The organism is Nocardioides sp., assembly GCF_041913365.1.
In the GTDB taxonomy this organism is placed as follows: domain Bacteria; phylum Actinomycetota; class Actinomycetes; order Propionibacteriales; family Nocardioidaceae; genus Nocardioides.
In genome coordinates this window covers 1-51,863 of sequence record NZ_JAYSFM010000016.1, presented here as the reverse complement: position 1 = coordinate 51,863, position 51,863 = coordinate 1, and the positions used below count along the sequence as shown (strand labels likewise).

Sequence of the window (51,863 nt, the reverse complement as noted above, 5' to 3'; positions counted from 1 at the left end):
TTGGCCGACGCTGGTGGGGGGTGTGCACCTCGCGCTGCGCGCGGCGGTGGCGCGCCAGCGGGCGCCCCCCCGCCTGGCCAGCCTGACCGGCGACTACGACGCCGTGGTCGCCGCGTCGCTCGACACCAACGCCGACGACGAGCACGATCCCGAGGGCCACACCATCGCCTTCGAGCGCTCGCAGATCGGGGCGCTGGTCCGGCAGGTGCGCCACCACGTCGCCGAGGTCGACGCCGCCCTCGCACGCGTCGACGGCGGCACCTACGGGGTCTGCGAGCAGTGCGGTCGCCCGATCGGCCAGGCACGGCTGGACGCCCTTCCGGCGACCCGCACCTGCATCGACTGCGCGGTGCGCACCCGATGAGGGACGCCGTGCCGCCCGGGGCTGAGTAGCCTCCTGCCATGTCGTGGTCCTGGGTCGACTCCCGGACGGCGTTCACCGACGCCGCCGGCTGGTTCGTCGACACGACCGCGCTCGTGGGCGACCGGTGGGCGCAGCCCGGCCTGGGCGAGTGGGACGTGCGCAGCCTGGTCGGGCACACCAGCCGGGCCCTGCTAACGGTCGAGGCCTACCTCGACCGGCCGGCCGGCCACGTCGACGTGGAGTCGGCGCTCGACTACTTCCTGTGGGCTCGCGCCTCCGCCGACCACGCCGCGGTCGCCGAACGCGGTCGCGAGGCCGGCGAGGCGCTGGGCTCGGACCCGGCGGCGGTGGCCGCCATCGCGGAGCGCGTGCTGGCGCGCGTCGGGGCCAGCCACGGCGAGGAGGTCGTCACCACGATCGCGGGCGGGATGCGGCTCGTCGACTACCTGCCGACGCGGACCTTCGAGCTGGTGGTCCACACAGCCGACCTCGCCGTGGCGCTCGGCGTACGAGCCGAGCCGCCACCGGCGCCTGCGGCCCAGGCCATCGACCTCCTGGCCGGCCTGGCCGTCCACGAGGGTGCGGCGACGTCGCTGCTGCGGGCCGCCACCGGCCGGGAGGGGCTCCCGGCCGGCTTCTCGGTCCTCTGAGGACCTCACGACGAGCCGTCGGGCTCCTCGTCGACCACCTCGGAGTCCAGCAGCGCCGGGTCCTCGGCCAGCGGGTCCTCCTCGACGTGCACGGCCGCCTCCTCCGCGCCGGCTCCCGCTCCGTCGATGCCGACGTCGGTGGCGACGAGGTCCTTCTCGGTGTCGGTCCGGACGCCCTCGTCCTGCGCGACCAGCCGGCCGGCGCGCTCGCCGTCGGATCCCTCGAGGTCGGTCTCGACCGCCTCGCCGTCGGTAATGTCCTCGGCGACGAGCGGCGCGAGGTCGCCACGCTCGGCCTCCGCGTCGGCGACGTCGTACGGATCGGGCTCGGGGACCTCCTGGTCCGTGCGCTGCTCGAGCGACTCGCCCTGGCTCTCCTCGAGCGGGGTGTTGCCGTAGCCCTGCGCCGCCGACCACCTCTCCGGCGGCGAGTAGCCCTCGTCGAGCGGCTCCGCGAGCCCGCGGTCGTCGACGAGGCTGTCGCCCTCGCCCTGGGGCTGCGTCTCGTCGTCGACGCTGTAGCCGTGGTAGCTCTCGTTGTCGGTCGTGTCCCCGGCGGCGTCCACCGCCGGGTCGGTGCCGATCTCGGTGTCGATGTCCGGCTGGTCGGGCATGGGTCCTCCTCGTGTCGATGACGTGCGGACGCCCCGTACCCGATTCCGCCGACCTGAACGGGCCGTTCACCCGCCGGACGACCTCGCCCGGTGTCCCCCCGTCGACCTAGGCTCCCGGCATGACGGACTACCAGGTGACGCGGTGGCGCGAGCTGCCGTCGATGGTCGCGGCCCGCGCCGGCGACGAGACGGTGAAGGCGACGCTCGCGCCGCGCTTCCAGGAGGCGATCGACGAGGCCGCGATGCGCCTCGGCGACACCGGCGCCGACGACTACCTCGCCGGCTGGGAGCGCTCGCCGTGGACCGAGGCCGACGGTGCCCCCACCGACGTGCTCGACCGGGTCGTCGCGGAGCTCGAGGCCGACTGGCCGAGCGACCGGATCGCCGGCTACCTCGACGGGCTGGGCCGATGAGCCGGCTCGCGGCGCTGCTCGGCGCCGCCCGCCCGGTCCTGCTCGACGGCGGCATGGGCACGCTGCTCCAGGACAGCGGTCTCGAGGACGGGGCGCCCGGTGAGCTCTGGAACCTGGAGAACCCGGATGCGATCCGCGCGGCGCACACGGGGTACGCCGATGCCGGCTCGCGGATCCTGACCACCAACACCTTCGGCGGCACGCGTCCGCGCCTGGACATGCACGGGCTGGGCGACCGCCTGGCGGAGGTCAACCGCAACGCCGCGCAGATCGCCCGCTCGGTGGCCGACCCGCGCGGCCTGCTGGTGGCCGGCGACCTCGGCCCCACCGGCGAGCTGCTGGCGCCGCTCGGCACGATGACGCCGCAGGAGGCGCAGGCGCTCTTCGCCGAGCAGCTCCGGGGACTCGTCGAGGGCGGCATCGACCTCGTCCTGGTCGAGACGCTCAGCGACCTCGGCGAGGCCGACGCGGCGGTGGCCGCTGCTCGCGAGGTCGCGCCCGACCTCCCGGTCGTGGTGACGATGAGCTTCGACACCAACGTCCGCACCATGATGGGCGTGCGACCCGGCGAGGCGGTGGCGCACCTGGCGGCCGCCGGTGTCGACGCCGTGGGCGCCAACTGCGGCCGCGGGCCCGAGGAGATGGAGCTCATCGCCGCCGAGATGGTGGCCGCGCGCACCGGCGACGTGCTGCTGGTCGCGCAGTCCAACGCGGGCTTGCCGCAGGTGGTCGGCGACCACTTCGAGTACGACGCCACGCCGGGCGACCTCGCCGCGCATGCCCAGCGGCTCGCGGGTCTCGGGATCGACCTGGTCGGCGGCTGCTGCGGGTCGACGCCGGCCCACATCGCGGCGATGCGAGCGACGCTCACTCCCGCCTGACCCACGCTCAGGACGCGTCGACCCAGTCCTGGCCGGCGAGCAGGGTCACTCTCGCCTGGCACTGGTCACTCACGGCGGTGAGACGCAGTCGGCCGCCGTCGAGGCGCCATTCGTACGTCCCGACGTTGGCCGTTCCCGAGGACTGGCAGCCGGGGTGGTCGATGAGGGCGTCGGTACGCATCAGGTCGCCCTCGACCTCGTACGCCGTCCCGGCGGTGGTGCCGTCGTACTCCGGCGGTGCGGCGAGGACGAGCACACCGTCCTCCTCGAAGCTGATCACCCACCGTCCGGTGAGCTGAGCCCTGCGCGATCCGGGTGTGTCGGCCACGTCGGCCACGTAGGTGCCCACGATGCCGTCGGCCGAGACAACGGGCGACACCGGCGCGGTCAACCGGTCCAGGACGGGAGGCAGGGCTGCGACGGCGCAGGTCGTCGCCGCCACCGCGACCGTTCCACCCACCCAACGGGCCGTACGGACCGCACGACGAGCGCGCGCCTGCACCCTGGCGAGCGGGGCACGGTGGTCCGGGTCGAGGTGCCCGACCGAGCTGTGCAGGCCGTTGCGGAGCCGCTGGTCAACCGACATCGGTTCCGACCTCCTCGTTCAGCAGGCTCGCCAGGCGCCTGCGGGCCTTGTGCAGGTGGACGAATCCGGTGGCCGGGGAGCAGCCGACGATCTCGGCGATCTCGGACATCGGGCGGTCCTCGTAGTAGAAGAGGACGACGACCGCCCGCTGCTGCGGGGAGAGGTGACGGATCGCCTCGAGGAGCTCGTCGTCCCCACGTTCCGGCTCGTGCGCGCTGGCATCGGTGGTCGCCGCCCGGCTCAGGACGGACCGCCGCTGCTCGCGGCGGGCGTGCCGGATGGCGAGCCGGATCGCGACCCGTCGGACCCACGCACCGGGTGACTCGTAGTCACGCACCTTCGACCAGTGCCGGAGGACCTGGACGAAGGCGTCCTGGGTGATCTCCTCGGAGACCGCGTGGTCGTGCAGGACGAGGTAGGTGGCCCTCACCACCGCGGCGTACTCCGTGGCGAACAGCCACTGGAACTCCTCGTCCCTGTCCATCGAGCGACCTCATCCGCCGGCGGCTGCCGCGGCCCGGAGCAGGTCGCGCTCGGACTTCCACGGCATCCGGTCGTCGATGCAGGACAGGTCTCGCCCGGTGAGCTCGAAGTCCTGGTGCCAGCGCAGCCGGATCTCCCCCATGCAGGCGCCGACGAGCACGTTGTGCCCCTGCCGTGGGTTCACCACGACCGTCGCCTCGCTGAGCCCGTCGATCCCCGCGCGGATCGTCGACAACCGGTTGTACGTCGCGAACCCGCCGACGAGCACCAGGGCAGGCACGTCCGACTCCACGAGCGGTCGCGCCGCACCGGTGCGCTCGACCTCTCCCCACCTCGAGCAGACGTCGCCGAAGGGGTTGTCGCCGAACATCTCCGCGTACGCCGGCTCGGCGGCCACTGCGTCGCTCTGGACGCCCTTCGCGTCGTCGGGGATGCCGGCGTCCCGGCACATCACGGAGTAGTAGACACCCTCGCTCAGCGCCATCTGGTCTGCGCACTTGGGCACGTACCCGGTGCAGTACGCCGTGTCCTCCCCGGCGAGGGGCTTCAGCAGGGAGCCGAGCTCGGCCAGACGCCCCCGCGCGGCCAGCGACACCAGAGCCGGCACGGACTCCGGGAGGAAGAGCGAGCCGCTGCTCCCGCCGTCAGAGATCACCGCTCGCAGCAACCGGAGGAGCATCACGTCGTCCACGAGCACGCTGACCTCTTCGCCGGTGGCCGGGTCGAGGACCTCGATGCGCTCCGGTGCGCCGGCGAGCTTGCGCAACGCTCGCTCGAGTGTCACTGACGGGTCGCCGTACTGGCGCCGACACCGGATGTCGTCGCGACACAGTGCGGCAACGTGCTCGAGCGAGGTTCGCAGGGCCAGGGCGCCCTCACGACGGGGGTCGACCTGCTCGGGCTCCGGGGAGTCCATGAAGGCCGCCCGCACGCCCGAGTCGGACGACCTCAGCATCTCCAGCGTGATCCGCGCGGCGGTCCCGTAGGAGTGGACGTTCCACCTCTCGATGCCCAGGGCGCGACGCAGGTCCTCGGCGTCGGCGGCCATCGCCTCGACGGTGTAGGCGTCGAGGTCGATGCGCTCGCCCTCCAGGCGTTGCCGGCACGCGGCGACGGCGGACAGGAAGGACGCACGCACATCCTCGTCCGAGGTGGCGGCTGCCAGGACCGCCCGTCGTCGAACCTCGACCTCGGGACAGGCCAGGCTCGGCTCGGAGTGCCCGACCCCGCGCGGATCGAGGAGGATCGCCTCCCGCCCGAGGCGTTGGGCCACCGGAGCGATCCCGCCATAGTTGGGGGCGTTCCCGAGGTTCGTCCCGGCTATGAAGACGGGTTCCTCGTGCAGGCGCTCGGGAGGCTCGACCCGGAGCACGAAGAGCCGGATGGTCCGACCCGGATCGGTGCGGTCCTCGGGCACCGTCACGTAGCCGCAGGTGATGGGCGCGAGCACGCTCGCGTCCACGTCGGACGGGCAGCCGACCTCCTCGAAGGGGGCGCGCCGAGGGGCAGAGTCGCCGTTCGTCTCGCCGCCGGTGCACCCGGCGGCCGCGAGCAGGCCGAGGAGCACCAGGACGACCGCGGCCTTCACGACGCGATCCTCGTGAAGGTCGCCGTCGTGTAGTAGACGCGCAGGATGGCCTCGACCGGGATCTCCTCTGCTGCCGGCTCCGTGGACGAGACGAACTCCAGCGCGAGAGTCTCACCCTCGATCGACGGCCGGAGGATGGTCTGCCCGACGTCGCTGGTGAGCTCGAACCCCTGGTCGACGACCTCGTAGGTCTGACGGTCGAAGACCGTCGGAGCGTCGCCGTCCAACGCGCCGTACAACATCCACGAGCCGTCCCGCAGCTCCAGGGAGAGCACCCCCTCACGGTCCGGCAACCAGCCCGGTATCGAGCCGAAGCGACGCACGTAGTCCGTGAACCCGTTGACCCTCAGCGTCTGCAGGAACTGGTCACGGGTGACCGGCGCCGACTCCCACGTGCCGACCTCCGGGCCGGCTGGCGCCGACGCGGACTCCGTCGGGCCGGGCGAGGCGGACGCCGCCTCGGGTGTCGCTGCCCCGCCCGTGCCGGGATCCTCACCACACCCTCCCGCGAGGGCGAGGCACGCGACTGCGACGCAGAGCCGAGTCCGGGCTGGGCGGCGAGCGGAGCGGACGAGCGGAGTCATGGCGACCTCCTCGTGTCGAGTGTGGACCCGTCACCTCGACACAGTCACGGCCCTGCTGCGACCTTTACGTCGCGCGGGTCGAGATGCGGATGATCGCGCGCAGGCGGCCCCCCGGTCTCAGAGCCAGCTGGGGAGGTGCACGTCGGAGAAGGGCGCCCCGTCGTCGGGCGTCCAGTCGGTGCCCTGCGCCGAGACGCCGGCGCCGAGCCCGGAGGCGAGGGCGGCGACCAGCAGCGTCACCAGCAGCCACGGCACGCCACGGCGGGCGAGCGGGTCGACGACCCGGCGGACCGGCGACTGGAGGCGCTCCGACCCGGGACCCCACCAGGTGCCGAGGGCGAAGGCGACACCGATGACGGTGAGCGACGTCGTCATCGACAACGACGCCGCGAAGCAGACCAGCGCCACCGCGACGGCGATGCCGAGACTCCAGAAGAGCAGCAGCACCGTCCCGCCGAGGCCGGCCACGACGTGCCACGGCGCAGCCAGCAGCACCTGGATGCCGTCGTACCACCGAGCGCCGCGGCGGTCGCGCCGGGCGGCCGACGAGCTGGCCGCAATCGAGCCGCTGCGCAGGATCCACACGGCGACCGCGATGACGGCGAGGGCGATCCACGGGGCGAAGGCGATTGCAGCGGTCACCACGCCGGCGCCGGCGAGCAGCAGCAGCGTCCGTCGCAGCCGCTCCCCGGCCGGGACCCGCTCACGGGCAGCCGGGCCGTACTCGCCGGAGACGTACTCCGTGGTGCCGTCGGGGAGGGCGCGGGTCTGCCGCTGCGGGACGGTGTAGGCGTCGGGAGCGGGTCGGTCGTCGTAGAACCCCTCCATCGGGGAGCCCCAGTCCGACGACCAGTGCACCGGCTCCGCGGGAGGCGTGTCGACCTCGGTCGGCGCGGCGTAGCCCTGGTGGGCCGCGGCGGCGTAGGGCAGCGTCACCGGATGCGGCTGCACCCGGGGCTCGCGCGGCTCACCGCCGGCGAGGTCCTCGACCCAGTCGCGGACCTCGTCGAGCGACGGGCGGTCCTCGGCGGACGGGGCGAGCGCCTCCTCGACCAGCTCGAGCACCGCGGGGTCGAGGCCGCTGAGGTCGTGCTCGCCGCGCCGGACGCGGTCCATGATCGCCACCGACGGCCCGCGGCCGAACGGCGCGCGCCCGGTGCCGGCGTACGCCACGGTGGCGGCCCACGCGTGGACGTCGGAGGCGACGGTCGCGTCGTCGCCGTAGAGGATCTCGGGCGCGAGGTAGCCGGGGGTGCCGAGCAGCCAGCCGTTCATGGTGATGCGCGAGTCGTCGGCGACGCGAGCCAGGCCGAAGTCGATCAGGATCGGCGTGCGGCCCTCCATGATCACGTTGGACGGCTTGATGTCGCGGTGCAGCACGCCGACCGAGTGGACCGCATCGAGCGCCTCGGCGAGGCAGTCGGCGAACCACAGCAGGTCGCTGCCGGACAGCGGTCCCTCCTCCTGCACGTGGTCGTGCAGCGAGAGGCCCGGGACGTAGCGGGTCGCGACGTAGGGGATGTCGCCCCACGGGTCGGAGTCGACGATCTCGGCGATGCGGCGGCTGCGGACCCGGCTGAGCGAGCTGACCTCCCGCGCCAGTCGTCGCCGCGCCTCGTCGTCGCCGACGATGTGCGGGCGCAGCACCTTGATCGCCACCGGCCGCTCACCCGGCTTCTGGCCGAGGTGGACCACGCCCATGCCGCCCTCGCCGAGGCGGGCGCGCAGCGTGTAGCCGCCCACGGTCAGCCCGGCGGGCGGCGCCTGCGGGCCCTGGTACGTCGTCACCCCATGAGGATACGGACTGCACCCCTCGTCGGTTCGATCCCGACGACGCGCGGCGGGGCGCGGATCGGGCACCATGAGCGCATGGCCGAGCGCGTCACCTTCCCCAGCATCTCCGGCGAGACGCTGGCCGGGATCCTCGACCTCCCGTCCGGCGAGGTCCGCGGGTGGGGCGTGTTCTCGCACGGCTTCACGCTCGGCAAGGACTGCCCGGCGGCCTCCCGGATCTGCAAGCAGCTCGCCGCCGAGGGCATCGGCATGCTCCGCTTCGACAACCTCGGCCTCGGCGACTCCGAGGGCGACTGGGGCGACGGCTCCTTCTCGCACAAGGTGGCCGACACGATCGAGGCGGCGCGCTTCCTCGAGTCCACCGGCGGGTCCGTCGACCTCCTCGTGGGCCACTCCTTCGGCGGCGCCGCCGTCATCGCCGCCGCCCGCGGCGTCCCGCAGGCGCGCGCCGTCGCGACCGTCGCCGCGCCCTACGACCCCTCCCACGTCGAGCACCAGTACGACGCCGTGGTCGAGCGCGTCATGGAGGAGGGCGAGGCGCCGGCGACCTTCGGCAACAAGACGCTGACCATGAAGCGCGACTTCGTCGAGGACGTACGCCGCGCGCACCTCCACGAGGCGATCACCACCCTCAAGCGGCCGCTGCTCGTCATGCACTCGCCCACCGACAACACGGTCGGGATCGCCAACGCCAGCGAGATCTTCCGGGCGGCGCGTCACCCCCGCAACTTCGTGTCGCTCGAGGGCTCCGACCACCTGCTGACCGCCCCCGGTCAGGCGAAGCGGGCCGCGCGGATCATCAGCGCCTGGGCCGACCAGTACCTCGACGGCTGACCGGTTGAACGGTCTAGGCCACCCCGTCCGCGCAGGTCATCGTCCCCGCGAATCCCTTTACTCTGGACGGATCACGGGTGCCGGGTCGGGCCGGCCTCGAACGGGGTGATGACCATGCGAACGATTCTCTGGGGACGGGTCGTCCCGCTCGCGCTCGCGGTCGTCGCGGCGCAGTGCCTGGCGCTCGTCGGGGCCTCCGCGGTGGCGGGCAGCGACTACGACACCTTCGACGGCGTCACGCTGAACGACGTCACCGGGAGCGGCGCCGAGATCCCCTACGCCGGTGCCGCGCGCGAGCTCGCGTCGGCAGCCTTCGACACCAGTGCCTTCACGTTGCAGCCCGACGAGGTGGCGTCCGGCGGGGGCCTGCACGGGTGCCTGACGGCCTCGGGCCCGGTGTACGCCGGTCGCACCGGGTGGGCGCGGTTCAACCCGGGCGCGAACGGTCGGATCCAGGTGACGGTCGAGACGCCCGGCTACGACGCGGTCCTGCTCGTCCGCTCCGCGCCGGAGTCCACGTGGGGCACCGCCGCCCTCACCGGAGCCGACACGTCGGTGGGGTGCGCGGACCAGGTCGCGGGGCCCGGCGACGAGACCGTCGCGGAGGTGGCCGTGACCGGCGACCGGGTCTACTTCGTGCAGGTCGGCGGGCGCTGCTCCGGTGAACCGGCGACCTGCCAGGACGCCGGGACGCCCGGTGGACCGACCCGGATCCGGGTCCGCTTCACCCCGCAGGACTCCGACGGCGACGGTGTCGCGGACACCCAGGACAACTGCGAGGGCCAGGGCGCGACGGGCCGCGTCACCGCCGACGGTTGTCCCGACGCGGACCTGGACGGCGTCGGGGACGCGGCCGACTCCTGCCCGGACGTCGCCGGCGTGCCCGCGGCAGCGCCGTACAACGGGTGCCCCGACGGAGTGCGGCCCCCGGACGCCAGCACCAACCCCTACCTCACCATCCGCAGCAGGAAGACGCGCGACACCTACAGCACGGCGTCGCGCAACGTGGACCTCGTCCTCAACTGGCCGAAGGGCGCGGCCTCGGTCCAGATCCGCAACGCCGGCGGGAAGAGCCGGGTGCGCGACCTCGCCAAGGTGATCCCGTGGCGGCTCCCGTCCTCCCGACGCCCCACTGTCCGCGAGGTCGAGGTGCGGTTCCGCGGTCCGCGGATCGCGGACCTGGACGTGACGGACACCATCGTCCTCGACCCCACCTCGCCCGACGTCGAGCGCTCGCTGGTGCTCGAGTCGGCGCAGGGGTGGTACGTCGGCGTGAACCTCGCCGACCGCGGCACGGGTGTCAGCTCGGTGCGGCTGCTGGACGTGGACAAGCAGCCGATCGACGACGCCGAGGACGTGTGCGGCCTCGACGAGTGCGAGGACGACGTGGACCTGGCCCTCACCTCGAGCACCCGCGAGCCGGCCTACATCGAGGTGGTCGACCCGTCGGGGAATCGGACGGTGGAAGCCTTGGCGAGGGCAAGCTCGGACTCACGGTGCCCGGGCGCCCAGCCGATCCCCTACAAGACGTCGTACACCAAGCTGGAGTGCGTCGTGCTGAAGCAGCCGTGCGGACGCCTGAAGCCCCTCCTCATCTGGAGCATCTCGGAGGTCGTGCGGTGCCGCCTGGTGGACGGACGGTCCTTCCAGGTCGTGGTGCGGTGAGCACCCGGCGCGCACCCGGGTCGTCCTGACCGTGTGGTGGCTGGTCGCCGCAGCGGTGGCGCTGGGGGTCCTCGGCGTCGTGCTCGACGCGCGCTGGACCCGGCCGCCGTGGGGAGTGTCCCCGCTGAGGATCGGGCTCGGCCTGTGCATCACCGCCCTCGGCGTCATCGCCGCCGCAGCCCTGATCCGCGTGGAGGTCCGGCCCCCTCCCGAGCAGCGCGGCATCGGAGTCGTCGTGGAGGGGGTCGCCGATCCGCTCGTCGAGCGCGCCTTCGACCGCGGGCTCACCCTGTCGATGGCGGTCACGGTGGGCGAGTGCGGTGAGCCGGTGGACGTCCGGCTCACCCTGGCCCCGACGGCGGAGTTCTGGATCGACAACCGCGAGGCCCTCGGCGAGTCCGCGACCGCCCGCTTCGCGATCCCCGACGGCCTGCCGGAGGACGCCGAGGTCGACGAGGTGCTCGAGGGGCTGGAGGCCTGGACCGGCAACGGCCTCGCGCCCTTCGTGACCGGGGTGCCCACCGATCCGGCCGACGAGGACCTGTCGCCCACGGCCACCAAGGTCCCCCACGCGGTGTTCGTCGAGGTCGACGTCCCCGGATGGCGTGACGTGCTCACCCCCCTCACCATCCACTTCCTCGCCGACTGGACCAGTGGACGGTCGGTGCTCGAGGGCTGCTACGTCTCCCTGCCGGCCGTCGCGGGGCTGCCCACTGTGCTGAGCACGGCGCAGCTCACCGGGCAGGCCCGCACGACGGACACCGAGGACGGTGACAGCACCGTCGCGATCTTCGTCGTCGCCTCGGAGGAGGCCGGCCTGGAGGCCGACTACGACGCGAACCTCGAGGTCGTCAGGGGCGTCACGTCGCTGGACCTGGGTGACCACATCCTCCAGGAGGGGGCGACCTTCCCCGGCCCCGACGCCAACTTCGGCAGCGCGCCCGCCTGGACGTGCCGCAGCGCCCTGCCCCGCTCGATCGAGCGTGGACGTCCCGATCCCGGCACCGAGGTCAAGGACCAGTACCTCCCGCCGGAGGCGCTCGCGGCGGGGACGATGAGCTTCTCGGCACGGCAGCAGGAGGCCATGCTGGCCCAGCGGACGTGCGCGTCCTTCGTCGCCATCGAGGGAGCCTCGGCCGGGATCCTGCGCGACCTCGGCCTGATCGGTGTCGGCACCGTGATCGCGTTCGGGGTGGACCTCTTCCTCACCGGCGTACGTCGGCGGAAGCCCGCCACGTAGGACGACCGGCGACTCGGCCATCCGGCCGATCCGGGTCGCGGGTCCCGCCCACTACGGTTCCGTCATGCTCACCCTCGTCCGGTCGCTGTGGCGCCTGCCCGCGCCACCGGACGCGTCGCCCGCCACCGGGTGGGACCGCGCCTTCGTCGCGCTGGTGGCCGTGCTGGCGGTGGTCGAGACCGTGCTCCGGCCGGACCTGGACGGGCGGTGGCTCACCCTGGCGACGTTCCTGGTGTGGCTGCCCACCCTGCTCGCCCGACGGACGCAGCCGCTGCTCATGGCCGCCGTGTTCGCGGTGGTCGTGGCGGTGGAGATGGTCGTCGGCTGGGCGTCCGACGGCCACGAGCCGGACGACCTCAACACCGCCGTGGTCGGCCTGCTGATCCCCTACTCCCTCACCCGCTGGGCCCGGGGCAGGGACCTCGTCCCCGGGCTCGGGCTCTTCCTCCTCGTGGCGGGCACGTCGCTCGTCGCGCAGCCGCTGCCCCCGGCGGACCGCATCGGCGGCTCGGCCGTGGTGGTCGCTGCCGCCGCGGTCGGCGCGGCCCTGCGCTCGCGGTCGATGCTGCGCACGCGCCAGCTCGACGTCGTACGCCAGCAGGAGCGGGAGCGGCTCGCCCGCGACCTGCACGACACGGTCGCCCACCACCTCACCGCCATCGCGATCAGCGCCCAGGCCGGCCTCGCGGTGGCCGACACGAGGCCGGAGGCGGCGCGCGACGCGCTCCGGCGCATCGACGAGGAGGCCACGCGGACGCTGGCCGAGACCCGCAAGGTGGTCCGGATGCTCCGCACCGAGGACGAGGCGGCCGACCGGCCGCTCGACGACCTCGCCGGGCTGGCGGTCACGGCCGGCGCCGGGCCCAGCGTGGAGGTGCACCTCGCCGACGACCTCGACGACCTCTCCCCCACGGTGGCCGCGGCCCTCCAGCGGATCGCCCAGGAGGCGGTCGCCAACGCCCGCCGCCACGCGCAGGAGGCCAGCTCGGTGCGCGTCGAGGTGTGCCGGCGGCACGACGACGTCGAGCTCGTCGTCACCGACGACGGCCGTCCGACGGCTCGGTCGGCCCGGGGCTTCGGCATCGTCGGGATGACCGAGCGCGCCACCCTCCTCGGCGGCACGCTCGCCGCCGGACCGGCAGCGGGCGGCGGCTGGCGCGTCACTGCCACCCTGCCCGCGGAGGGGGGCCGATGAGCCTGCGCGTCCTCGTCGCCGACGACCAGGAGATCGTCCGCACCGGGCTGGCGATGATCCTCGGCGCCCAGGAGGGCATCGAGGTCGTCGCGACCGCGGTCGACGGGCAGGACGCCGTCGAGCAGGCCCGCGCCCTCCGCCCCGACGTCTGCCTGCTCGACATCCGCATGCCCCGGCTCAACGGCATCGAGGCCACCCGCGCGCTGGCCGGGCCGGACGTGCCCGACCCGATGGCGGTCGTGGTCGTCACCACCTTCGACCTCGACGAGTACGTCTACGGCGCCCTCCTCGCGGGTGCGAGGGGCTTCCTGCTCAAGGACTGCGGGCCCGAGCTGCTCACCCACGCGGTGCGGGCGGCCGCCGACGGCGGTTCGCTGATCGCGCCGTCGGTCACCACCCGCCTGCTCCGGACGTACGCCGACCGCGACGCCCCGTCGCAGCCCACCTCACCGCTGACCGAGCGGGAGGAGCAGGTGCTCGTCGCGGTCGCCCGGGGCCTCACCAACCACGAGGTGGCCGCCGAGCTCTACATCTCGCTGAGCACCGTGAAGACCCACCTCGGCGCGCTGATGATGAAGCTCGGCGCCCGCAACCGTGTCGAGCTGGCGCTCTGGGCCTATCAGACCCGCCGCCTGGACTGAGACCTCCGCACCAGCCACTCCGCCACGGCCAGGTTGAGCACCCACGCGAAGGCCATCCCGCTCGCCTTCAGGGTGCCGCCCGGCTGGTCGACGAAGAGCACCATCGGGCCGAGCACCACGGCCTGGGTGCCGGCGCCCTGCGCGACGGCGTACGCCCGGGCCATCCAGCGCTGGTGGGTGCGGACGTCGCGACGGCGGATCGCCACCAGTCCCAGCACGAGGCCGGCCACCATGATCGAGCCGAAGAGCAGCCGGAACCACATGAGCGCGGTGTTGTCGTGGACCGGCAGCTCGGCGAAGGCCGCCATCCACATCCCGCTCAGCGCCGCCGCCAGCCCGGCCGGGACGAGGACCCGTCCGCTCCAGCGGTGCCACCTCGGCCGGCGACGGCGGAAGGACGGCATGAACTGGAAGGCCCCGAGCACGCAGAACGTCGTCGCGCCGACGATGTGGACGAGGATCGGCACGGGGAGGTCGAAGAAGCGCGCGTTCTCCTCCGTGCGGCCCGACGACAGGTCGACCAGCCGGGCGGCACCCGCGGCGGTCGGCACGAAGGTCAGCGCGAGCAGGCTCGCGGGGATCCACCAGTCCCGTCGGGTCCGGGTCGGGGCGGCGGGGCGGAGCGCGGTCGTCGTCATGACACGAGCCTCGCCGGGCCGGGCGCGCGGCGGATCGGCCCGCAGGCCGGACCGGGTCAGCCGATCGGCCGACCCTCCAGCGCGGCGATCAGGCTGCGGGCGTCGTGCGGACCGACGTGGCGGGTGTCGCCGATGAAGAAGGTCGGGGTGCCGCGGACCCCGCTCTCCTCGGCGGAGGCCACGTCGTGCTCGACGTGGCGGGCGAGGTCGTCGTCGTCGAGGTCGCGCATGAACTGCTCGACGTCGAGGCCCACCTCCGCGGCGTAGCCCACCAGGTCCTCGAGCTCGAGCTCGTCCTGGTGCGCGAAGAGGACCGCGTGCATCTCCCAGAAGCGGCCCTGCCGGGCGGCGGCCTCGGAGGCGAGCGCGGCGAGCTCGGCGTGCGGGTGGACGGGCAGCGGCAGGTGGCGGGTGACGTAGCGCAGCCGGTCGCCGAAGTGCTCGCGCAGCTCGTCGCCGACACCGCTGACGCGGGCGCAGAAGGGGCACTCGTAGTCGAGGTACTCCACGAGCGTGAGCGGCGCGTCGACCGGGCCGGCGACGTGGTCGCGCGCCGGGTCGACCGGACGGCTCAGGGTGCGCGGCAGGGCGGCGTCGTCCTGGCCGAGCACGCGCGCGGAGAAGCGGAAGGCCGCCCACCCGGCGAGGCTGGCGAGGACCGCGGCGACGAGCACGCCGACCCGGGCCTGGTCCTGCAGCCGGGTGGAGTCGAAGGCGAGGCTGATGATCAGCAGCGACACGGTGAACCCGATGCCCGACAGCGCGCCCCCGGCGAGCGTGTGGCCGAGGCCGACGCCCTGCGGCAGGCGCCCCCAGCCCAGCCGGACGCTCGCCCACGACCCGGCGAGGATGCCGACCGCCTTGCCGACGACGAGGCCGAGCACGATGCCCCACATCAGCGTCGAGGCGAAGGCGTCACCGAGCACGCCGTCGCGCAGGTCGACGCCGGCGTTGGCCAGCGCGAAGACGGGTACGACGACGTGGCTGGTCGGGGCGTGCAACGCCTCCTGGAGCCGCTCGTTGACCGAGATCGCACGGGTGAGCGAGCGGCGGGCCGCCCGCTGGACGCCGGGCATCGGCGACTGGCGGAAGGCCCGGAAGCGGCGTGCCGCCTCCTCGACGTCCGCCCGCCGCGGGTCCAGCGCGGGGACGAGCAGGCCGCTCAGCATGCCGGCGATCGAGGCGTGCACACCGGACTCCAGCGTGGCGACCCACAGCACGAGGACGACCAGGACGTACGGCGCCGCCTGCCACACGCCGTAGCGGTCGAGGACGGCAAGGACGACCAGGCAGGCGGCCGCGACGGCCAGCGCGCCGATCGAGAGGTCGTCGGAGTAGACGACGCCGATCACGCTGACCGCGACGATGTCGTCGATGACGGTCAGGGTCAGCAGGAAGATCCGGAGCTGGGTGGACACCGACGGCCCGACCAGCGCCATCACGCCGAGCAGGAAAGCGGTGTCGGTGCCGATGACCGCGCCCCAGCCGGCAGCCTCCTCGCCCGAGGAGTTGAGGGCCAGGAAGATCGCCGCGGGGACGAGCATGCCCGCGATGCCGGCGACCAGCGGCACGACCGCGCGGCTGCGGTCGGTGAGCTCGCCGATCGCGAACTCCTTGCGCACCTCGAGGCCGATCACGAAGAAGAAGACGACCATGAGGCCGTCGTTGATCCAGTGGTGGAGGTCCATCGTGAGGCCGCCGTCGCCGAGGCGGACAGCCAGCTCGGTGTGCCAGAGGTCGACGTAGGACTGCGACCACGGCGAGTTCGCCCACACCAGCGCGACCACCGAGGCGAGGACCAGCAGCCCGGCCGAGCCGGACTCGGTGCGCATGAAGTCGCGCAGCGAGCGCGAGCTCTGGGCCTCGTACGCCGCCGACCCGGTGCAGGTGGACTGGTCAGGGTCGGTCTTCGCCTCGGCCGCACTCACCCCTCGAGGCTATCCGGCTGGCCCACGTGGTCTCGAGGCTCGCTCCGCTCGCACGTCAACCACCGACGGGGTTGTCAGCAGACGCGGTGCATCCAGCCGAAGGTGTCCTCGCTGCGACCGAACTGCATGCCGACCAACGCCTCGCGGATCTGCATGGTGAGCTCGGTGCTCGCGGGGGCAGGTGTCACGGAGGAGGGGCTGCGCAGCTCGCCGACCGGGGTCACGACCGCGGCCGTGCCGCACGCGAAGATCTCGGCGATCTCGCCCGAGGCGACGCCGTCGCGCCACTCGTCGATCGAGAACTTCCGCTCCTCGACGGCGTGGCCGAGCTTGCCGGCGAGCTCGATGATCGAGGCGCGGGTGATGCCCTCGAGGATCGTGCCCGTCTCCGGGGTCACGATGCGCCCGTCCTTGTGCACGAAGAAGAGGTTCATCCCGCCGAGCTCCTCGATGTAGCGGAACTCCTGGTCGTCGAGGAAGACGACCTGGTCGCAGCCCTTCTCGATCGCCTCGCGCTGCGCGGCGAGCGACGCGGCGTAGTTGCCACCGGTCTTGGCCGCGCCCATGCCGCCGCGGCCGGCGCGGGTGTAGGTCTCCGACAGCCAGAGGTTGACGGGCTTGATGCCGCCCTTGAAGTACGCCCCGGCCGGCGACGCGATCACCATGAAGGTCACGTGCTGGGCGGGCCGCACGCCGAGGAACTTCTCGGAGGCGAACATGAAGGGCCGCAGGTAGAGCGACTTCTCGCCGCCGCCGGTGTTGTCCGGCACCCACCGCTCGTCAGCCTTGACGAGGGCGTCCACGCAGTCCACGAAGTGCTCGACCGGGAGCTCGGGGAAGGCCAGTCGCTGGGACGAGCGGACCATGCGGGCGGCGTTCTGCTCGGGACGGAACGTCCAGATCGAGCCGTCCGCGTGGCGGTAGGCCTTCATGCCCTCGAAGGTCTCCTGCGCGTAGTGCAGCACCGCCGTCGCCGGGTCGAGCGTCAGCGGGCCGTAGGGCTCGATCCGGGCGTTGTGCCACCCTGCGTCGGGCGTCCACTCGACCAGCAGCATGTGGTCGGTGAAGTGCGTGCCGAAGCCGGGGTTGGCGTGGATCTCCTCGAGCCTGGCCTGCTCGACGGGCGTGGGGTTGGCGGTCGTGCTGATCTGCATGGGGTCAACCTATTCCAAGGGTCATGGTCTCGATACGGCCCTCGTCCCTCGGGCCTGCTCGACCACCTTGCGAGGTCAGAGGCGGGCGGCGATGGCGTCCCCGACCTCGCTCGTACGACGGCTCGTGTCGGGCGCGCGCTCGCTGAGGTCGGCCAGCACGGCGGCCTCGATGGCGGCCGCGGCGTCGGGGTGGCCGAGGTGGTCGAGCAGGAGCGCGCCGGAGAGGATCGCGGCGGTCGGGTCGGCCTTCTGCTGGCCGGCGATGTCGGGGGCCGAGCCGTGGACGGGCTCGAACATGGAGGGGGCCGTCCGGTCCGGGTTCACGTTGCCGGAGGCGGCCAGCCCGATGCCGCCGGTGATGGCGGCGGCGAGGTCGGTGATGATGTCGCCGAAGAGGTTGTCGGTGACGATCACGTCGAAGCGGGCCGGGTCGGTGGACATGAAGATCATGGCCGCGTCGATGTGCATGTAGTCGGTGGTCACGTCGGGGAACTCCGCGCCGACCTGCTCGAAGAGCCGCCACCAGAGAGAGCCGGCGTTGACCAGGACGTTGGTCTTGTGGACCAGCGTCAGCTTCTTGCGCGGGCGCTTCTGCGCGCGGGCGAAGGCGTCGCGGACGACGCGCTCGACGCCGTACGCCGTGTTGACGGAGACCTCGGTGGCCACCTCGGCCGGGGTGCCGACGCGCAGCGCGCCACCGTTGCCGGTGTAGGGGCCCTCGGTGCCCTCGCGGACCACCACGAAGTCGATGTCACCGGGCTCCGCGAGGGGTGAGGCGGAGCCGGGGAACAGGCGCGACGGACGCAGGTTGACGTAGTGGTCGAGCTCGAACCGGAGCTTGAGCAGCAGGCCGCGCTCGAGGATCCCGGGCGGCAGGTTCGGGTCGTTCGGCTTGCCGCCGACCGCTCCCAGCAGGATCGCGTCGTGCCCGCGGATCTCCGCGAGCACCGAGTCGGGCAGCACCTCGCCGGTGGCGAGGTAGCGCTCGGCGCCGAGGTCGTAGCGCGTCGACTCGAACTTCACCGGCGAGGCGACCTCGAGGACCTTGAGGGCCTCGGCGGTCACCTCGGGGCCGATCCCGTCGCCGGGGATGACGGCGAGGGTCTGGCTCCCGTGGACCGACGACGTGGCCGGTGCGGACGCGGGCTGCTGGGTGTCGGGCATGCGGCGAGGCTAGTTGTCGTCCGGGCGCTGGCCGCTGCCGTCTCGCAGGTCAAGCGCGGTCTGGACGGCCATCGCGGTGTTCTCGGCGCTGCGGGCGTTCTCGGGGTCGTGGGCCGCCGGGCCCCACGAGTCGGGATACATGTCGTACATCGGTCTCACTCCTTGTGCGGAATCGGGTGCGGAATCGGGTGTGACTCCTCGAGTGGGTCCGAAGCCACCGACACCACGGCGGGTGAGGGAGGCGGGAAGTCCGGGGATCGCCCGGGCCCGGCGTGCCGGCCACGAGTGTGCGGATCGCGCAGGAACTGCGTGGACCCGCCATGGAGGCGGCGGCTTCGAGCTCAGAGAGGAATCTCTGTCGAAAGGCCGGGGGCGGAACCTCGTCAACGCCGAACACCGCGACGAGGTGGCCTCTCTGTCAGGCCTCGCCGCGGCAGTCGATAAGTACGAAGACGGTCCGCATGGTGAGTCGACTGTACGTCCGCTCACCGGTCGCGCGCACCCGGTTTCCGAAACCGTGTCAGATCGTGAGATGTCGGCCCGGTCCCTGGGATTCGCCGCGTGGGGTGACAGACTCGGCGGCCTCATGTCTGCCCCTCCGGATCTTCCCGACATCGTCTCGCGCGCCTTCGACGTGTGCCGCCAGGCCGGCTACGTCGCGTTCTGCCGCAACGAGACCGGCCGCCTGCTCGCGACCCTGGCCGCCACCCGCGGCGGGACGATGGCCGAGTTCGGCACCGGTTGCGGCGTCGGCACCGCGTGGCTGCGCAGCGGCGTACGCAACGGGGCGCGGATCCTGACCGCCGAGCTCGACGAGTCCCTCGCCGGCGCGGCCCAGCAGATCTTCGAGGACGACGCGAAGGTGGAGGTGCTGGCGGCCGACTGGAGCGTGCTGCGCGAGCACGGCCCCTTCTCCCTGCTCTTCCTCGACTCCGGCAGCCCGTCCGAGGTCGGCGTCGACCAGGTCATCGACCTCGTCGAGCCCGGCGGCATCGTGGTGCTCGACGACTTCGCTCCGTGCGAGTCGTGGCCGCCGATCACCTACGGCCGCGTCGACACCCTGCGCGAGCAGTGGCTCACCGACGAGCGGTTCACCGCCGTCGAGGTGATGGTGGCGACCGACGCGTCGGCCGTCATCGCGACCCGGCGCTGATCGACCCCGGCGGGGACCTTCTACCCGCCGCTAGCGACCACAGGTCCCATTTGTCAAGGTCGTCTGGACCATTTTCTTCGATTCCGCGGACTTCGCGGGTGTGACGTTCCTAACGTGTGCCCGCACGCCAGCGCGTGCCGGACCTCCAGAGCAGCGGGGCCCGCTCATCCTGCACCCACCGAGGACCCCACCATGAAGAAGCCTTCGAGCCGCACCCAGAAGATCCTGGCCGCGGCCACCACCCCTGTCGCGATCGTCGCCGCCGGCGCGATGGTCTACCAGGCGTCGTACGCCGCGTTCACCGGCCAGACCCGCAACTCGGGCAACGAGTGGTCGACCGGCTCGGTCAACCTGACCGACGACGACAACGGCCAGGCCCGCTTCCGCGTGGGCAACATGCTCCCCAACGACACCGAGACCAAGTGCGTCAAGGTGACGGCCAACGCGAGCGTCCCGAGCACCGTGAAGGGCTTCACCATCAACCCGGTCACCTCGGTGCAGGGCCTGGAGAACCGGCTGATGATCACGATCGTCGCCGGCACGGGCGGCTCGTTCACCGACTGCACCGGGTTCGTCCCCGTGGCCGACGCCACCAACGGCGTCATCGTCGCCAACGCCCCCCTGTCGATGGTCTCGCAGAAGAACACCTTCGAGACCGCCCTGGGCGGGTGGGACGTGCCGGCCGGGATCAGCACGCGCACCTACAAGATCACCTGGAAGTTCGACACCAACGGCATGACGCAGGCCCAGATCGACCAGCTCCAGGGTGCGAAGACCGGCGTGGACATCCAGTGGGAGATGCGCAGCACCGAGACCCCCTGACCCACGACCTCCTCGCCCCACCAGCAACTCTCGGAGCAGCACCTCGTGCACACCTCAGCCGACGACGTCGCAGCCGGACCCGGATGGGCCCGGCTGCTCGTCGTGCTGCTCACCCGCGCCTACCGGGCGATGCTCCTGACGCTGACCGTCATCGCGGCCGCGCCGCTGGTGGCCGGCTGGGGGTCGTACGTCGTGTCGTCCGCGTCGATGAAGCCCTCGATCGCCGTCGGCGACGTGGTGCTGGCCCGCCCGACGACCGACGAGCACAAGGTCCACGTGGGACGGGTCTACGTCTTCGAGGACCCGGAGCGACCCGAGCGCCTGCTCGTGCACCGGGTCGTCGAGCGCCGCGACGACGGCGACTACACGACCGCGGGTGACGCCAACGACGTCACCGACCTGGCCCCGCTCGGCTCGTCGGGGGTCCGCGCGCAGGCGATCCTGCTCGTCCCCCTCGTCGGCCTCCCGGTGCACTGGGCGCGCACCGGGGACTGGTGGCGGCTGCTGACCTGGCTCGTCGCCAGCGTGGCCGCGTTCGTGATCGCCGCGCGTCGCCTCGACCACGAGCGGCCGTCCCGGCGCCGCCGGACACGGGTGGCGGTCGCCACGGCCGTGGCCGTGGGCGCCGTCTCGGCGGGCACCGCAGGCACCGCCGGTGCCGCCTTCACCGCTCGCACGAAGGTCTCCGGCAACGAGTGGGCTGTGGCCCGGTGGGTCCAGCCCTACGTCGGCGAGGTGCTGACCGACAAGCCCTTCGGCTTCTGGCTGCTCGACGAGCCCCGCGGCACCGCGTACGCCGCCGACCGGTCCGGCAACAACCGCACCGGCGAGTACCTCGGCTCGCTGGTGGGCGGCGTCGCCGGCGGACTGCCCAACAACCCCGGCACCGCGGTGGACAACACCAGCGGGCGGGTGGTCCTCGGACCGCAACCGGTCCCTGCGCCGTCGGCGTACAGCATCGAGCTGTGGTTCCGCACCACGTCGCGCTCGGACAGCTACCTCGCCGGCTTCGAGAACGACCGCGACAGCAGCTGGTGGGGCGCCACCGCCGACCGCATCGTGCGGATGGAGTCGACCGGTCAGCTGACCTTCGGCGCCTGGGCCGCGAAGACCGGGTCCGTCACGACGCCGCGGGCCTACAACGACGGCGCCTGGCACCACCTCGTGGTGACCAGCACCGCTGCCCGCGCCTCGGTCGTCCACGTCGACGGCATGCCCGTCGCGTCGGGCACGACCTCGTCGGTCGACGCCTACACCGGCTACTGGCGCGTCGGCCAGGGCAGCACCGGCTTCTTCCACGGCCTCACCGCGTCGTTCGAGGGCGACATCGACAACGTGGCGATCTACCACTCGACGCTGTCGTCCGCGCGGGTCGCCGCGCACTGGGCGGCCCGCTGAGCCGTCACCGCTCGGCGGCGGGCGCCAGCACGTCGACGGTGAACCACGGGAGCATCAGCTGGGTCAGCGGCCCGATCGCGAGCGCGTAGACCACGGTGCCGAGGCCGAGCACGCCGCCGAGCAGCAGGCCGATCACCACCACGGCGACCTCGAGGCCGGTGCGCACCAGGCGGAGGGAGAGGCCGGTGCGCCGGGCGAGGCCGGTCATCAGGCCGTCGCGCGGGCCGCGGCCCAGCTGCGCGCCGATGTAGAGGGCGCTGGCCAGTCCGCACAGCGCGACGCCGCCGGCCATCAGGGCGATCCGCGCCCACATCATCTCCTGCTGGTCCACCACGGCCAGCGTGGCGTCGGCCGACAGGCCGACGACGACCGCGTTGCTGATCGTGCCCAGCCCGGGCATCTCCTTGAGCGGGATCCACAGGACCAGGACCACGAAGCTGAACAGCACGACCGCCTGGCCGAGGGTCATCGGCACGTGGCGGATGAAGCCGGAGTGCAGCACGTCCCACGGCGCCAGACCGAGGGATCCGCGGACCATGAGCGCCAGCGAGACGCCGTAGAGGAAGAGGCCGACGTAGAGCTGCGGCAGGCGGCGAGCGAGGCGCCCGGCGCGGAGCTGCGCGACGGGGCCGAGGTCGACGAGGACGCCGCGCGGCGCCGTGCTGCCGGTGGAGACGGTGCTGGTCATGCGGACCAGTCTGACTACGATTGGCCTTGTCGTACATGGCCAATCATGGAACAGTGGCCTGCATGAGCCGCCTCATCAGCGCGCAGCGCGTGGCCACTCTCGTGGGGGACTTCCCCCGCTCCCCTGCCTACGTCGGCCTCGCCGAGAGCCTCCGCGTGCTGATCGGCGACGGGCGCATCGGCCTCGATGTCCGCCTCCCCAGCGAGCGCGAGCTCACCGGGGCCCTCGACGTCTCGCGGGCCACCGTCACGCGGGCCTACGACGTGCTCCGCGAGAGCGGGTACGCCGAGGCGCGGCGCGGGTCGGGCACCTTCACCCGCGTGCCGGGCGGCCGTCGGCGCGCCCACGACCGTGCCCTGATGCCCGGTTCCGGCGGCGAGGACGTGATCGACCTCAACTGCGCGGCCCACTCGGCTCCGCCGGGCCTGGTCGAGGCCTACCAGCGCGCCACCGACGAGCTGCCGGCCTACCTCGGCGGCCCGGGCTACTTCCCGCTCGGCGTGCCGGTGCTCCAGGCGCGGATCGCGGCGGCGTACGACGCCCGGGGGGTGCCGACCGCCCCCGAGCAGATCATGGTGACGGCTGGCGCGCTCGCCGCGGCGTCGATCGTGGCGCAGGCCTTCACCGCGACCGGCGAGCGCGTGGTGGTCGAGTCGCCGACCTACCCCAACGCCACGCAGGCCGTCCGACACGCGGGTGCCCGGCTCGTCCCGGCGACCGTCGACCCCGACGGCTGGGACCTCGAGGCGCTGGGCGCGACGCTGCGGCAGACCTCGCCACGGCTGGCGTACCTCATCCCCGACTTCCAGAACCCCACCGGGCACCTGATGTCCGACCCCCAGCGCGAGGAGCTGGCCGCCGCGCTCGCCCGGACCCGCACCATCGCCGTCGCCGACGAGGCGCACCAGGCACTCGCGCTGCGCCCCGGCCTGGCCGACGCCATGCCGCGACCGCTGGCCTTCCACGCCCCCGACACCATCACCATCGGCAGCGCCAGCAAGTCCTACTGGGGCGGCCTGCGGCTCGGCTGGGTCCGCGCCCCGCTGTCCGCGATGGACCGGCTGCTGCAGGCCCGCATCGGCCTCGACCTCGGCGCGCCGGTCTTCGAGCAGCTCGTGCTCGCCGACCTGATGGAGCGGGCCGAGGAGGTGCTGCCGGTCCACCGTGAGCGGCTGGTCGCCGGACGTGACGCGCTCGTCGACGCCGTCGCCGAGCACCTGCCCGACTGGGGGTTCCGGGTGCCCGACGGCGGGCTCGCGCTGTGGTGCGAGCTCCCCGCGCCGCTCGGCACCGCGGTGACCGAGGAGGCCTCGCGGCACGGCGTCGTCGTGGCGCCGGGCCCGGTGTTCGCCGTCGAGGGCGGGCTCGACCGGTTCGTCCGGATCCCGTGGACCGCCGCCCCCGACCAGCTGGTCGAGGCGACCCGCCGGCTGGCCGCCGCCTGGGAGGTCGTCGCCACGCACGGCGGCCCGCGACCCGGTCGGCCCAGCCGGGTCCTCGTCGCCTGACACGGGACGAGCCCGCCCCCGCTGGCTGCGGGGACGGGCTCGTGTCGCGATCGCGGGTCAGCGGCGCTTCTTGGGCTCCACCCGGACCTTGAGGTAGCCGTGCTTCTCGTCGAGCACGCGGATGAGCGTCCCCGTCTTCGGGACGTTCACGCTGTACCAGCCCGGCTGGTAGCGGCCGGCATGCGCGCCGGTCGCGGCGTGCTCGTCGCGGTTGAACCACCAGTTGAGGGTGTCGTCGAAGGTCGGCACCGCCTTCTGGCTGCGGATCCGTGCGGCCACGCCGCCCAGGTGCAGCGTGATCGAGTCCGTCTTCTCGAGCCCGAAGGTCGAGTCGTAGGACAGGATGCGCGGCCGCATCAGGGTGCCGTCGCCCCAGTGGCTGAAGCCCGGGTGGGCGTCGACCGGCAGGATCAGTCCCTCACCGGGGTGGTCCCCCACGTTGTTGTCGCTGTGCGAGGAGTCCCAGTAGGTGACGAGCATGCCGTCCTGGTAGGGGTAGGTCTCCACCTTGTCCGGCGACGTCGGCAGGAAGCCGAAGTTGTACGCCGTCTCCAGCGACGTGTCGTAGCCGTCGTACTGGCGGTTCTCGGCGATGTAGGCGTTGAAGAACTTCTCCACCTCCGAGCCCGTCGTGGTGCGGAACCCGTCGAGGGTCCAGCCCTCGTTCTCGGTCTCGGCGGAGCCGATGACCGTGCCGCCGATCGCGATGTCGTCGACCCGGAAGCCGCTCTCCACCGCCGCGCCGTCGGTCTGGTAGCGGAACCGGACCGCGTTGGTCCCGGCCGGGAGGGTCGCGGTCAGCGGCACCCAACCGGCACTGCTGCCGGTCAGGCCGGCGCCGCTGTTGTTGAAGCCGCTCTGGTTGTGGCCCGCATGGGTGGCCGAGTCGGACAGGTTGGTCATCACCTGGGTCCACGTCGTGCCGCCGTCACTCGATGCCTCGAGGAACGCGTAGTCCCACTCCGCCTCGATCTGGTAGTTGACCTTCGCCGTCAGCGCGGTGCCGGTGGTGCCGGTCCTGGTCATCGTGGTGTTGAGGTCGTTGCCCTGGTTGGACCAGTAGTACCTCGCACCGGATCCGGCCGCCGGGGCGCCGAGCTCGAGCGGCACCTCCTTGTCGGGCAGGATCGCGAAGACCGCCTGGTCGGCGTTCTTGGTGGCCGGCACGTTGGCGCCGAGCTTCGCGGTCGCCTTCTGGCCGGGCTGGACCACCGTGTAGAACGGTCCCTGGTCGCCCTGCTGGTCGAGCCAGCCGAGCTGGAACAGCTCCCACGCGCCGAGGTCGGTCGGGTCGTCACCGATGGTGTCGCCACCGTCACCGATGTTGGCTCCCGAGGACATCAGGCTCCAGAACGCGGTGGAGTTCTCCGCACCGCCGGTGTTGCCGGAGGTGTCGTAGAGGTCGGGCAGGCCCAGGTCGTGGCCGAACTCGTGCGCGAAGACGCCGAGGCCGCCGTTCTCGGGCTGGATGGTGTAGTCACCGACCCACACGCCGGTGGGGTTGTTGGGCACGGGGTTGGCGGCGTTGGCGCCGAGGCCGTACGCGCCGCCGTTGGAGCCGATGTTGACACCGGTCAGGCCGCCGGGGCCGCCCGCCTGGAGGTTGGAGTACCAGCGGTGGCTCCAGATGGCGTCCGAGCCGTAGATCGGGTCGCCGGCCGCCTCGTCCCCGCCCGCGTGGACGATCTGGAAGTGGTCGATGAAGCCGTCGGGCTCCTGGAACTCGCCGTCACCGTCGATGTCGTAGCGGTCCTGGATGTCGAAGGTCTTCAGGTAGTCGGTGATCTGGGCCATCGTCTGGCCGCTGTCGAGCCGGTCCTTGACCCACACCGCGAGGGCGTCGCGCACCAGCGCCTTCGTCGAGGCGCAGGTGGTGACCGGCGAGCCCGGAGGCACGCCGCAGAAGCCGCGGCCGTAGAGGGCCTGGTTGTAGGGGACCTTCACCCACTCGGTGACGTCACCCTCGACCGAGTAGCGGCCCGAGGACTGGCGCTCGTAGTACTCCGCCATGCGGTTGAAGTACATGTCCTCGTAGTGCTCGCGGTTGAAGTCGTCCTGCCAGATCGTGGTGTTGTCCGTGGCCCGGTCGGGCTCGGGGATCTGGTTGTGGAGCGGCCCGTCGAAGGTCTGCGGCTGCGGGGCCGGCAGCGGGAACCCGTTGTTCGGCGGGTCGACGAAACGCTTGTCGGTCGCGGTCTCGTAGCGCTGGTTGCCGAACTCGGCGAGCACCACGAAGATCCGGTCGGTGCCCTCGCGCTCGAGCGGCACCTCCTGGTTCTGCCCGCGTCCGCCGCGGAACGGGTTCTTGCCCTCCGCCTTGCGCTCGAGGGCGGCGGCGAGCTGCTCGTCGCGCTTGTGCGCGATCGCGAGCGGGTGCTCGGGCTCGTGGCCGGCGCCCGGGCGCTCGGTGGCCTGGTCGTCCGACGGTGCGGTGGTCGCTTGCTTGTACGACGGCTTCTTCGACGGCTGCGCTGTGCTCGGAGCGGCCACGGCCGTGCCTGCGGTCAGCAGGCCGACCGCAGCCACCGCCACAGCAAGGCGCCGAGCCTTGCGGGGATGAGTCACGGGGTTCCCTCGGAAATCTTTCGGCAGGAACGGCCGAGCACGCGAATTCCGTGTGTCCCGAGTCGATCCCTGCACAAGGCGGGTGGCCCGCACGGATGAGCGGGCCAGCGCCGATCCTGTGCTGTGGGCTGCCTCACAGGGAACGCGGGCGCGGTCGATTTCGCGCCATCGTTACCAGATCGTGATCTCTGTCTGGACCGGGCCCCTCCGAAGGGAGGGGTGTCGTGGGTCTGGCCGTCAGGACAGGTCGACGGCCCGCACCGAGGCGGCCTTGATGGCCTCCTCGATCTCCGCGAGCGTCGTGCCCGGGATGGCCGAGTCGACGCTGAGGGCCACCAGCGCGGCTCCGCCCTTGTCCTGGCGCGAGACCTGCATGCCCGCGATGTTGACCTCGGCGTCGCCCAGGATCCCGCCGACGGTGCCCACCATGCCCGGGCGGTCCTCGTAGGTGAGGAAGGCCAGGTGGGTGGTGGGCTCGAGGTCGACGTCGAAGCCGTTGACCTCGACCAGGCGCTCCTTCTGCGCGATGCCGACGAGCGTGCCGCTGACCGACACCTGGGTGCCGTCGGCGAGCGTGCCGCGGATGGTGATCAGGTTGCGGTGGTCAGGGCTCTCGGCCTCGGTCACCAGGCGTACCTCGGTGCCGCGCTCGGCGGCGAGGAGCGGCGCGTTCACGTAGGAGACCTGCTCCTCGACGATGTCGGCGAAGACGCCCTTGAGGGCGGCCAGCTCCAGCACCTTGACGTCGAACTCGGTGATCTCGCCGCGGACCTCGACGTCGATCTGCTGGGCGACCTCGCCGGCCAGCGCGGTGAACACGCGGCCGAGCTTCTCGGTCAGCGGGATGCCGGGACGTACGTCCTCGGCGATCACGCCGCCCTGCACGTTGACCGCGTCGGGGACGAGCTCGCCGCTGAGCGCGAGGCGCACCGAGCGGGCGACGGCGATGCCGGCCTTCTCCTGCGCCTCGTCGGTCGAGGCCCCGAGGTGGGGGGTGGCGACGACGTTCTCGAGCTCGAAGAGCGGGCTGTCGGTGCAGGGCTCGCTGGCGAACACGTCGAGACCGGCGGCCGCGATCTGGCCGGTCTTGAGCGCGTCGTAGAGGGCCGCCTCGTCGACGATGCCACCACGGGCGGCGTTGACCAGGACCAGGCTCTGCTTGGCCCGGGCGAGCTGGTCGGCGCCGATCAGGCCGACGGTCTCGGGGGTCTTGGGCAGGTGCACGCTCATGAAGTCCGACTCGGCGAGCAGCGTGTCGAGGTCGACCAGCCGGACGCCCATCTGCGCGGCACGGCCGGCCTGGACGTAGGGGTCGTAGGCGATGACCTTCATGCCGAACGCGCTCAGCCGCTGCGCGACCAGGACGCCGATGCGGCCGAGGCCGACGATGCCCACGGTCTTCTCGTAGAGCTCGATGCCGGTGTACTTCGAGCGCTTCCACTCGCCGTTGCGCAGCGCGGCGTGGGCCGGGCTGATGTGGCGGGCGGCGGCCAGCATGAGGGCGACCGCGAGCTCGGCGGCGCTGACGATGTTGGAGGTCGGGGCGTTCACGACCATGACGCCGGCCTGGGTGGCGGCCTTGACGTCGACGTTGTCGAGGCCGACGCCCGCGCGGGCGACGACCTTGAGGCGGTTGGCGGCCGCGAGGGCCTCGGCGTCGACCTTGGTCGCGGAACGGACCAGGATCGCGTCGACGTCGGCGATCGCGGGGATCAGCTCGGCGCGGTCGGCGCCGTTGCAGGTGCGGATCTCGAAGTCCGGGCCCAGCGCCTCGATCGTGGCGGGGCTCAGCTCTTCGGCGATGAGTACGACGGGCTTGACAGGTGCGCTCACAGCGGGTCCTCGGGGTGGTTCAAGGGTGGGTGCGGGACTGCACGACGCTGTGCTCCGCCCACCCTACCCGCGGGTCGGTGGCGGGCGGGAACCGTCCCAGACTTCAGCACGTGCTTCGTCGCGGGGGGGGTGTCGGTGCCGGCTCCTAGGATGCCGCCATGGGCGCGATGGAGGACGCGGAGCGGCTCGAGCCGGGCACGGTCGAGGAGTGGAGCGCCTGGCTGCGCGAGCACCACACGCAGCCGCAGGGCGTGTGGCTGGTGAGCCCGCGCAAGGCCGCCGACCGGGCGTTCTCCTACGAGGAGGCGGTGATCGAGGCGCTGCGCTTCGGCTGGGTCGACTCGACCGTGAAGCCGGTCGACGGGGACCGCTCGATGCAGTGGTTCTCCCCGCGCCGGGCCTCCAGCATCTGGACCCGCATCAACAAGGGCCGGGTGGCCCGGCTCGAGGAGGCCGGCCTGATGGAGCCGGCCGGCGCCGCAGCCGTCGCGCTGGCGCACGAGACCGGGATGTGGACCCTGATGGACCAGGTCGAGGACCGGATCGTCCCCGACGACCTCGCCGCCGCCTTCGACCGCCACCCCGGCTCGCGCGAGCACTGGCAGTCGTGGTCGCCGTCGGCCCAGAAGCTCATCCTCAGCTGGGTCGTGCTGGCCAAGCGGCCCGAGACGCGTGCGACCCGCGTCGAGGTGACGGCTGAGAAGGCGGCTCAGGGCATCAAGTCCCAGTGACGCGTCAGATGGCGCAGCCGTCCGGGCCGCAGGCCTCCGCGCCGTCGCCGGTCGCGAGCACCTCGATCTGCGGGTGCGACTCCGACCAGGCGCGCTCGAGCACCTGGGTGAAGACCTCGGTCGGCTGCGCCCCGGAGACGCCGTACTTCTGGTCGATGACGAAGAACGGCACCCCGCTCGCGCCGTAGGCCTGCGCCTGCTCGATGTCGGCGTGCACGTCCTGCTCGAACTCGCGGGAGCCGAGGACCTCGTCGACCCGGCCGGCGTCGAGGCCCGCGGCGACGGCGACCTCGCGGAGCACGCCGTGGTCGGCGAGGTTGCGGGCCTCGGTGAAGTACGCCTGCAGCAGCGCCTCCTTCACCTGGCCCTGGAGCTCGGTGCCGCCCTGCTGGTGGGCGAGGTGGATGACGCGGTGCGCGTCGACGGTGTTGAGGTGCAGCGTCTCGGAAAGGCGGTAGAGCAGCCCCTCCTCGGCCGCGACGGCCTCCACCCGGTCTTGCATCTGCTGCGCGCCGGCGGGCGACTGGCCGTACTTACGCGCCAGCATCGCGGCCGTCTTCTCGGTGGGCTCGACGGGAGCGCCCGGGTCGAGCTGGAAGGAGCGCCAGTGCACCTCCACCTCGTCGGCGTGGCCGAGCTCGGCGAGCGCGTTCTCGATGCGGCGCTTGCCGATGTAGCACCAGGGGCAGACGACGTCGGACCAGATCTCGATCTTCACGACCGCCCCAACACCCGCCCCGACCCGGGTGTTCCCGCGCCCCCTGTGCGTTGAGTCTCCCGGAGACTCAACGCGCATCCCGGGCGTGTCGCCCGGCGTACTGGCCCTTGAGTCTCTGAGCGACTCGAGGCCCAGTGGGCGGTCCGGGCGGGGGTCAGGCCTCCTGGCGCTGGACCGTACGCCGGCGCAGCAGGTAGCCGCCGACCAGGCCGATCAGCAGGGCGAAGAGCACGCCGAGGTTGGCGAAGGCCCAGTCACCGTCCTTGCCGCCGAGGCCGAGCGGGGCGAGGAGGTAGCCCTGCCAGTTGTTCCACGACGCGTCGTCGGTGAACGTGTTGATGACCAGGCCCCAGCCCACCACCGACGCGACGACCATGGTGCCGAGCGAGGTCCAGTCGAAGGAGCCGTAGCGGCCGGAGGCGTCGAAGAGGGCTTCCTCGTCGTAGTCGCGGCGGCGCAGAGCGAGGTCGGAGATCATGATCCCCGCCCACGCGGCGAGCGGGACGCCGAGGGTGATCAGGAAGCTCTGGAACGGGTTGATGAAGTTGTCGGCGAAGAAGACGACGTAGATCGTGCCGAGGGTGAGCAGCACGCCGTCGACGCCGGCGGCCTGCGGCCGCTTGAGCCGCACCCCGAGCGAGAGCAGGGTCAGGCCCGAGGAGTAGATGCCGAGCACGGCGCCGCTGACCAGCGAGAGGATCGCCGCGAGCAGGAACGGCACCAGGCACCACGTCGGCAGCAGCGTCGCCAACGTGCCGATCGGGTCGCCCGCGACGCCGTCGAGGATCTCGCTCGAGGACCCGGCCAGCGCCAGGCCGAAGAGGACGAGGACGACGGGCGCCAGTGCGCCGCCGAAGGTGTTCCACGCGACGATCGAGGCACCCGGGGCGGTGCGCTTCTGGTAGCGCGACCAGTCGGCGGCGATGTTGATCCAGCCGAGGCCGAAGCCGGTCATCACCATGACCAGCGCGCCGATGACCGCCTGGGTGGACCCGGACGGGATGTCCTGCACGGCCGACCAGTCGATGTCGTCGAGGGTGAGCGCCATGTAGAGGACGGTCACGATGCCGGTGATCCACGTCAGCACCGACTGCATCCGCATGATGATGTGGTAGCCCGCGACGCTCGCGCTGACGATCAGCGCGGCCACGACGACCGCGGCGACCACCTTGGTGCCGGTGCCGCCACCCCAGCCGAGGCGGGTGAAGATCGTCGAGGTGGCGAGCACGGCGAGGATCGCCAGGAACGTCTCCCAGCCGATCGACACCAGCCACGAGATCACGCCCGGCACCTTCTGCCCGTTCACGCCGAAGGCCGCCCGGCTCAGGATCATCGTCGGCGCCGAGCCGCGCTTGCCGGCGATCGCGATGATCCCGCACAGCAGGAACGACACCACGATGCCGACGACCGACACGAGGACGGCCTGCCAGAACGAGATGCCGAAGTAGAGGACGAACGAGGCGTAGCTGAGGCCGAAGACCGACACGTTGGCCGCGAACCACGGCCAGAACAGGTCCCTGGGCTCCGCGGTGCGCTCGGACTCCTCGATGATCTCGATGCCGGTGGTCTCGACGCCGAGCCGGCGGGTCTGCTCGAGGCCCGAGCCGGGGGTCGCTGTGTCGCTCATGCCCTGATCGTCGCGCACCCGAGGTCCCCGTGCCAGCACCGGGCGCCCCTGCCCGTCGCAACAATTCGGGCCTGCGTGACGTCACATGCGACAGTTCCGCGTCCGTCTCGAGGGGAAGATCCATGTCGTCCGTCCGCACCGTCCTGCTGTCCACCACCACCGCCGCGATCGGCCTGGCCGGGACCCTCGTCCTGGGCGTCCCCAGTGCCGCGGCCGCGCCCACCTGCCAGGGCCGGGAGGCGACCGTCGTGGGGCCGAACTCAGGCCGCAGCACCGTCGGGACACCGGGCGACGACGTCATCGTGACCACGGCGGAGGGCTTCGAGGGTCCGGGCAGCATCACGTCCGGCGACGGCAACGACCTGGTGTGCATCGCGGTCGGCACCGGCCCGCTCCCCGGCGCCGAGGTCGACGCCGGGTTCGTGGTCGCGACCGGCAACGGGGACGACACCGTCGTGGTCGAGGAGCCGCGCCGCACCAGCTACCTGGCCGTCGTGCTGGGCGCCGGCGACGACACGTTCGTCGGGTCCGACCGCAACGAGACGGTGTACGCCGGCGAGCGTCCCAGCAGCGAGCGACTCGGTGCGGACGACGGTCGCGACACCATCACGGCCGGAGGGGGCGAGGACCACGTCTACACCGGTTCGCCGCTGCCGGACACCCCGAACAACGACGTCGTCTCCACAGGCGACGGCCAGGACACGGTCGTGCACGGCGGCACCGGCACGACCCTCGACAACGGTGCCGGTGACGGCGACAACCTGTCCCTCGTGCGTCACCGCTGGGGACAGGCGCGGGTCACCGTCGACAACCGCGCGCGCCTGGCGTCCGGTGACGCCGGGGTGTTCCTCCGATGGAGCAACGTCCACTTCCTGAACGTCGAGGTCGACTCCCCTGCGACCGTCATCGGGTCCGACGCGGACGAGATCGTCTACGCCTCCTCCACCCTGCCGCTCGAGCAGCGCGCCTCCGTCCCGGTGGACGTCCACCTCAACGGGGGCCACGACTCCTTCACCTTCAGCGACGGCCCACTGGCGGGCCGTGTCGACGGCGGCGCCGGTATCGACAGCCTCGAGGTGCCGATCTGTGCCGACGTCAGGTACGTGCTCGACAGCTCGTTCACCTGCACCCGCAACGGCGACAGCGGACCCGTCACCCTCACCGCCGGCGTGGCGGGCATCGAGGGTCGGGCCGTCGTACGCGCCCGCCAGGACGCAGTCGTGGTCGGCAGCGCCGACGACGACGCCGTGGTCGTCAACGCCCGACGGATCCGGATGTTCGGGCACGGCGGGGACGACACCCTCACCGTGTCACCGCTCGTCCGGGCGCGGGCCAGCGTTCTCGTCGTCGGTGGAGCGGGCAGCGACGAGCTGAGGGGCGCGAGGAGCGCGGACACGCTGCGCGGAAGCTCCGGGCGCGACGTCCTCCTCGGCAGCTCCGGTGGGGACCGGCTCCTCGGCGGCGCCGGCCGCGACCTGGCCCGGGGTGGTCAGGGTCGGGACACCTGCAGCGCCGAGCGGCACAGCGGCTGCGAGGTCGTACGCCGCTGACCCCGCGTCAGGCGAAGAGGGCCTGGCCGACGTGCTCCCCCGGCCGCACGCCGGGCGGCACCGCGAACAGCGCCGAGCCGGTGAACCTCAGGTACTCGACCAGGGCGTCGGACTTCGACATCGCCAGCTGGAGCGGGACGAAGTGCGTGTCGGGGTCGCGGACGTAGGCGATGAAGAACAGGCCGGCGTCCAGCCCGCCGACGGCGTTCGACCCGTCGACGAAGTTGTAGCCGCGGCGCAGCATGCGGGCGCCCCCGTGCTGGTCGGGGTGGACGACCCGGACGTGCGCGTCGACCGCGATGACCGGCTGGTCGTTGCTGCCGGGCATGTCGAAGTCGGGCTCCGAGAACTCCCCGCCGCCCGACAACGGCGACCCGGTGTCCTTGGTGCGTCCGACGAACATCTCCTGGTCGCCCAGGGGCTGGCGGTCCCACACCTCGATCGTCATGTTGATCCGGCGCGCCACGAGGTAGGAGCCACCGGCGAGCCAGGCACCGGCCGTGTCGTCGTCGGGGCCGACCCAGACGTGCTCGTCGAGCGCCGCGGCCTCCTCGGCCTTGACGTTGGCGGTGCCGTCCTTGAAGCCGAAGAGGTTGCGCGGCGTGGACTGGCTCGTCGACGTCGTCGACGTCCGCCCGAAGCCCAGCTGCGACCACCGCACCGAGACCGTGCCGAAACCGATGCGGGCCAGGTTGCGGATCGCGTGCACCGCGACCTGGGGGTCGTCGGCGCAGGCCTGGATGCACAGGTCGCCGCCCGAGCGGGCCGGGTCGAGGACGTCGCCCGGGAAGTGCGGCAGCTCGCGCAGCGCCTCGGGCTGCCGGTCGGCGAGGCCGAAGCGGTCCCGGCCCTCCGCGTCGCGGAACAGCGAGGGGCCGAAGCCGAAGGTGATCGTCAGGCCACTTGCGGGCAGGTCGAGCGCCTCCCCGGTGTCGTCGGGCGGCAGGCGCGTGTCACCGCCGACCGCGCCGGTCCCCGCAGGCTCGCCGGCCGTCATCTGCTCGGCCGCGAGGGTCCAGCGCTGGAGCAGGTCGACGACCTCGTCGCGGGACTCGGTGACGACGTCGAAGGCGGCGAAGTGCAGCCGGTCCTGGGCCGGCGTGGTGATGCCGGCCTGGTGCGCGCCGCGGAACGGGTACGTCGCTGGCCGCCCGCCGGACGACAGCGTGGCCCCCTCCTCCCCCGCGTGCGCCGTCGTACGACCCGCGGCGAATGCGCCGGCCACCCCGGCGACCGCGGCCCCACCGCCCAGCAGGCCGCGCCTGCTGAGCCGCCCACCCGTGCGGGGTGCGGGCTGCTCGCTCAGGACAGGACCGCCGCGGTGAGGCGCGACAGCGGCTCTGAGAGCGCGTTGACGGCGTCCGACAGGCCCTTGACCTCGTCCGGGGTGAGGTCGTCGTAGGAGACGAAGCCGTCGCCGTCGCGCTGGGCGTCGAGCAGCTGCTGGAGCTCGTCGAAACGGGTGGTCAGCTGGTCGGCGAGGTCGGGGTCCTTCTCCTCGAGGATCGGCTGCACGCCCTCGAAGCCCACGCGGGCGCCGTCGACGTTGGCCTGGAAGTCCCACAGGTCGGTGCGCGACCAGTACTCCTCCTCACCGGTGACCTTGCCGGTGGCGACCTCCTCGAGCAGGCCGCGCGAGCCGTTGGCGATGGCGTCGACGGTGTACGTCAGCTCCTGCACGCGCAGGTCGAGCTCCTCGGTGTTGGCGAGCAGGTCGTCGGCGTAGGTCGCGCGCTGCTTCTCGGTCAGCGCCGTGTAGCCCTTCGCGCGCTGCGGCCACAGGTCCTTCTCGATCAGGTGCCACCCGGTCCACTTCTGGCCAGGCTCGAGGTCGGCCTCCCGGGCGTCCATCATCGGGTCGAGGTCGCCGAAGGACTCCGCGACGGTCTCGATGCGCTCCCAGTGGGTGCGGGCGACGGGGTAGAGCGCGCGGGCGGCGTCGTCCTCGCCGGCCTTGTAGAGGTCGACGAACTCCTGCGTCTTCTCCAGGAGCTGGGCCGACTGGTCCTCGACGTAGGCGGCGTAGTTGGCCTGCGCCTCCTGGACGAGCTGGGCCTCGTCCTCGCTGACGGCGACGTCCTCGTCCGAGGCGGTGACGGTGAAGTCGGAGCGGATGCCCTCACCGGTCATGCCCGGCTTGCAGGCGGTGACGTACGACCCTGCCGGGGCGTTGACGGTCAGGGAGCGGCTGATGCTCGGGCCGACGTTCTCGACCTCGGCGACGATGCGCAGCCCGTCCTCGCCGAGGAGGTAGAACTCGGTGACCTGGTCGCCGGAGTTGGTGACGTCGAAGGTCAGCGTGCCGGCGGGCGCCTCGTCGGCCGACAGGGTGCAGGCGTCCGCGGAGGAGTCCACCGTCAGCGCTCGGGGGTCACTGCCTTCGCTCCCGCCGGCGCCCGGGTCGGCGTTCTCGGTGCAGGCGGCGAGGAGGGGCAGGGCGACGAGGGCGGTCACCACGAGGGTCTTGCGCATGGCGTTGTGCTTCTTTCTCAGGCGGCCGCGCGCGAGGGCGCGACCGGGGTGGTGGAGCGTCGGCGGGCGCCGACGAGGAACAGGGCCACCACGGGCACGGCGTAGAGCAGCCAGGCGGCGGCCTCGAGCTTGGTGGTGGCCGGCGAGAAGTTGAAGATCCCCTTGAGCAGGGCGCCGTACCAGGTGTTCAGGTCGATCGCGTCGGAGACGTCGAAGGCCAGGTCGTTGAGCCCCGGCAGGAAGCGCGCCTCCTGCAGGTCGTGGACGCCGTAGGCGAGGACCCCAGCGGCGACGAGGATCAGGAACGCGCCGGTCCAGGTGAAGAAGCGCGAGAGGTTGATCGAGATCGCGCCGCGGTAGATGAGGTAGCCCAGCGCGACGGCGGTGAGGATGCCCAGCGCGGCACCGAGCAGCGGCTCCCACGTCGGGGTGCTCGTGCCGACCGCCTCGCGGGTGCCTGCCTGGGTCGCGGCCCAGATGAACAGCGCGGTCTCGAGCCCCTCGCGGCCGACCGCGAGGACGGCGACGACGACGAGCGACCAGCGGCTGCCCTCGGCGGCCTCGTCGATCCGTCCGCGGAGCTCGCCGCCGAGGCCGCGGGCGGCCCGGGCCATCCAGAAGATCATCCAGGTGACGAAGCCGACCGCGACGATCGAGAGCCCGCCGCCGATCAGCTCCTGAGCCTCGAAGGTGAGCCCGCGCGGGCCGAAGGTCAGGACCGCGCCGAAGGCCAGGCTGACGCCGACGGCGAGCGCGACGCCCGCCCACACGCGCGGCAGCAGGTGACGTCGCTCGGTCTTCACCAGGTAGGCGACCAGGATGCTCACGACCAGGGCCGCCTCCAGCCCCTCGCGCAACCCGATCAGGTAGTTCGCCAGCACAGCCGGGGATCCTACTCCTGAGGTTAGGCTTGCCTAATCATCGCCCACCTGGCGGCGCGGGCGCGCGTCGCGCGACCACGACCCCGCGCGCGTGGGCGGACATGCGAACGGCGCGCCGGCCGACCTCTTCTGGTCGTCCGACGCGCCGTGCGGTGGAGCGGGTGGGTCAGCGGGCTGAGGTGCCCTCGGTGTAGTCGGAGTCGTGCGACTTCACCCACGCCATGAGCTTGCGCAGCTCGCGGCCGGTCTGCTCGATCGGGTGCGACTCACCCTTCTTGCGGAACTCGGTGAACTCCGGCGAGCCGTTGTCCATGTCGGTGATGAAGCGCTCGGCGAACGCGCCGTTCTTGATGTCGGCGAGCACGGCCTCCATGTTCTTCTTCACGTCGGGAGTGATGACGCGCGGGCCGGAGACGTAGTCGCCGAACTCGGCCGTGTCGGAGACCGACCAGCGCTGCTTGGCGATGCCGCCCTCGTACATCAGGTCGACGATGAGCTTGAGCTCGTGGAGGCACTCGAAGTAGGCGACCTCGGGCTGGTAGCCGGCCTCGGTGAGGACCTCGAAGCCGTACATCACCAGCTGCGAGGCACCGCCGCAGAGCACGGCCTGCTCACCGAACAGGTCGGTCTCGGTCTCCTCGGTGAAGGTGGTCTTGATGCCGCCGGCACGCAGCCCGCCGATGGCCTTGGCGTAGGACAGCGCGACGTCCCAGGCCTTGCCGGACTCGTCCTTCTCGACCGCGACGAGCACCGGCACGCCGCGCCCGTCGACGTACTCGCGACGCACGAGGTGGCCGGGGCCCTTGGGGGCCACCATGAAGACGTCGACGCCGTCGGGCGGGGTGATGTAGCCGAAGCGGATGTTGAAGCCGTGGCCGAAGACCAGGGTGTCGCCGGGCGTGAGCGCAGGCGCGATCTCCTCGGCGTAGAGCTTCCGCTGGTGCTGGTCGGGCGCGAGGATCACGATCAGGTCGGACTCCTCGGCGGCCTCGCGCGGGGTGAGGACGCGCAGGCCCTCGGCCTCGGCCTTGTCGCGGCTCTTCGAGCCGGGCTGCAGGCCGATCCGGACGTCGACGCCGGAGTCGCGCAGGGACAGCGCGTGGGCGTGGCCCTGGCTGCCGTAGCCGATCACCGCGACGTTCTTGCCCTGGATCAGGCTCAGGTCGGCGTCGTCGTCGTAGAACATCTCAGCCACTGGGGGCTCTCCTTCACGGGTTGTTTTCTTGCTGACTGGTCTGGTCTCGAGGCTCGGCCGCGGGCGGCCTCGCACCTCAACCAGCGAGGGTGGGACTGGGCTTGATGGCGGACACGGGGGCGGGCACGGCGACCGGGCGCTGGGACCGCTCGCTGATGGACCGGGAGCCGCGACCGATCGCGACCATGCCCGACTGGACGAGCTCGCGGATCCCGAAGGGCTCCAGGACGCGGAGCAGGTCGGCGAGCTTGTCGGCGTTGCCGACGGCCTGGACCGTCACGGCCTCGGGCGAGACGTCGACCACCTTGGCCCGGAACAGCTGCACGGCGTCGAGCACCGCGCCACGGGTGCCGGCGTCGGCGCGGACCTTGACCAGCAGCAGCTCGCGGTTCACCGAGCCGGGACCGTCGAGCTCGACGATCTTGATCACCTCGACGAGCTTGTTGAGCTGCTTGGTGACCTGCTCCAGCGGGGACTCCTCGACGTTGACCACGATGGTCATCCGGGAGACCTCGGGGTGCTCGGTCGGGCCCACGGCGAGGCTGTCGATGTTGAAGCCGCGGCGGGAGAACAGGCCGGCGATCCGGGCGAGGACACCGGGCTTGTTCTCCACCAGGACCGAAAGCGTGTGCTTGCTGCTCATCAGATGTCGTCCTCGTCGAACTGGGGCGCGAGGTCGCGCGCGTACTTGATCTCGTCGTTGCTGGTGCCGGCGGCGACCATCGGCCACACCATCGCGTCGCGGTGGACCCGGAAGTCCACGACGACCGGCTGGTCGTCGATCGACATCGCCTTCTCGATGGTGGCGTCGACGTCGTCGGGCGACTCGCAGGCCAGGCCGATGCAGCCGTAGGCGTCGGCCAGCTTGACGAAGTCGGGGATCCGCTTGGAGTGCAGGTCGGTGTTGGAGTAGCGCTCGTTGTAGAAGAGCGTCTGCCACTGGCGCACCATGCCCAGCGACTCGTTGTTGATGATCGCGACCTTGATCGGGATGTCGTTGATCGCGCAGGTGGCGAGCTCCTGGTTGGTCATCTGGAAGCAGCCGTCGCCGTCGATGGCCCAGACCGTGGAGTCGGGCATGCCGACCTTGGCGCCCATCGCGGCCGGGACCGAGAAGCCCATGGTGCCGAGACCGCCGGAGTTGATCCACGTCTTGGGGTTCTCGTAGCCGACGAAGTGGGCGGCCCACATCTGGTGCTGGCCGACGCCGGCGACGTAGATCGAGTCGGGACCGGCGATCTGGCCGAGCCGCTCGAGGACGTACTGCGGGGCCAGCGAGCCGTCGGCAGGGGCGTCGTAGCCGAGGGGGTACTTCTGCTTGACCCCCGCCAGGAACGCCACCCACGCCTCGTAGTCGCCGTCGGCGACCTCGGCCTGGAGGAGCGCCACCAGCTGGGCGATGACCTCCCGGCAGTCCCCGACGATGGGGACGTCGGCGTGGCGGTTCTTGCCGATCTCCGCGGGGTCGATGTCGGCGTGGATGACCAGCGCGTTGGGGGCGAAGGAGTCGAGGTTGCCGGTGACCCGGTCGTCGAAGCGGGCACCGAGGCTGATGATCAGGTCGCTCTTCTGCAGCCCCGCCACGGCCGCGACGGTGCCGTGCATGCCCGGCATGCCGAGGTGCTGCGGGTGGCTGTCGGGGAAGGCGCCCCTAGCCATCAGGGTGGTGACGACGGGGATGCCGGTGAGCGCGGCCAGCTGGGCCAGCTCGCGCGAGGCGTTGGCCCGGATCACGCCACCGCCGACGTAGAGCACCGGCCGCTTCGCGTCGCGGATCAGCCGCACGGCCTCCTTGATCTGCTTGGCGTGCGGGGTGGTCACCGGACGGTAGCCGGGCAGGTGCAGCTCGCTCGGCCACGTGTAGGTGGTCTGCGCCTGGAGCGCCGACTTCGCGACGTCGACGAGCACCGGGCCGGGACGGCCGGTCGAGGCGATGTGGAAGGCCTCGGCGATCGTGCTCGGGATGTCGGCGGGGTCGGTGACCAGGAAGTTGTGCTTGGTGACCGGCATCGTGATGCCGCGGATGTCGGCCTCCTGGAAGGCGTCCGTGCCGATCATCGACGCCCCGACCTGGCCGGTCACCGCGACGAGCGGCACCGAGTCCATGTGGGCGTCGGCCAGCGGCGTGACCAGGTTGGTGGCGCCGGGGCCGGACGTGGCCATGCACACGCCGACCCGGCCGGTCGCCGCGGCGTAGCCCTGGGCGGCGTGCCCGGCGCCCTGCTCGTGACGCACGAGGATGTGCCGGATCCGGGTGGAGTCCATCAGGGGGTCGTACGCCGGGAGGATCGCGCCGCCCGGGATGCCGAAGATGTCGGTGACGCCGGCTGCCTCGAGGGACGTCACCAGGCTCTGCGCTCCGGTGACCTGTCCGCCCTGCTCGCTCATGGATCTTCTTCCTGGTTCGTGTGTGCGGTGCCTGCCCACCACTGTGAGCCCAACAAAAAACCCCTCGGCCCAGTGGGCGACGAGGGGTGACGCGCGTGCGTTGGTCGGAGTGACCTCAGCTCACGCGTCGCGTGCGTACAAGAATCTCGGTGCGCATGCGACAACCGTCGTCGCCGGGACCGTCCGGCGTCAAGCAAGTGTGACAGTCGTCCCAACATCTGGAACGCCGGTCTCGCGATGTGGCTGTCGCCGGACGCTCAGTCGCGGTCGAGCCGGGTGCAGATGCAGGACCGGTTGCCCTCGGCGTCCTCGACGACCCAGAAGCTCGGCGCCTCCGCGTCGCTGACGAGCCGGCCGCCGGCGTCGAGCACCGCCTGGAGCCGGCGCTCGCCCTCGTCGTGGGGCACCCAGACGTCGAAGTGCCAGCGCTGGGCCGGGTCCTGCGGCGGCAGGGACGACTCACCCGACTCGCCCTTCTGGAACCACAGCCCGGGCACCTGCCCGCTGGGGTCGGTGGGCTCGCCCTGGTCGTTGACCTCGCCGCCGAACAGCGCGGCGTAGAAGGCACCGAGGCGCTCGGGTGCCGTGGAGTCGAGGCCCGGCTCGAGCTGCGTGAGGCCGGAGGTGTCGGCCTCCGCGCCCGCCTCCGCCGCGAAGCCGCTGATCGTGCGGGCGAGGTCGAGGTCGCGGCTGGTGATGCCGCCGACGTCGTGGCTGCTGAGCGTCACGATCACCTCGGGGTAGGTCAGCGAGATGTCGGGGTGGTGATTCGCCGCCTCGGCGGCCGCGCCGATCCGGTCGACCAGGGCCAGCCCGGTGGCGAAGTCGCCGGTGCGGAAGCGCGCCCGGATCCCGGTGAGGAGGTGGCGCCAGTCGTCGAGGCCGGGCGCCTCGCGGACCTCGGTGGCGGTCAGCTTCTGCTTCGGGTCGGTGGTCGCGTCGCTCATGTCCTCGACCCTGCCACCTACCTCCGACAGCGGCCAGCCCCCGCGGGGAGGCCCCTCAGCCCAAGGTCTGGGTGACCTCGTGGGTGTCGCCGTCGACGACCACCCGAGCCAGCGCGCCGTTGACCAGCGGCAGGTGCGGCGGCACGTGACCGATCTCCAGGTCCCACACGACGGGCAGGTCGAGCCGGCCGAGCGCGTCGAGGACCGCGCCCTGCTGGGTGAGGTCGGGGTGGTCGGGGGCGCCCGTGCGCCCGACCAGGACCGCGACCGCTCGCTCGAACCAGCCGGCGAGCCGCAGGGCGTGGAGGTAGCGGCAGATGTTCACCGCGTGCTCCTCGCACGCCTCGACGTACACGATCGTGGGCTCGTCGAGCGCCTCCGCCCATGCCCGCACGTCGCCGTACGCCGTGCCGGCGAGGTTGGCGATCGTCTCGACGCAGCCGCCGATCAGCCGGCCGGAGACGTCGAGGCTGCCGCCACCCTCCAGCTCCCAGCTGCCCGTGCCGACGTGCTTCCACTCGGTCGCGCGCGGGTCCTCCTCGAAGCGCCACCAGTCGGTGATGACACCGGAGTCGCGCTGCGTGAACGGACCGGCCCCGCTCACCAGGTCGAGCCAGTGCAGCAGCCCGTCGGGGACGGAGTACGGCGTGTCGGCCAGGTTGTCGCCGTGGACGGTCGCCCAGCCCAGGCGGGTGGTGATCGGCACGAGGAGGGTCGAGAGGTCGGAGAAGCCGACCAGCCACGTCGGCTCCGCAGCGGCGAGCGCGTCCCAGTCCATCAGGTCGACCATGTCGATCGCGGTCTCCCCGCCCCACGGCGGCAGGACGCAGTGGATGTCGGGGTCGGCCAGCATCCGGGTGAGCTCGTCGGCACGCTGCTGCGCCGGCCCCGCAGTCAGCCCGGTGCCGTCCATGCACTCCCCCACCACGACGTCGTACCCGCGGTTGCGCAGCCAGTCGACACAGAACTCGATCCGCTTCGCCGCGTCGCCCGCGACGCCGGCGGACGGCGAGGTCACACCGATGCGGTCACCGGGGCGGAGCGGGGGCGGGAAGCGGAGCGTCGGGCTCATGCACCGAGTCTGTCACTGTGTGTCCATGGGATTCCTCGACCAGGCCATCCACGCCGCGACCGGGGTGCCGCGCCTCTACGCCGCCGGACTGAAGGCGGGGCTCGGGCCGTCCGGCGCCTTCGAGGTGCTGCGGATCTCGGAGGCCGCGCTGCGCGCCGCGGCGGCGCAGGGACGGGGCGTGCCGGGGCGCACCAACGCCATGCGGCACTTCATGTGGCAGGCCCTGCTGACGGCGCGCTTCGGGCGGCCGGCCGCCGCGGGGATCGCGCGGGCGCAGGAGCACGGCACGCCCAACGCGCGCGACTCGCGGATCGACGAGCACAACAACGGCGTCGGCCAGGAGTACGGCGACGCGCACGCCGAGGAGCTGAAGGGCCTCTCCACTGCCGACGCCATCTCCCGGCTCCTCCCGGTCGCGCTCCAGAAGTGGGACGCGGACGAGCTGATCTGGATCAAGCCACACTGAACCCTCGTCCCCACGACGCGACCTCGAGCCGGACTGCCGACCCCCGCGCTGGCACGTCCGGCTCCGTTGCCAGCGACGTCGTCCGGTCCTAGGTTCGATCGATGGGCACCAAGCCAGGCGCCCGGTGGTCGAAGGAGGGAAATGGTGAGGACGAGGAGACTTGCTTCGGTTCTCGCGGGCCTGGGGCTCGCGGCGACAGGGCTGGCAGCGATCCCGGCCGCGGACGCGGCGCAGTCAGGACGCGGCGGACACGGTAACCACGGACACGGACACGGACATGGCGGCGGCTCGGGCTGCGACAGTCGCACCAACAACTCGGTCAAGAAGCTGCTCGGGTGCGTGACGCTCAAGGGCGTGCTCGAGCACGAGAAGGCCCTGCAGAGGATCGCCGACCGCAACGGCGGCAACCGCGCCGCTGGCACGCCCGGCTACGACGCCTCGGTGGACTACGTCGAGTGGCGGCTGGAGCGGGCGGGCTACGACGTCTCGCGGCAGTCGTTCACCTTCTTCGACTTCCGCGAGCTGGGCCCCTCGGTCCTGCAGCAGACGGCCCCCGGCACGGTGACCTACGTCGAGGACACGGACTTCTCCGTCACCGACCACTCCGCCCCCGGCGACGTGACGGCAGCCGTGACGCCGGTCGACATCACGCTCGGGCTGGGCAACACCTCCACCAGCGGGTGCGAGGCCGCCGACTTCGCAGGCTTCCCGGCAGGCAACATCGCCCTGCTGCAGCGGGGAACGTGCACGTTCGAGATCAAGGGCGAGAACGCCGCCGCTGCCGGTGCCGTCGGCATCGTGTTCATGAACCAGGGCAACACCGACGCCCCCGACCGCAATGGCATCCCCGCCGTCACGCTCGGCAACGGCTACACCGGTGGCATCCCGGCCGTCAACGCGACGTACGCGCTGGGCGCGTCCCTCTCGGCGACGCCCGGCCTGACGATGCGCGTGTTCGCCAACGTCAGCCGGCTCCTCAGCGAGAACGAGAACCTCATTGCCGAGTCGCGCAAGGGCGACCCGCACAACGTCGTGATGGCGGGTGCCCACCTCGACTCCGTGCGCGAGGGTCCGGGCATCAACGACAACGGTTCGGGGTCGAGCGCGCTGATCGAGGTGGCCGAGCAGATGGCCAAGCTCAAGCTCCCCAACAAGCTCCGCTTCGCGTGGTGGGGCGCCGAGGAGGCCAACCTCGTGGGGTCGAACCACTACGTGTCCCAGCTCGACGACGCAGGTCTCGCGGACATCGAGATGTACCTCAACTTCGACATGGTCGCCTCACCCAACTACGGGCTCTTCATCTACGACGGTGACGGGTCGGGCTTCGGGCTCGTCGGCCCCGACGGCTCCGACGAGATCGAGGGGCTCTTCGAGGAGTACTACGCCAAACGCGACATCCCGAGCGAGCCGACCGCGTTCAGCGGACGGTCCGACTACCAGGCGTTCATCAACAACGGCGTGCCCTCCGGTGGGCTGTTCACCGGCGCCGAAGGCGTCAAGACCGCCGCCCAGGCGGCGAAGTGGGGCGGCACGGCAGGAACGGCGTACGACCCGTGCTACCACGCGGCCTGCGACACCATCGCCAACCTCAGCCACAGGGCGCTCGACATCAACTCCGACGCCATCGCCTACGTGATCTACCTGTACGCCTCCGGGAGGCGGGTGATCAACGCCGGGTAGGGCCGGTCCTCAGGCGGGTCGTCCGTCCTGCTCGACCACCGGGTGGGCGAGCAGGCGGGCGACCACGTCCTCCAGGACCGCCCCCTGCCCGGACGTACTGAAGTCGGGATCCGTCGCCAGCCGGCCGAGGAAGCCGTCGAGCACGAGCAGCAGCCAGGCGGTGAGGTCGCGGGGCGAGAGGTCGGTGCGCACCTCGCCCGCCTCCTGGGCCCGAGCCACCCACGGCTCCAGTCCCTCCTGCAGCGTCCGCGCGTCGAGGGCAAGGGCCGCCTCGATCTCGGGCTCCCCCATCACCGCACCCACGGCACGGACGAAGCCGGCGATCCGCGGGTCGGCGAACTCCTCGACGGCGTGCCGGACGTAGGCGTCCACGACCGACCGCGGGGACGCGGCGGCGTCCTGGCCCGCGAACCACTCCGCGGTCTCCGCCGTGCCGAGGTCGAGGATGGCGAGCAGCACCTGCTGCTTGGTCGGGAAGTAGTGGAAGAAGGTCCCGGAGCCGATGCCCGCCTGCCGGCAGATCGCCGCCGTGCTCGTGCCGGCGTAGCCGTGCGCCGCGAAGCAGGAGAGGGCGGCGTCGATGATCACCAGCCGCCTGGCGAGGTGCTTCTCGGGATCGACCGTGCGGGCCATACGTCACTTCCTATTAATGGAGTACATGCTCTAGTATTGCAGCCATGGCGACCCCCGAGCACTGGCACCTCGCCGAGGACGGCCGGGAGCACGCCGTCGCGGTCGAGCAGGGCGCGCTGACCCGCGAGGTGGTGTGGACCCGTGACGGCGTGGAGCTCGCGCGGAAGAAGACCTCCGACGAGACGGTCGTCCTCTCGCCGAAGGGCCAGGACGAGGCGCTGCGCCTGAAGTTCGCCATGGTGGGACCCGCGCGCCGGGTGACGCTCCACGCCTCCGAGGCCGAGGCGCACACCGGTCTCGGCGGGACCGACCTCGAGCCCGAGGCCGGGTCGCGGGCGGCCCGACGGGCCGAGTGGATCGGCCGGCACCCGCACCTCCACACGGCGCGGCAGACCGCACTGGCGGCGGCCGGCGTCGGCGTACCCGTGCTCCTCGTCTGGCTGCTGTCGATGGTGCCGTGGCCAAGCCTCGGCATCCCGTGGCCGGACCTGCCGTCGATCCCCTGGCCCGACCTGCCGTCCATCCCGTGGCCGGACATCTCGCTGCCGGCGATCCCGTGGCCCGACCTCAGCCTGCCCTCCCTGCCCGCGTGGACCGAGCCGGTCCGCAAGCTCGTCGTCCCGGTGCTGATCGCCTTCTTCATCGCCCGGGGCGAGGTGAAGCGGCGGCGGAAGGCGGAGGAGCGCCGCCGACTGGGCGTTGAGTCTCCTGGAGACTCAACGTCGAGCACGGCTACGGACCCCAGGCGGTGAGGCCCTCGCGGTCGTGCTCGCCGTGGGGCCAGACCGCGCGGACGACGCCGGCTGCGGCGAGGGCCTTGCGGCACCCCGGGCACGGCGGGTCGGTGATGTAGGCCGTCGCACCCTTGGTGTCGCGGGTCGCGAACAGCAGCGCGTTGACCTCGGCGTGGATCGCGATGCAGAAGCCGGCCGTGCCGGGCCGGTCGTAGTCGCCGAGTCCGGGGACGGCGTCGTACCCGAGCTGGCCGCGGGGGCAGGCGCCCTGCAGGCAGTCGTCCTCCCCCGGCGCGGCGCCGTTGTAGCCGGTGGCGATGATCCGGTGGTCGATCGTCAGCACCGCGCCGACCCGGCGGCGGGTGCACTTGGCGCGCGCGGACACCGCGGCGGCGATGCCGAGGAAGTAGTCGTCCCAGCCGGGAACGGCGGTCGGCTCGAGGTGGTCGCTCACGGGAGCACAGACTGCCCGATGTCGCCGGGGTTGTAGGCGACTTCCCAGCGGAACCCGTCCGGGTCGGCGAAGTAGCCGGTGTAGCCGCCCCACTCGCGCTCGACCGCCTCGCCGATCTCCTTCGCTCCCGCGACGGACGCCTGCTCGAGGACCGTGTCGACGCCCCGCTTGCTGGCAACGTTGTGGGCCAGGGTGATCGGGGGTACGCCGCCGCGTGCGGGCCGGTGCCCGACCTCGTCGATGAAGGACGCCTCGGCCCACAGGCTCAGCACGACCTTGTCGGCGACCCGGAACATCAGCACCTCCCCGGGCTCGTGGAGCTCGGGCTCCCAGCCCAGGCCGTCGACGTAGAAGCGCCGGGTGGCCTCCATGTCGGTCACGACGAGGGTGATGAAGCTGACCCGCTGGTCCATCTCACTGCTCCTCCTGCTGCTGGGCCTGCTGCTCGGGCGGGCGCGCGGCCAGGCGCACGCGCTGGCGGCCCATCGCGTCGAAGTTGCGGTCGTCGAGCCAGTCGTCGAGGGCGGCGCGCACCCGCGGCCACTCGCCGTCGGTGATCGAGAACCAGTCGGTGTCGCGGTTGCGGCCCTTGTAGACCACGGCGTTGCGGAAACGGCCCTCCCAGATGAAGCCGAGCCGGATCGCGGCGCGGCGCGAGGGGGCGTTGAGGCTGTCGCACTTCCACTCGTAGCGACGGAAGCCCAGGTCGTCGAAGGCGTGCCGCATCAGCAGCGCCATCGCCTCCGTGGCGGCACGGCTGCGCTGGAGCTGCCGGCCGAAGCTGATCCCGCCGACCTCGATCGAGCCCATCACCGGGTCGATCCGCATGAGCGAGCAGAAGCCCGCGGCCCGGCCGGTCTCGACGGGGACGATCGCGTACATCACCTGGCCGTGGTCGCCCTCCCCGTGCTCGACGATCGCGGCCATCTCGTCCCGGTCGCGCGGGCGGTCCCAGAACAGGTACGTCCAGAGCTGGTCGTCGTCCTCCCCGCAGACCGCGGCGTACAGGTCGTCGACGTGCTGTGGCCCGACCGGCTCGAGCCGGACGCCCTTGCCCTCGAGGACGGTCGCCTTCTCCGGCGGGGTCGCGGGGGTCCAGTCGACCGGGCGCCCGAGGCGCTGGCCGTGGTCGTTCTCGCTCATCGCGCCTCCGCCAGGGCGGTCGCCACCGCGGCCATCCCGCGCTCGACCTCGTCGAACGACGTGGACAGTGGCGAGAGGCCGATCCGCAGGCCGCCCGGGTCGCGGTAGTCGGGGATCACGTCGCGCTCCCACAGCCGGGCGGTCACCTCGCGCATCCGGGTGTGGTGGAGGGTGACGTGTCCGCCTCGCTGGGCCGGGTCGCGCGGTGAGGCGAGGGTGACCCCGGGCAGGGTCGCGTCGGCGAGCTCGACGGCGTACGACGTGAGGGCGACGGACTTCGCGCGGATCGCCTCCATGCCGGCCTCCTCGACGAGCTCGAGCATGCTCTGCATCGCGACCATCCCGAGGATCGGCGGGGTGCCGGAGATGAAGCGGCGGATGCCCGTCGCGGGCGCGTAGCCCGGACCCATCAGGAACGGGTCGGCGTGACCCATCCAGCCCTGGATCGGCTGGGTCAGCTCGTCTTGGAGGCGGGCGTTGACGTAGCCGAAGGCCGGCGAGCCGGGTCCGCCGTTGAGGTACTTGTAGGTGCAGCCGACGGCGATGTCGCAGTCCCACGCGTCGAGCTCGACCGGCACCGACCCGGCCGAGTGGCAGAGGTCCCAGAGCACGAGCGCGCCGGCGTCGTGGGCGATCCGGGTGAGGGCGGGCGCGTCGGCCAGCCACGCCGAGCGGTAGGCCACGTGGCAGAGCACGACGAGGGCCGTGCGCTCGCTGACGGCCGCGGCGAGCTGGTCGGCGGTGACCCCCTCCGTGGTGTCGACCTCGATCCAGCGCAGCGTGAGCCCGCGCTCCGCGGCGATCCCCTCGGCGACGTAGCGGTCGGTGGGGAAGTTGTCGGTGTCGATGACGATCTCGGTGCGCGCGGGGTCACGGCGCACGGCGGCGTCGACCGCGGCGCGCATCAGCTTGTAGAGCCAGACGGTGGTGGAGTCGCCGATCGTGGTCTGGCCGCCGGAGGCGCCCAGACAGATGCGAGCGAGGTCGTCCCCGAGGGTCGTCGGCAGGTCCATCCACCGCTCGTCCCAGCCGCGGATCAGGCGACCGCCCCACTCCTCCTGCACGAACGACGCGAGCCGGTCGGCCGTGGCCGCGACCGGACGGCCGAGGGAGTTGCCGTCGAAGTAGACGAGGTCGGTCCCTGCGCCGACGAAGCGCTCGCGGAAGTCGGCGAGCGGGTCGGCGGCGTCGAGCTGTGCGGACGTGAGGGAGGCGGCGGTGGGCACGAGGCCCACCTTCTCAGATCGCGGTCAGTACACCTCCAGCTCGTGGAGGGAGAACCCGTACGACGTCGCCCGGGTGAGCAGGCTCAGCCGGACGTGGCGGGCGTTCGTGGGCGTGAACGCCACGGTGTCGAGGCCACCGTCGCTGCCGCGAACCTGGCCGACCGTGCGCCACGTCGAGCCGTCGGTGGAGACCTGGACGTCGTAGTCCCTGGCGTGCGCGGCCTCCCACCGCACTGTCACCTTGCCGACGGCCTGCGCCGAGCCCAGGTCGACCCGGAACCACTGGTTGTCCTTCCACTCGCTCGCCCAGCGGCTCGCGGTGTCGCCGTCGACGGCCTTCGGCGGCTTGAAGCTGCCGAAGAGCGTCCACTCGGTGGTGCTGGCGCTGGCCGCCTTGTCGCGCGCCCGGTTGGGTGCGGCACGCCAGGCGCGGGTGGCGTTCCAGGTGTCGAGGTACATCTGGGCGCCGCCCGCGAGCGAGTCCACGACGTCCTGCCCGCCGACCAGCCGGATGTCCTCGATCCAGTCCGGGACCAGGCCGTAGTGGGCGACGCCGTCGGTGTTGACGTCCCAGGTGCGCTGGCCGGTCGTCTGGCGCTGCAGGACCGACCCGCCGTCGAAGCTGGTGAACGGGTACGTCACGTTGCCGTGGCGCGGCGCGGGGGTGCCGCCGACCCCGTTCATGTCGGTGCCGAACGCGTACGCCTTGCCGTAGCGCGCCCGCAGCGCCTGCTCGGACTGCCAGTCGGCGACGAACTCGTCGGCGCGGTGGCCGTACTGGGCGATCAGGCCGCCGCGCTCGTAGACCCGCTCGTGCCAGCTCGGGTCCATCCACGAGTGGCTGGAGACCACGCCCGGGTAGCCCGCGCTGTCGAGGATGTCGAGGGCGCGGCCGGCGGCCTTCACGCTCATGTGGTCGACCTCGAGCATCATGCCGCGCGCCATCAGCCCGCGCAGGGCGTACTCCCCCAGGCCGGTGAGGCCGCGGGTGTTGCAGCGCTTCGTGGTGTCGTACGCCGGTGGATCGGCCGGGAAGAGGTCGGCCAGCGCGCCGGTGAGGTCGGCGCTGGAGATCGGGTTGTCGGCCTGCGGGCCGCGGCACCGCTCCGTCTGCCAGAAGGTGCCGGTGGAGAGGAACTGGCCGGCGTTGACCGCCACGCCCGTGGTGCCCGTGTCGAAGCGGACGCCGCACAGCGCGTTGTCGAACTTGTGGCACAGGAAGGTCGAGGAGATGCCGAGCCGCTGGAACTCGTCCAGGCCGCGGTCGATGTCGGCGCGGTTGCACTGCGGGACGTCGAGGACCATCTTGCAGCCGAACGGCTCGGACATCTCGACGCCGAGGACCATCGCCATCTTCCCCTGCTCGATGACCGAGCGGGCCTGCTGGGGTGTGGTCACGATGCGCAGCCAGCCCTTGCCGGGGCCGCCGTACATGGTGTCGATGTAGGCCTCGAGGTCCCGGCTCTTCTGGGCCTGCAGGCGGATCGCGTCCATCTCGTTGCAGCCGCGGTCGCGCGGGAGGAACGAGCAGATCAGGCCGTTGGTGACGAGGTCGTTCACCATGATCCGTACGCCGCCGCGCCAGGCGCGCTCCATCCATGCGTAGTAGTTCTGCTGGTGCGAGAGGGAGTCGTGCTTCGGCCAGTGCGCGAACGTCGGGTAGCCCACGGGGTCGTGGGTGCCGTCGTCGCCGCCGGTGGCGTGCTCGAAGATCGCGCCGATGCCGTTGGGGTAGTGCTCCGGGCAGTCCATCAGCGCCTGCTGGATGCCGGCGGGGTCGAAGACCTTGCCGCAGATCATCCGGCCACCGAACCCCTCGTTGGCGAACACGTGGTTGTGCGCCTCGAGGAAGCCGCGTACGTCGCCGTCGGCGTCCGTGCCGGTGAAGGGCGCGCCCGTGACGTTGATCTGCGAGTCGGGGCTCGGGCGGTTCGGCGGGTCCCACCAGCTGGATGTGTCGGCGGCCGTGGCTCCCACGCCGACGAGCGACAGGCAGCACACCAGCGCCGCCAGGACAGACAGGACCGAGCGACGCATGTTCCCTCCCAAGACCGGATGCGACTCCTCGTCAAACTAGCGTTTGCGCATCCGGCCGGGAAGGGCCTGCGGGATCAGTAGCAGACGGCTCCGTGAGCGGCCGACTGGACGACCTTGCGGTACTTGCCGAGCACGCCGCGGGTGTACTTCGGGGGCAGCGGCTCCCAGCCCTCGGCCCGCTGGGCGAGCTCGGCCTCGTCGACGTGCACGTCGAGGGTCATGTTGGCGACGTCGAGGGTGATCTGGTCGCCGTCGCGGAGGAAGGCGATCGGTCCGCCGTCGCTGGCCTCGGGCGCGATGTGGCCGACGCAGAGTCCGGTCGTGCCGCCGGAGAAGCGGCCGTCGGTGATGAGCAGGACGTCCTTGCCCAACCCGGCGCCCTTGATCGCGCCGGTGATGGCGAGCATCTCGCGCATGCCGGGACCGCCCTTGGGGCCCTCGTAGCGGATGACGACGACGTCGCCGGGCTTGATCGCGCCCTCGGTGAGCGCGTCGAGGGCCTTGCGCTCGCCGTCGAAGACGCGGGCGGTGCCGGTGAAGGTGGAGTCGTCGAAGCCGGCGCTCTTGACCACGGCGCCGTCCGGGGCGAGCGAGCCCTTGAGGATCGTCAGGCCGCCGGAGGCGTGGATCGGCTTGTCGAGCTCTCGGAGGATCACCCCGTCGAGCGGCTTGGGGTCGAGCTCGGCGAGGTTCTCCGCCATCGTCTTGCCGGTGCAGGTGAGCACGTCGCCGTGGAGGTGGCCGGCGTCGAGCAGCGCCTTGAGCAGCACGGGGATGCCGCCGACGCGGTCGAAGTCGGTCCACACGAAGCGGCCGAACGGCTTCATGTCGGCGAGGTGCGGGACCTTCTTGCCGATGCGGGTGAAGTCGTCGAGGGTCAGGTCGACCTCGGCCTCGCGGGCTATGGCGAGGAGGTGCAGCACCGCGTTGGTCGAGCCGCCGAGGGCCATCGCCATCGCGATCGCGTTCTCGAAGGCGGGACGGGTCATGATCTGGCGGGCGGTGATGCCCTGGCGCAGCATGTTGACCACGGCCTCGCCGGACTTGTGGGCGAAGCCGTCGCGGCGACGGTCCACGGCCGGCGGGGACGAGCTGCCCGGGAGGCTCATGCCGAGGGCCTCGGCGACGCTGGCCATCGTGTTGGCGGTGTACGCGCCACCGCAGGCGCCCTCGCCCGGACAGATCGCACGCTCGACCTTGTCGACCTCCTCGCGGGTGATCTTGCCGGCGAGGCAGGCGCCGACGGCCTCGAAGGCGTCGATGATCGTGACGTCGCGGCCGTCGACCTGGCCGGGCATGATCGTGCCGGCGTAGAGGAAGACGCTGGCCAGGTCGAGTCGGGCGGCGGCCATCAGCATGCCGGGCAGCGACTTGTCGCAGCCGGCGAGCAGCACCGAGCCGTCGAGGCGCTCGGCCATCATCACGGTCTCGACCGAGTCGGCGATGACCTCACGGCTGACCAGGGAGAAGTGCATGCCCTCGTGGCCCATGGAGATGCCGTCGGAGACGGAGATGGTGCCGAACTC

General features: G+C 72.1%; 49 protein-coding genes. 18 read left to right on the top strand and 31 right to left on the bottom strand.

Annotation, left to right across the window (positions count from 1 at the left end):
- Positions 1-13: 13 nt before the first annotated feature.
- Entirely contained in the window at positions 14-364 is a 351-nt protein-coding gene (locus ACE3QY_RS21045; RefSeq protein WP_374458027.1) for a TraR/DksA family transcriptional regulator, read from the top strand.
- Positions 365-402: 38 nt separating this feature from the next.
- On the top strand, positions 403-1,014 hold the full coding sequence (locus ACE3QY_RS21040; RefSeq protein ID WP_374458020.1) for a maleylpyruvate isomerase N-terminal domain-containing protein: 612 nt from the start codon (positions 403-405) through the stop codon (positions 1,012-1,014).
- 5 nt (positions 1,015-1,019) lie between these two features.
- Here the strand turns inward: ACE3QY_RS21040 and ACE3QY_RS21035 are convergent, their stop codons facing one another.
- On the bottom strand, positions 1,020-1,628 hold the full coding sequence (locus ACE3QY_RS21035) for a DUF5709 domain-containing protein (RefSeq protein WP_374458019.1): 609 nt from the start codon (positions 1,626-1,628) through the stop codon (positions 1,020-1,022).
- A gap of 119 nt (positions 1,629-1,747) precedes the next feature.
- Between ACE3QY_RS21035 and ACE3QY_RS21030 the strand changes: the two genes are divergently transcribed.
- Together ACE3QY_RS21030 and ACE3QY_RS21025 are read left to right on the top strand one after the other, a co-directional pair.
- Positions 1,748-2,041, top strand: coding sequence for a virulence factor (locus ACE3QY_RS21030; RefSeq protein WP_374458018.1), 294 nt, complete (start codon positions 1,748-1,750; stop codon positions 2,039-2,041).
- Positions 2,038-2,922: a homocysteine S-methyltransferase family protein gene (locus tag ACE3QY_RS21025; protein ID WP_374458017.1), complete on the top strand. Its 885-nt coding sequence runs from the start codon at positions 2,038-2,040 to the stop codon at positions 2,920-2,922. Before ACE3QY_RS21030 ends, ACE3QY_RS21025 begins: the two co-directional genes overlap by 4 nt.
- Before the next feature lie 7 nt (positions 2,923-2,929).
- Here the strand turns inward: ACE3QY_RS21025 and ACE3QY_RS21020 are convergent, their stop codons facing one another.
- The 5 genes from ACE3QY_RS21020 to ACE3QY_RS21000 all read right to left on the bottom strand — a co-directional run bounded on the left by ACE3QY_RS21020 (position 2,930) and on the right by ACE3QY_RS21000 (position 7,951).
- Entirely contained in the window at positions 2,930-3,508 is a 579-nt protein-coding gene (locus ACE3QY_RS21020; protein ID WP_374458016.1) for a hypothetical protein, read from the bottom strand.
- Positions 3,498-3,992, bottom strand: coding sequence for an RNA polymerase sigma factor (locus ACE3QY_RS21015; RefSeq protein WP_374458015.1), 495 nt, complete (start codon positions 3,990-3,992; stop codon positions 3,498-3,500). Before ACE3QY_RS21015 ends, ACE3QY_RS21020 begins: the two co-directional genes overlap by 11 nt.
- Positions 3,993-4,001: 9 nt before the next feature.
- Positions 4,002-5,579 (bottom strand): alpha/beta fold hydrolase, encoded by a 1,578-nt coding sequence (locus ACE3QY_RS21010; RefSeq protein ID WP_374458014.1) that lies wholly within the window; start codon positions 5,577-5,579, stop codon positions 4,002-4,004.
- Complete coding sequence (locus tag ACE3QY_RS21005; RefSeq protein WP_374458013.1) at positions 5,576-6,163, bottom strand: hypothetical protein; 588 nt, start codon at positions 6,161-6,163, stop codon at positions 5,576-5,578. Before ACE3QY_RS21005 ends, ACE3QY_RS21010 begins: the two co-directional genes overlap by 4 nt.
- A 117-nt stretch (positions 6,164-6,280) precedes the next feature.
- On the bottom strand, positions 6,281-7,951 hold the full coding sequence (locus tag ACE3QY_RS21000; protein WP_374458012.1) for a serine/threonine protein kinase: 1,671 nt from the start codon (positions 7,949-7,951) through the stop codon (positions 6,281-6,283).
- A gap of 81 nt (positions 7,952-8,032) precedes the next feature.
- Here ACE3QY_RS21000 and ACE3QY_RS20995 point away from each other — a divergent pair, with 81 nt between their 5' ends.
- The 5 genes from ACE3QY_RS20995 (at position 8,033) to ACE3QY_RS20975 (ending at position 13,532) form a co-directional block, all read left to right on the top strand.
- Positions 8,033-8,791, top strand: coding sequence for an alpha/beta hydrolase family protein (locus ACE3QY_RS20995; RefSeq protein ID WP_374458011.1), 759 nt, complete (start codon positions 8,033-8,035; stop codon positions 8,789-8,791).
- Between the two features lie 114 nt (positions 8,792-8,905).
- A complete protein-coding gene (locus tag ACE3QY_RS20990) occupies positions 8,906-10,456 on the top strand; it encodes a hypothetical protein (RefSeq protein ID WP_374458010.1) in 1,551 nt (516 codons plus the stop codon).
- Positions 10,457-10,487: 31 nt separating this feature from the next.
- On the top strand, positions 10,488-11,696 hold the full coding sequence (locus ACE3QY_RS20985) for a hypothetical protein (RefSeq protein WP_374458009.1): 1,209 nt from the start codon (positions 10,488-10,490) through the stop codon (positions 11,694-11,696).
- 64 nt (positions 11,697-11,760) lie between these two features.
- Positions 11,761-12,891 (top strand): sensor histidine kinase, encoded by a 1,131-nt coding sequence (locus tag ACE3QY_RS20980; RefSeq protein WP_374458008.1) that lies wholly within the window; start codon positions 11,761-11,763, stop codon positions 12,889-12,891.
- Positions 12,888-13,532 carry a response regulator gene (locus ACE3QY_RS20975; RefSeq protein ID WP_374458007.1) on the top strand — a complete coding sequence of 215 codons (645 nt, stop codon included), beginning with the start codon at positions 12,888-12,890 and terminating at the stop codon, positions 13,530-13,532. Before ACE3QY_RS20980 ends, ACE3QY_RS20975 begins: the two co-directional genes overlap by 4 nt.
- Here ACE3QY_RS20975 and ACE3QY_RS20970 read toward each other — a convergent pair.
- The 5 genes from ACE3QY_RS20970 to ACE3QY_RS20950 all read right to left on the bottom strand — a co-directional run bounded on the left by ACE3QY_RS20970 (position 13,511) and on the right by ACE3QY_RS20950 (position 18,566).
- Positions 13,511-14,170: a DUF2306 domain-containing protein gene (locus tag ACE3QY_RS20970; RefSeq protein ID WP_374458006.1), complete on the bottom strand. Its 660-nt coding sequence runs from the start codon at positions 14,168-14,170 to the stop codon at positions 13,511-13,513. The genes ACE3QY_RS20975 and ACE3QY_RS20970 overlap by 22 nt on opposite strands.
- Positions 14,171-14,226: 56 nt before the next feature.
- Entirely contained in the window at positions 14,227-16,098 is a 1,872-nt protein-coding gene (gene nhaA, locus ACE3QY_RS20965) for a Na+/H+ antiporter NhaA (RefSeq protein WP_374458005.1), read from the bottom strand.
- A 74-nt stretch (positions 16,099-16,172) separates the two neighbouring features.
- Positions 16,173-17,252, bottom strand: coding sequence for a branched-chain amino acid aminotransferase (locus ACE3QY_RS20960; protein WP_374458004.1), 1,080 nt, complete (start codon positions 17,250-17,252; stop codon positions 16,173-16,175).
- A 75-nt stretch (positions 17,253-17,327) separates the two neighbouring features.
- Positions 17,328-18,416: a 3-isopropylmalate dehydrogenase gene (locus tag ACE3QY_RS20955; protein WP_374458003.1), complete on the bottom strand. Its 1,089-nt coding sequence runs from the start codon at positions 18,414-18,416 to the stop codon at positions 17,328-17,330.
- Between the two features lie 9 nt (positions 18,417-18,425).
- Positions 18,426-18,566: a hypothetical protein gene (locus tag ACE3QY_RS20950; protein WP_374458002.1), complete on the bottom strand. Its 141-nt coding sequence runs from the start codon at positions 18,564-18,566 to the stop codon at positions 18,426-18,428.
- 436 nt (positions 18,567-19,002) lie between these two features.
- Here ACE3QY_RS20950 and ACE3QY_RS20945 point away from each other — a divergent pair, with 436 nt between their 5' ends.
- The 3 genes from ACE3QY_RS20945 (at position 19,003) to ACE3QY_RS20935 (ending at position 21,789) form a co-directional block, all read left to right on the top strand.
- Positions 19,003-19,569, top strand: a complete 567-nt coding sequence (locus tag ACE3QY_RS20945; protein ID WP_374458001.1) for an O-methyltransferase — start codon at positions 19,003-19,005, stop codon at positions 19,567-19,569.
- A gap of 192 nt (positions 19,570-19,761) precedes the next feature.
- Positions 19,762-20,391 carry a hypothetical protein gene (locus ACE3QY_RS20940; protein WP_374458000.1) on the top strand — a complete coding sequence of 210 codons (630 nt, stop codon included), beginning with the start codon at positions 19,762-19,764 and terminating at the stop codon, positions 20,389-20,391.
- Positions 20,392-20,436: 45 nt separating this feature from the next.
- A complete protein-coding gene (locus ACE3QY_RS20935; protein WP_374457999.1) occupies positions 20,437-21,789 on the top strand; it encodes a signal peptidase I in 1,353 nt (450 codons plus the stop codon).
- 4 nt (positions 21,790-21,793) lie between these two features.
- Here ACE3QY_RS20935 and ACE3QY_RS20930 read toward each other — a convergent pair whose 3' ends face one another.
- Entirely contained in the window at positions 21,794-22,477 is a 684-nt protein-coding gene (locus tag ACE3QY_RS20930; RefSeq protein WP_374457998.1) for a YitT family protein, read from the bottom strand.
- A gap of 62 nt (positions 22,478-22,539) precedes the next feature.
- Here ACE3QY_RS20930 and ACE3QY_RS20925 point away from each other — a divergent pair, with 62 nt between their 5' ends.
- Complete coding sequence (locus tag ACE3QY_RS20925) at positions 22,540-23,985, top strand: PLP-dependent aminotransferase family protein (RefSeq protein WP_374457997.1); 1,446 nt, start codon at positions 22,540-22,542, stop codon at positions 23,983-23,985.
- 57 nt (positions 23,986-24,042) lie between these two features.
- On the opposite strand, the gene ACE3QY_RS20920 is transcribed toward ACE3QY_RS20925, so the two are convergent.
- Positions 24,043-26,550 (bottom strand): immune inhibitor A domain-containing protein, encoded by a 2,508-nt coding sequence (locus tag ACE3QY_RS20920; protein WP_374457996.1) that lies wholly within the window; start codon positions 26,548-26,550, stop codon positions 24,043-24,045.
- A gap of 237 nt (positions 26,551-26,787) precedes the next feature.
- Positions 26,788-28,383 (bottom strand): phosphoglycerate dehydrogenase, encoded by a 1,596-nt coding sequence (gene serA, locus ACE3QY_RS20915; RefSeq protein WP_374457995.1) that lies wholly within the window; start codon positions 28,381-28,383, stop codon positions 26,788-26,790.
- 158 nt (positions 28,384-28,541) lie between these two features.
- On the opposite strand from serA, the gene ACE3QY_RS20910 reads away from it, so the two are divergent.
- Positions 28,542-29,114, top strand: a complete 573-nt coding sequence (locus ACE3QY_RS20910; RefSeq protein WP_374457994.1) for a YdeI family protein — start codon at positions 28,542-28,544, stop codon at positions 29,112-29,114.
- Positions 29,115-29,118: 4 nt separating this feature from the next.
- Here ACE3QY_RS20910 and ACE3QY_RS20905 read toward each other — a convergent pair whose 3' ends face one another.
- Positions 29,119-29,832 (bottom strand): DsbA family oxidoreductase, encoded by a 714-nt coding sequence (locus ACE3QY_RS20905; protein WP_374457993.1) that lies wholly within the window; start codon positions 29,830-29,832, stop codon positions 29,119-29,121.
- A 154-nt stretch (positions 29,833-29,986) separates the two neighbouring features.
- Positions 29,987-31,459 (bottom strand): cytosine permease, encoded by a 1,473-nt coding sequence (locus ACE3QY_RS20900; RefSeq protein WP_374457992.1) that lies wholly within the window; start codon positions 31,457-31,459, stop codon positions 29,987-29,989.
- Between the two features lie 122 nt (positions 31,460-31,581).
- Here ACE3QY_RS20900 and ACE3QY_RS20895 point away from each other — a divergent pair, with 122 nt between their 5' ends.
- Positions 31,582-33,009 (top strand): calcium-binding protein, encoded by a 1,428-nt coding sequence (locus ACE3QY_RS20895; protein WP_374457991.1) that lies wholly within the window; start codon positions 31,582-31,584, stop codon positions 33,007-33,009.
- Positions 33,010-33,016: 7 nt separating this feature from the next.
- Here the strand turns inward: ACE3QY_RS20895 and efeB are convergent, their stop codons facing one another.
- The 8 genes from efeB to ACE3QY_RS20855 all read right to left on the bottom strand — a co-directional run bounded on the left by efeB (position 33,017) and on the right by ACE3QY_RS20855 (position 41,964).
- On the bottom strand, positions 33,017-34,315 hold the full coding sequence (efeB, locus tag ACE3QY_RS20890) for an iron uptake transporter deferrochelatase/peroxidase subunit (protein ID WP_374458026.1): 1,299 nt from the start codon (positions 34,313-34,315) through the stop codon (positions 33,017-33,019).
- On the bottom strand, positions 34,312-35,481 hold the full coding sequence (gene efeO / locus ACE3QY_RS20885; protein WP_374457990.1) for an iron uptake system protein EfeO: 1,170 nt from the start codon (positions 35,479-35,481) through the stop codon (positions 34,312-34,314). Before efeO ends, efeB begins: the two co-directional genes overlap by 4 nt.
- 17 nt (positions 35,482-35,498) lie before the next feature.
- Entirely contained in the window at positions 35,499-36,362 is an 864-nt protein-coding gene (efeU, locus tag ACE3QY_RS20880) for an iron uptake transporter permease EfeU (RefSeq protein ID WP_374457989.1), read from the bottom strand.
- 166 nt (positions 36,363-36,528) lie between these two features.
- A complete protein-coding gene (gene ilvC / locus ACE3QY_RS20875; RefSeq protein ID WP_374457988.1) occupies positions 36,529-37,557 on the bottom strand; it encodes a ketol-acid reductoisomerase in 1,029 nt (342 codons plus the stop codon).
- Positions 37,558-37,633: 76 nt separating this feature from the next.
- The gene (ilvN, locus tag ACE3QY_RS20870) at positions 37,634-38,200 is read right to left on the bottom strand and encodes an acetolactate synthase small subunit (protein WP_374457987.1); all 567 of its coding nucleotides are present in this window, start codon (positions 38,198-38,200) and stop codon (positions 37,634-37,636) included.
- The gene (locus ACE3QY_RS20865; RefSeq protein WP_374457986.1) at positions 38,200-39,945 is read right to left on the bottom strand and encodes an acetolactate synthase large subunit; all 1,746 of its coding nucleotides are present in this window, start codon (positions 39,943-39,945) and stop codon (positions 38,200-38,202) included. The genes ilvN and ACE3QY_RS20865 overlap by 1 nt, the downstream gene beginning before the upstream one ends.
- A gap of 257 nt (positions 39,946-40,202) precedes the next feature.
- Entirely contained in the window at positions 40,203-40,892 is a 690-nt protein-coding gene (locus tag ACE3QY_RS20860; RefSeq protein ID WP_374457985.1) for a 4a-hydroxytetrahydrobiopterin dehydratase, read from the bottom strand.
- Between the two features lie 55 nt (positions 40,893-40,947).
- Entirely contained in the window at positions 40,948-41,964 is a 1,017-nt protein-coding gene (locus ACE3QY_RS20855) for a S66 peptidase family protein (protein WP_374457984.1), read from the bottom strand.
- A gap of 25 nt (positions 41,965-41,989) precedes the next feature.
- Here ACE3QY_RS20855 and ACE3QY_RS20850 point away from each other — a divergent pair, with 25 nt between their 5' ends.
- Complete coding sequence (locus ACE3QY_RS20850; RefSeq protein WP_374457983.1) at positions 41,990-42,430, top strand: hypothetical protein; 441 nt, start codon at positions 41,990-41,992, stop codon at positions 42,428-42,430.
- Between the two features lie 339 nt (positions 42,431-42,769).
- Complete coding sequence (locus ACE3QY_RS20845) at positions 42,770-44,110, top strand: M28 family metallopeptidase (RefSeq protein ID WP_374457982.1); 1,341 nt, start codon at positions 42,770-42,772, stop codon at positions 44,108-44,110.
- A gap of 9 nt (positions 44,111-44,119) precedes the next feature.
- Here the strand turns inward: ACE3QY_RS20845 and ACE3QY_RS20840 are convergent, their stop codons facing one another.
- Positions 44,120-44,743 (bottom strand): TetR/AcrR family transcriptional regulator, encoded by a 624-nt coding sequence (locus tag ACE3QY_RS20840; protein WP_374457981.1) that lies wholly within the window; start codon positions 44,741-44,743, stop codon positions 44,120-44,122.
- Positions 44,744-44,787: 44 nt separating this feature from the next.
- Between ACE3QY_RS20840 and ACE3QY_RS20835 the strand changes: the two genes are divergently transcribed.
- Complete coding sequence (locus tag ACE3QY_RS20835) at positions 44,788-45,495, top strand: hypothetical protein (RefSeq protein ID WP_374457980.1); 708 nt, start codon at positions 44,788-44,790, stop codon at positions 45,493-45,495.
- On the opposite strand, the gene ACE3QY_RS20830 is transcribed toward ACE3QY_RS20835, so the two are convergent.
- The 6 genes from ACE3QY_RS20830 to ilvD form a co-directional block, all read right to left on the bottom strand.
- Positions 45,476-45,931, bottom strand: a complete 456-nt coding sequence (locus ACE3QY_RS20830) for a cytidine/deoxycytidylate deaminase family protein (RefSeq protein ID WP_374457979.1) — start codon at positions 45,929-45,931, stop codon at positions 45,476-45,478. The two genes, ACE3QY_RS20835 and ACE3QY_RS20830, sit on opposite strands and share 20 nt — an antisense overlap.
- Complete coding sequence (locus ACE3QY_RS20825; RefSeq protein WP_374457978.1) at positions 45,928-46,344, bottom strand: VOC family protein; 417 nt, start codon at positions 46,342-46,344, stop codon at positions 45,928-45,930. Before ACE3QY_RS20825 ends, ACE3QY_RS20830 begins: the two co-directional genes overlap by 4 nt.
- 1 nt (position 46,345) lies before the next feature.
- Positions 46,346-47,074 carry a GNAT family N-acetyltransferase gene (locus ACE3QY_RS20820; RefSeq protein ID WP_374457977.1) on the bottom strand — a complete coding sequence of 243 codons (729 nt, stop codon included), beginning with the start codon at positions 47,072-47,074 and terminating at the stop codon, positions 46,346-46,348.
- A complete protein-coding gene (gene kynU / locus ACE3QY_RS20815) occupies positions 47,071-48,300 on the bottom strand; it encodes a kynureninase (RefSeq protein WP_374457976.1) in 1,230 nt (409 codons plus the stop codon). The genes ACE3QY_RS20820 and kynU overlap by 4 nt, the downstream gene beginning before the upstream one ends.
- 24 nt (positions 48,301-48,324) lie before the next feature.
- On the bottom strand, positions 48,325-50,337 hold the full coding sequence (locus ACE3QY_RS20810) for a discoidin domain-containing protein (RefSeq protein ID WP_374457975.1): 2,013 nt from the start codon (positions 50,335-50,337) through the stop codon (positions 48,325-48,327).
- Between the two features lie 74 nt (positions 50,338-50,411).
- A partial coding sequence (ilvD, locus tag ACE3QY_RS20805; protein ID WP_374457974.1) for a dihydroxy-acid dehydratase occupies positions 50,412-51,863 on the bottom strand: 1,452 nt, incomplete at its 5' end.

Excerpts from the sequence above, each read along its gene's own strand:
- ACE3QY_RS20990 (WP_374458010.1), top strand. The coding sequence starts at position 8,906 with ATGCGAACGATTCTCTGGGGACGGGTCGTCCCGCTCGCGCTCGCGGTC.
- ACE3QY_RS20900 (WP_374457992.1), bottom strand. The coding sequence starts at position 31,459 with ATGAGCGACACAGCGACCCCCGGCTCGGGCCTCGAGCAGACCCGCCGG.
- ACE3QY_RS20925 (WP_374457997.1), top strand. The coding sequence starts at position 22,540 with ATGAGCCGCCTCATCAGCGCGCAGCGCGTGGCCACTCTCGTGGGGGAC.
- ACE3QY_RS20975 (WP_374458007.1), top strand. The coding sequence starts at position 12,888 with ATGAGCCTGCGCGTCCTCGTCGCCGACGACCAGGAGATCGTCCGCACC.
- ACE3QY_RS21030 (WP_374458018.1), top strand. The coding sequence starts at position 1,748 with ATGACGGACTACCAGGTGACGCGGTGGCGCGAGCTGCCGTCGATGGTC.
- ACE3QY_RS20910 (WP_374457994.1), top strand. The coding sequence starts at position 28,542 with ATGGGCGCGATGGAGGACGCGGAGCGGCTCGAGCCGGGCACGGTCGAG.
- ACE3QY_RS21020 (WP_374458016.1), bottom strand. The coding sequence starts at position 3,508 with ATGTCGGTTGACCAGCGGCTCCGCAACGGCCTGCACAGCTCGGTCGGG.
- ACE3QY_RS20825 (WP_374457978.1), bottom strand. The coding sequence starts at position 46,344 with ATGGACCAGCGGGTCAGCTTCATCACCCTCGTCGTGACCGACATGGAG.
- ACE3QY_RS20930 (WP_374457998.1), bottom strand. The coding sequence starts at position 22,477 with ATGACCAGCACCGTCTCCACCGGCAGCACGGCGCCGCGCGGCGTCCTC.
- ACE3QY_RS21035 (WP_374458019.1), bottom strand. The coding sequence starts at position 1,628 with ATGCCCGACCAGCCGGACATCGACACCGAGATCGGCACCGACCCGGCG.
- ACE3QY_RS20980 (WP_374458008.1), top strand. The coding sequence starts at position 11,761 with ATGCTCACCCTCGTCCGGTCGCTGTGGCGCCTGCCCGCGCCACCGGAC.
- ACE3QY_RS20865 (WP_374457986.1), bottom strand. The coding sequence starts at position 39,945 with ATGAGCGAGCAGGGCGGACAGGTCACCGGAGCGCAGAGCCTGGTGACG.
- ACE3QY_RS20855 (WP_374457984.1), bottom strand. The coding sequence starts at position 41,964 with ATGAGCCCGACGCTCCGCTTCCCGCCCCCGCTCCGCCCCGGTGACCGC.
- ACE3QY_RS20860 (WP_374457985.1), bottom strand. The coding sequence starts at position 40,892 with ATGAGCGACGCGACCACCGACCCGAAGCAGAAGCTGACCGCCACCGAG.
- ACE3QY_RS21015 (WP_374458015.1), bottom strand. The coding sequence starts at position 3,992 with ATGGACAGGGACGAGGAGTTCCAGTGGCTGTTCGCCACGGAGTACGCC.
- ACE3QY_RS20950 (WP_374458002.1), bottom strand. The coding sequence starts at position 18,566 with ATGTACGACATGTATCCCGACTCGTGGGGCCCGGCGGCCCACGACCCC.
- ACE3QY_RS20960 (WP_374458004.1), bottom strand. The coding sequence starts at position 17,252 with ATGCAGATCAGCACGACCGCCAACCCCACGCCCGTCGAGCAGGCCAGG.
- ACE3QY_RS20945 (WP_374458001.1), top strand. The coding sequence starts at position 19,003 with ATGTCTGCCCCTCCGGATCTTCCCGACATCGTCTCGCGCGCCTTCGAC.
- ACE3QY_RS20835 (WP_374457980.1), top strand. The coding sequence starts at position 44,788 with ATGGCGACCCCCGAGCACTGGCACCTCGCCGAGGACGGCCGGGAGCAC.
- ACE3QY_RS20970 (WP_374458006.1), bottom strand. The coding sequence starts at position 14,170 with ATGACGACGACCGCGCTCCGCCCCGCCGCCCCGACCCGGACCCGACGG.
- ACE3QY_RS20940 (WP_374458000.1), top strand. The coding sequence starts at position 19,762 with ATGAAGAAGCCTTCGAGCCGCACCCAGAAGATCCTGGCCGCGGCCACC.
- ACE3QY_RS20895 (WP_374457991.1), top strand. The coding sequence starts at position 31,582 with ATGTCGTCCGTCCGCACCGTCCTGCTGTCCACCACCACCGCCGCGATC.
- ACE3QY_RS21040 (WP_374458020.1), top strand. The coding sequence starts at position 403 with ATGTCGTGGTCCTGGGTCGACTCCCGGACGGCGTTCACCGACGCCGCC.
- ACE3QY_RS21005 (WP_374458013.1), bottom strand. The coding sequence starts at position 6,163 with ATGACTCCGCTCGTCCGCTCCGCTCGCCGCCCAGCCCGGACTCGGCTC.
- ilvN (WP_374457987.1), bottom strand. The coding sequence starts at position 38,200 with ATGAGCAGCAAGCACACGCTTTCGGTCCTGGTGGAGAACAAGCCCGGT.
- ACE3QY_RS20840 (WP_374457981.1), bottom strand. The coding sequence starts at position 44,743 with ATGGCCCGCACGGTCGATCCCGAGAAGCACCTCGCCAGGCGGCTGGTG.
- ACE3QY_RS20810 (WP_374457975.1), bottom strand. The coding sequence starts at position 50,337 with ATGCGTCGCTCGGTCCTGTCTGTCCTGGCGGCGCTGGTGTGCTGCCTG.
- efeO (WP_374457990.1), bottom strand. The coding sequence starts at position 35,481 with ATGCGCAAGACCCTCGTGGTGACCGCCCTCGTCGCCCTGCCCCTCCTC.
- ACE3QY_RS20955 (WP_374458003.1), bottom strand. The coding sequence starts at position 18,416 with ATGCCCGACACCCAGCAGCCCGCGTCCGCACCGGCCACGTCGTCGGTC.
- ACE3QY_RS20850 (WP_374457983.1), top strand. The coding sequence starts at position 41,990 with ATGGGATTCCTCGACCAGGCCATCCACGCCGCGACCGGGGTGCCGCGC.
- ACE3QY_RS20820 (WP_374457977.1), bottom strand. The coding sequence starts at position 47,074 with ATGAGCGAGAACGACCACGGCCAGCGCCTCGGGCGCCCGGTCGACTGG.
- ACE3QY_RS21025 (WP_374458017.1), top strand. The coding sequence starts at position 2,038 with ATGAGCCGGCTCGCGGCGCTGCTCGGCGCCGCCCGCCCGGTCCTGCTC.
- ACE3QY_RS20995 (WP_374458011.1), top strand. The coding sequence starts at position 8,033 with ATGGCCGAGCGCGTCACCTTCCCCAGCATCTCCGGCGAGACGCTGGCC.